Genomic DNA, 57,671 nt, shown 5'->3' with positions numbered 1-57,671 from the left:
GGTCGCCGCGGTCCTCGGCAGCGGTCGGCGCACGAGTGCCCATGACACCGTTCCGTTCGCGCTGTGGTCGGCGGCTCGCTCGCTCGGTGACTTCGAGCGCGCTTTCTGGACGACAGCCCAGGTGGGCGGAGATGTTGACACGACCTGCGCCATCGCCTGCGGAGTGATCGCCGCGGGCAAGTCGGGACAGCCGCCGGCTGCCTGGGTGGAGCGGACCGAGCGGCTGCCGGAGTGGGTGCCGCCGCGGCAGGCGCTGTGAGCCGCTGACGCCCGACTGGTCGTCTCGTACACCGGGGACACGGCGCAGGGTGAGGCACGGGCCGTACCCCCGTGGTCGGCCCGTACCCTCGGATCTGCGCGGCGGCACCTGCGCGGCGGCCCCGTTTGCGGCGGCACTACGCCGCGTGGCCGCCGCCCGCGCCGACCGCCCCGCTGAGCGCTTCCAGATCGCTCTTGCGCACCCGGATGACGAACACCGCGGTCAGCACCGCGAGTCCGACCAGTCCGACTCCTGCCCAGAACGCCGTCGCGATGCCTTCCGCGAGCACCTGGTGGCCCCACGGCGGCGGCAGCTCGTGCGTCCTGGCGAAGGCTTCCTTCTGGGCCGCTGTCGCATCCGCGAGGAAGTGCGGGATCTGGCGTTCCGCCTCCTCGCGGCTGGCGGTGCTGAAGACGGTCATGAGAATCGACAGTCCGAGGGAACCACCCACCATCTGCGTGGCGTTGAGCAGACTGGAGGCCGCACCCGACTCGTGCTGAGCGACGCCCGAGACCGCTGTGAGCGTCGCCGTCACGAAGACCAGTCCCATGCCGAATCCGAACAGGAGCATCGGCCCCAGAACCCCGCCCAGATATGAGCTGCCCGGGTCGAGCAGCGTCAGCCATGCCATGCCGCTCCCCGTGAGCACCGCGCCCGCGGCCAGGAAGGGCTTGGGCCCGAGCACCGGCAGCAGCTTGGACGAGATACCGGCGGCGGTCACGATCATCACCGTGACCGGCAGGAACGCCAGACCTGAGGTGATCGGGCTGTAGTCCAGCACGTTCTGCACGAACAGGACGATGAAGAAGAACATGCCGAACATCGCCGCGGCGAGGCTCATCATGATCAGATACGTACCTGAACGGTTGCGGTCGGCGAACATCCGCAGCGGAGTGATCGGTTCCTTTGCTCGCCGCTCGGTCAGTACGAACGCCGTGAGCAGCACGACCGCCGCCCCGAAGGCGCCGAGGGTGAGCCGATCGCCCCAGCCGTCCTCGGCGGCCCGGATGAAGCCGTAGACCAGGGAAGCCATTCCCGCGGTCGAGGTCAGCGCGCCCGCGATGTCGAACCGGCCGGAGTGCCGCTCGGACTCATTGATGAACATCGGTGCGAGCACGGCTATCAGGATGCCGATCGGCAGGTTGACATAGAACACCCAGCGCCAGTTCAGCCACTCGGTGAGCATGCCGCCGGCGAGCAGGCCGATGGCCGCGCCACTGGCCGAGACTGCCGCGAAGATGCCGAACGCCCGGTTGCGCTCGGGGCCCTCGCGGAAAGTGGTGGTGATGAGTGCGAGCGCAGTGGGTGACGCGATGGCGCCGCCGACGCCCTGCAGGGCGCGGGCCGCGAGCATCTGCCAGGGCTCCTGCGCGACGCCGCACAGCAGCGAGGCAAAGGTGAAGAGCAGCACGCCGAAGACGAACACCCGCCGCCTGCCGAGAATGTCGCCCGCCCGGCCCCCGAGCAGCAACAGCCCGCCGAAGGTGAGGGTGTAGGCATTGACCACCCAGGAGAGCTGGGTCGTGGTGAAATCGAGCGCTCCTTGGATGTGAGGTAGAGCGATATTCACAATCGTCGTGTCGAGGACCACCATGAGCTGCAGGGCGGCGATGACGGCGAGGGCGATCCCGGGGCGTCCCTGTCTACGGGCAGCTCCCGGCTTGGCTGGAGCAGTCAACTGAGAGGTTGTCACTATGGTCCCCCACAAGTGAGTTAGTGAACGTAGCCGTTCACTGCATCAACCGTAGAGAGTCCCCTTCAGTGAACGCAAGCGTTCACTGAACTCCTGTCCCCAACGGAGAGATGAAGATGGGCAATTCGCGCTGCACCGGCGCCACCGAGACACCCCCGGTCTCGTTGCGCCGCCGAGGACCCGTGCTGGAACGCGCGATCCTCGAGGCCGCTCTGGAACAGCTGAGTACGGTCGGCTGGAGCGGGCTCACCATGGAAGGCGTCGCCGCGGGCGCCCAGACGGGCAAGGCGGCCGTCTACCGGCGCTGGCCGTCGAAGGAGGACCTTGTCGCGGACGCCCTGCAGGCAGGACTGCCGGCCTTGGACGAGGCCGCCGATCACGGCAGCATCCGCGAGGACCTCTTCCAGCTCTGCCGGCGCGTGCGCGACGCGATGTACTCCAGGTCGGGCTTCGCCCTGCGTTCGGTGCTTCACGAGTGCGACAGCTCCACGGCCGAGCGCTTCCACGGAGTGATCGTGCGCCAGGTCGTGGAGCCGTCCAACCAGCTGTTCCGTGAGGTGGTGCACCGCGGTGTCTCGCGGGGCGATGTGCGGCCCGATGCCACCGGTGACCTGGTCTTCGACGTGATTCCGGGCCTGATGATGTACCGCTCAAAGGTGTGCGGCAGCGAATGGCCCGATGAAGACATCTCCGAGATGATCGACCAGGTGATGGTGCCGCTGCTGCGTCCCCACGGCGGCTGATCGCCGGCGCGGAACCGGTGAGAGCGGTGGCGCCGTGGCGGCACCTGCAATCCGGTTGTCGCGGGTGGGGTGCGGCGGCGTAACCTTGCTGGCGCCATGCCCTACGAACCACCCACCCACACAGTCGAGCGCTCGATCAGAGCCACCACCGGCGCCAAGATCGTCGCTGGTGTCGACGAGGTCGGACGCGGGGCGTGGGCCGGGCCCGTCACGGTGTGCGCAGCGATCACCGGACTGCGCCGGCCACCCGCCGGTCTCACCGATTCCAAGCTGATCAGCCCCAAGCGCCGTACCAAGCTGGCCGGGCTGCTGGAACAGTGGGTCACGGCGCACGCCCTGGGGCAGGCCTCGCCGGAGGAGATCGACAAACTGGGGATGACCGCGGCGCTTCGGCTGGCCGCCGTCCGTGCGCTGGACGCGCTCCCGGTCCGGCCGGACGCCGTCATCCTCGACGGCAAGCACGACTACCTCGGCTCCCCCTGGAAGGTCCGTACGGTCATCAAGGGGGACCAGTCCTGCGTCGCGGTTGCTGCCGCCTCCGTGATCGCCAAAGTGCACCGGGACGCGCTGATGGCCGAACTGCGCAGCGAATGCGCCGATTTCGGGTTCGACGCCAACGCCGGCTACCCCTCGCCCGTGCACAAGGCGGCCCTCGAGGTGCTGGGGCCCACGCCCTACCACCGGCTTTCGTGGGCCTATCTCGACGCGCTGCCCCAGTGGCGGCACCTCAAGAAGGTGCGCCTGTCCGCCGAGGCGGCCGAACTGGAAAGCGGGGGCCAGCTCGGCTTCGAATTCTGAACCGGCCCTGCCGTCAGGGCAGTCGCACCCATGTGCCCACCCGCCGATGCCTTCCGCGTCGGCATTTGATAGACATCCACTCATGCCTCTCATCCCCGAGGAGCCTCAGATTCACGAGAGTGCCCAGGGTCCCCGCGTTACTCCGGCCGCAGGCCGCACCGCGCCGACCCCCCGTCCCGTACCCGGTCCGCGTTCCGCGGCCTCGCCGCGTCCCGGACACCCGGGCCCCGGCCCGGCCAGGCCCGTGCCGCCGCGTACGCATACCTCTGCCACCTCCGCCGGGCAGCCCCAGGCTCCCCGGCCGACCAAGCCCTCAGTTCCTCAGATCCAGCTGATCCCCGCTCCGGCCGACGGCGCGCTCGACGCCGCCGACGAAGCCGTCGACCTTCTGCTCGACTCCGGTCGCGCCCCGGCCGACGTCCTGGTGCTCACCACTGGTGAAAAGCACCCGTGGGCGGCGCACGAACTGTCCTTCGGCGAGGCGGCCTACTGGGCCCAGCACGACGCCCGTGACGACGTCTTCTACGCGGACGCCGCCGCGGTGGGCCGGGCCTCGGCTCGTCCTGTGGTGGTCGTCGCGATCAACGGAGGCGCCGACGACGCCGCCGCCCGCGCACTACCCGCGGCGCTGGCGAAGGCGACCGCTCTGCTGATCGTGTGCGGGGACCCCAAGCGAATCAACACCGTGCTGGGGACGGGCGTCTGAGCCGGACGGTCTCCATGGACCGCGCGGTGTTCACGGACCGTAAGGCCCGCTGAGACCGCGCGGTCTTCGGCGATCGCGCCGGCCTGGCGGAGCACGCGGTCTCTGCCGATCGGCCGGTCGGAGGCATCGGATGGCATCGGGCGGCCCACGGTCCGGGCAGCCGGACAGGGGCTACTCACCGACTCGCCCACGCGGCCCGGTGGTCTTTCAGCGTGCGGCCGTGCGCCGCAGAGCTTCGGCCGCGCCGCTCGCGGTACGCAGCGGCAGCGGTTCCACATCGGTCCCGGCGTCGGAGAGATCGCCCGGCGACGACTGGGAGTTCGGCTGCCGCCCGCCGCGGCCCTCACCGAGCACCTGCCAGCCGCCGCGCGTCAGCGTGATGTACGCCCCGCAGCGCAGCCCATGCAACGTGCACGCGTCCCGCAGCCCCCACATCCATGCCCCGTCCTCCTCCGTCCAGCGCTCGTCGCCCTCGCGGCAGCAGAGCAGCACGGCCGTGCGTACGGGCGTGCGCCGACGCAGGTCGTGCGGGATGACCCGGCGCAGATGGGCCAGGAGTACGTTGCGGAACTCCCAGCCGTCGACAGGGGCGGAGCGCCGGGCGAACGACGCACTGGCGGCGAGCCGTTCCTCGTGGTCGAGCACGGCGACCACAGCGGTCGCCGGTTTCGGCCGATGCCGTGTGTGCAGCCCACTGACGACCTCGCGGGGGTTGCGCAGCAGGGGTATCCCCGCTGCCGCCCACTCGGCCGGTTCGAGCATCCTGGCGAGGCGGCTGGCGGAATGCGCCGGCGTGTTGATCGAAGTGGCTGCGGACGGAGCGAATCCGAAGGTCACGTTCCTCCCTTCGCATACGCGCCCACAGGGGGCAGGGACGGGTGCGGGCGCACCGCGGCACGGCCCTTCAGGGCTGCGAACGGGCCCGCGGGGAGCGCTCCAATTCTTGCTGGCCTGTGGTCATGCGGCAACGAGCAATTTGCCGTCACCGGCGGGAATCGGCGGGTATGAGGCTCATATTCCTTCACTTAGCCTGCCCATCCGGAGCCTCGCTGACCCCTGACGTCACGCCTGAACGGCAAGGACCAGCGGAAACACCCCCTTCGCGCCGGACCGGAGCAGCAGTCGCGCTGTCACGGCGAGGGTCCAGCCACTGTCCGAAAGATCGTCGATCAGCAGGACAGGACCATCGGCCGCTGCCAGCGCCTCTGCCAACCGGGGCGGTACGGCGAACGCCTCATGCAGGCCTCGCACTCGCTGGGCGCTGTTGGTGCGCGAGATCCGCGCGTCCCCGGCTTCCGCCGCGTACTCGACCGTCCCCAGCAGCGGCATCCGGCCCACTTCGGCGACCCGGGCCCCCAGGGAACCGACCAGCTGAGGCCTGCTGTGCGAGGCAACAGTGACGACGCCCACCGGCCGCGCCGGCGCGGCCGGTGCGCCGGACGCCCATCCTCCGGGGCCCTTGGCCCAGTCGGCCAGGACCGTCACCACGGCTGTGACGACATCGTCCGGAACTGGTCCGTCCGTGGCCTGTGGCGCGAGCATCGGCCGGAGCCGGTTGCCCCAGCCGATGTCGGAGAGCCGCCCCAGCGCACGGCCTGTGAAGGACTGCTCCGTTTCGGGGATACGGCCTTTGAGACTGATGCCCACCGCCGCGAGCCCCGTCGGCCACATCTTGCGGGGCTCCACCTCCACGCCCGGCCTGCCCAGTTCCCCGCGGGCGGCGTCCAGAGCTCCGTCGGAGACCTTGTCGCTGAAGCGGGCCCCCGAGCAGTTGTCGCAGCGTCCGCACGGAGCCGCTTCCTCGTCGTCCAGCTGCCGCCGCAAGAACTCCATACGGCAGCTCGTCGACCGTGCGTAGTCGCGCATCGCCTGCTGCTCGGACTCGCGCTGCCGCGCGACCCACGCATAGCGCTCGGAGTCGTACGACCAAGGCCGGCCCGTGGTGGTCCAGCCGCCCTTCACCCGGCGTACCGCGCCGTCCACGTCGAGGACCTTGAGCATGGTCTCAAGTCGCGTACGCCGCAGCTCTACCAGCGGCTCCAGCGCGGGCAGGGACAGCGGCCTGCCCGCCTCGGCAAGAACGCCGAGGGTACGTCGCACCAGCTCCTCGGGCGGAAAGGCCACCGACGCGAAGTACTGCCAGATCGCCTCGTCCTCCCGGCCCGGCAGCAGCAGCACCTCCGCATGCTTCACACCGCGGCCCGCGCGGCCCACCTGCTGGTAGTACGCGATGGGGGAGGAGGGCGAGCCCAGGTGCACGACGAAGCCGAGATCGGGCTTGTCGAAGCCCATGCCCAGGGCGGACGTGGCGACCAGCGCCTTGACCCGGTTGGCCAGCAGATCCTCCTCGGCCTGCTGCCGGTCGGCGTTCTCCGTGCGGCCGGTGTACGAGGCAACAATGTGACCGCACTGCCGCAGATACGTCGTGACCTCCTCGGCCGCCGCGACCGTGAGCGTGTAGATGATGCCCGAGCCCGGCAGCTCGCCGAGGTGATCGGCCAGCCAGGCCAGGCGAGTTGCCGCATCGGGGAGCTGGAGCACACTCAGGCTGAGACTCTCCCGGTCCAGCGCACCGCGCAGCACAAGGGCGTCGGTGCCCGCACCGGTGCCCAGTTGCTCCGCGACGTCCGCAGTGACGCGGGCATTGGCGGTGGCGGTGGTGGCGAGCACCGGGACCCCCGCCGGCAGATCCGCGAGCATGGTCCGCAGCCGCCGGTAGTCGGGCCGGAAGTCATGCCCCCAGTCGGAGATGCAGTGCGCCTCGTCCACGACCAGGAGCCCGGTCGCAGCTGCGAGTTTGGGAAGCACCTGATCCCGGAAATCGGGATTGTTGAGCCGCTCGGGACTCACCAGCAGCACATCCACCTCTCCGGCCGCCACCTCGTCCTGAACCGTGTCCCACTCCTCGGTGTTGGAGGAGTTGATGGTCCGGGCGCGGATACCCGCTCGCGCTGCAGCCTCGACCTGGTTGCGCATGAGCGCGAGAAGAGGCGAGACGATCACGGTCGGGCCGCTGCCCCGCTCGCGCAGCAGCGAGGTCGCGACGAAATACACCGCGGACTTGCCCCAGCCAGTCCGCTGCACGACCAGAGCCCGGCGCTTGTCGGCGACGAGCGCCTCGATCGCACGCCACTGGTCCTCACGCAGCCGGGCGGTTCCCGTGGTGTCCGAGACGAGACGGGCGAGTACGGAATCGGCTGAGGCGCGGAGGCCCGCGGAGTCGGCGAGGTCGAGGTCTGCGTTGGTCATGCCCCCATGCAACCCGATGGCACCGACAAAGCGCGAACGAGGCGGTCGGCCTGTGGATAACGTTATCCACAGGGGTCGCGGGGGTCGGGACCACCGAGAGACCGTCGTGCCATGAACAAGCACCACGAAACCACCGGTCCCGCCGAGGAGCAGCAGATCACCCTGCGCGGACCCGCCGAACTGGCCGATGCCCTTCCGTACATGATGGGTTTCCATCCGAACGATTCGATCGTGCTCGTCGCCGTGCATGGCAAACGCGGCCGCTTCGGCGGGCGGCTGAGGCTAGGCATTCCGAGCTCGCCTCGCGAGTGGTCGCCCGTGGCGGAGCAGCTGGCTGAGTGTCTGATCGAGGGCAGCGAGCGCCGTGGCTCCCGACCGGACGGCATTGTCGTCTTCCTCTGCCAGGACCCGGCCGAGGGCGAGACGAGCCGCCGGGTGATGGAGCGGCTGCGCCCGCTCGCGCAAGGACTGAGGACCGCCTGCGGCACCCTCGAGGTGCCCGTCTACGAGGCTCTCTGTATCTCCGACAGCCGTTTCTGGTCCTACTGCTGCCCCGACGCGCGCTGCTGTCCACCCGAAGGCAGCGCCCTGGCGCTGCCCGGCACCTCGGTCATGGCGGCGGCGGCCGCCTACGCGGGGGTCCAAGTGCGGGGATCCCTGCGGGAGATGGAGGGGCGGCTCGCGCCTTTGACCACTGCGGCCGCTGCCGGCCAGGAAAAGGCACTGGACACGGCGGGCGCCACGCTGACGCCGAGGATCCTGGACGAGGAGGGGCGTGAGCAGGTCGCTGCGGAGACGCTCGCATTGGCCCGACGGCTGATGAAGCGCATCGCCGAATCACCGCGGTCCGGGGGCTGGGCCGAGTCGGACGTCGCGGACGACCGGCTTGTCCATCACGACGAGGCCGCTGCCGTGATCCTCGGCATCCAGGACCGGGACACCCGGGACCGGGCGGCGGAATGGATGGAGGGCCCCGACGCCGGTCCGGCGCTTCGACTCTGGCGGGCGCTCGCCCGCCGTTGTGTCGGGCCCTACTGCGAGCATTCCGCCGCACCGCTCACCCTGGCCGGATGGGTCGCCTGGTCGTCCGGCGACGAGCCCGGAGCGCGGGTCGCTCTGGGACGGGCGCTGCAGGTCGACCCGGACTACGTCTTCGCCCGCCTCCTGCATGAAGCGTGCAATCAGGGCCTGGATCCAGAGACGCTGCGCAGCTGTCTGCGCGCGGCGGGCAGCTCCCGGGCTTCCTCCGGCTCCGGCGGGCCGGACAAGGGCGCGCGAGGGGATGGCGGGCTACGTGTGGACGTGCGACGCAAGGCGGCGCGGTCCCGCCCGCGGGCAAAGAGGCTTGGGCGACCCCTGGGCAAGAAGGCAGTTCCGCCTGTCGGAACGCGCCCCGCGAAGGCGGCGTCCGCCGACGGGGTCCGGGGGAGCAGGCGCAGCGGCAGCGGGGAGGGCGGCACGAGGAGCGGGAGATGACGGTGACTGGCCATGTGGTCGCCTGTGCTGTCGTTCACCGTCATGGCGGTGTCCCGCCGTTCTCGATGAAGTCCCCGGCCGCCCGAGATGTCCGCGAGCGAGCGGCGCACGGCAGGGGGCGGACCTGGGCCGCACCTCGCCGCGTGCCGGCCGGGTTCCGGCGGCCGCGGGGGCTGTGAGGTGCGGGGGCGCGGGAGTTGATGAAGAAACAGTCGACGCAGATCGCGAAGAGTGTGTTTATCGTCAGGCAGACGACTATGATCACGGCATGTCTCCCTACGACCCGTCGGCCTTTCCACCCTTTGCTGTCACCGTCGACCTGGTCGTGCTCACCGTGCGTCGTCATGCGCTTTGTGCGCTGGTGGTACGCCGCGGAGAGCCGCCGTTCCAGGGCCGGTGGGCGCTGCCCGGCGGCTTCGTCAGGGGCGACGAGGATCTGGCGGCGGCCGCGGCGCGCGAGCTCGCCGAGGAGACCGGACTGTGCGCGCACGACCCCGCCTCCCCGGCACCTGGGAACGGCGCGCATCTCGAGCAGCTGGCCACCTACGGAGACCCCAAGCGGGACCCCCGCATGCGCGTGGTCAGCGTGGCCCATCTGGTGCTCGCGCCCGACCTGCCCGCCCCCCGGGCGGGTGGCGATGCCAACAGTGCCCGCTGGGCCGCGGTCGAGGATCTCCTTGGCCAGGAGAACGGGTTCGGGCGCGAAGACGATCAGGCCGCCTCGCTCGCCTTCGACCATGCGCGAATTCTGGCGGACGGGGTGGAGCGGGCCCGCTCCAAGATCGAGTACTCCTCGCTCGCCACCGCTTTCTGCCCGCCGGAGTTCACAGTCGGCGAGCTGCGACGCGTCTACGAGGCGGTGTGGGGCGTAGCGCTCGACCCCCGGAACTTCCACCGCAAGGTGACCGGTACTCCAGGCTTCCTGGTGCCCGCGGGCGGTACGACCACCCGTCAGGGCGGCCGCCCGGCGCAGTTGTTCCGGGCCGGTGGCGCCACCGTGCTGAACCCCCCGATGCTGCGTCCGGAAGTCTGACACCCGGGCCCGGCCGCTGCGCAAAAAGTCCTAAATGTCGCGTTATCTTGCTGCGGTACCCGACCTGCCGCCGAGCGGTCTCATCTTCCGCGAGAGAAGCGATGCTCCAGGCCATCGGACTGACCAGCGCCCACCGCCGGAACCAGCAGCCCGCCGTCGACGACGTCACGTTCGAGGCCCGGCCCGGCCTCGTTACTGCCCTCCTCGGCGCGTCCGGTTCCGGCAAGACGACGGCGCTGCGTCTGATGCTCCAACTCGAGGCCGGCCGGGGCATCACGTACTTCCGCGGGAACGCTCTCCACCGCATCGCCCACCCGGCCCGTGAGGTCGGAGTGCTCCTCGGCGACGTACCCGGTCATCCGGCGCGGACGGTCCGGGGGCAGCTGCGTATGCTCTGCGCCGCCACCGGAGTGCCCGCTTCCCGCGCCGACGAGATGCTCGAGGTCGTCGGTCTGGCGGGCCTCGGCGGTGAGCGTCTCGGCATGCTCTCGCTCGGCATGGACCGTAGGCTCGGGCTCGCCTCCGCCCTCCTCGGGGATCCGCAGACACTGATCCTCGACGAGCCCGCGAAGGGGCTCTCGCCCCGGGAGAACAGTTGGTTGTACGGACTGCTGCGCGCGCACGCCGCCCATGGCGGCACCGTCCTGTGCACCACCAGCGACCCCAAGGAAGCCGCCCGCCTCGCCGACCGGGTCGTCACCCTCGACGCGGGCCGCCTCGTCGCCGACCAGGACGCGGCCGCCTTCTCCCGCACCAGACTCCGCCCCCGCGTCGCCGTCCGTTCTCCGCACGCCGCCCGCTTGGCCGCCCTCGTCGCCCGCGAGGCGCGCGCCGCTCAGCGTTCCGTCGAGGTCGTCACCGAGAGCGGCAGCCTGCTGTCCGTCTACGGAAGCACCTGCGCCGAGGTCGGCGACACGGCCTTCCGGCACGGCGTGCTCGTCCACGGGCTGTCCGACGAGGTGGGAGACGCGGGCCCCGAGCCGGAGCCCGCGCCCGTCCCCGGGCCGGCCCCTCAACCGTCCCCTTCGACCCCCAATCAAGAACCGCCCGCACCCGCCGAGCAAGCCCCTCGTCCCTCTGTCCCCCCTCAGCCCTCCTGTCTGCCACGCCCCGTCCGCAGCCCCCTGTGGCCCCTGCGCTACGAACTCCGCCGCCTCCTCGGTGTCCGTACTGCCCTTTTCGTTCTCGCCGCCGTCCTCGTCTCGTCTGCCGCGTTGTGCGTCCTGCTCGGCCGCACCGGCGAAACTCCGCTCCCGGCCCTGCTCGCCGCCTGGCCGGAGTTCCTTCCGCTGCCGCCCGCTGCCTTCGGTGCCGGACTGCTCGGAGCGCGCTCCTTCGGCGAGGAGTTCCGCTATCCCGCCCTTGCCGCCGCCCGCGGCACCGTGCCGCGCCGCTTCGGACTCCTCCTCGCCAAGCTCACGGTGACCGCAGCGGCGGCCCTGCTGATCGCACTCCTCGTCGCAGTGGCCGACTTCCAGGCGCTTCGCCTCGTCTACGGCAGCGACGCACCGCCGATGCCGCAGAACTGGTCGGCGCTGATGGCCAGTTGGAGCGGTCTCGCGGTCGGCTGTGCCTGGGCCGGGGTACTGGGAGCGGCGGTGTTCCGGGTCACCGCCGCCGGAGTGGCCGCCGTCCTCGCCGTACCGGTCCTCATCGTCCCTCTCGTGCAGAAGGCACTGAGCGCTCCGTCCGTTCGTTCGATCACCGGACTTCCGGGCAGGCTGCGTGAACTGACCTGGGTGCGACTGCCCCAGCAATCGGACAACTGGCTTATGGCCGGGCTGCATCTGCTCGTCCAACCCGTCGGGGCGGCACTGGCGTTGTCGTTGTCGGCCTTGATCTGCGCATATCTGTTCACGGGCCTTCGTCGCAGCGCCCGTTGGTGATCATGATCGACCGGGACTCGGCGATCTGTCCACAACTCCCTTGAGGTCGCCCGTTTCCTTCCGATAAGGCGTCAATTGCGAGGCCAGCGCCGATCACCCTTTCGTGTGCTTTTCACCAAAGACCTCAAGGGCCGCCGGAGCCACGCCGACAAAGGATGCGTGAGTACCCTTGCGCACACCATGATGACCGCCGCCCGCCCCGCCGAGTCCGGCCTCGCCGGCCCGGGCGAACTCGACCGATACCCCTACGCGGAGGCACCTGTCGCCGACCGCGTCGGCCCCCCGTCCTGGGAAGGCGCCGACGCCGAGTTGGGCCGGGTCGGCCGCCGCGCGGCAGGCAGCCGGGGCCGCGGACTGCACGGCCAACTCGTCCAGCAGCTCGGCCAGATGATCGTTTCGGGCGACTTGGGAGCCGACCGCCCGCTCGTCCCGGAGGAGATCGGCCAGCGCTTCGAGGTCTCTCGCACCGTCGTGCGGGAGTCGCTGCGGGTCCTCGAGGCCAAGGGCCTGGTCAGCGCCCGCCCCAATGTCGGCACCCGGGTCCGTCCGGTCAGCGACTGGAACCTGCTGGACCCCGACATCATCGAGTGGCGCGCGTTCGGCCCCCAGCGCGACGACCAGCGCCGGGAGCTGAGCGAGCTGCGCTGGACCATCGAGCCGCTTGCCGCCCGCCTCGCCGCGGGTCACGGCCGTGAGGATGTCCAGCAGCGGCTCGTCGACATGGTCGAGATCATGAACCACGCCCTCACTCAGGGTGACGGAATCACCTTCTCGCGGGCGGACGCCGAGTTCCATTCCCTCCTCATCCAGCTCGCGGGCAACCGCATGCTGGAGCACCTCTCCGGGATCGTCTCCGCGGCCCTCCAGGTCTCCGGCGGCCCGGTCACCGGCTGTGACCGCCCCACCGAGGCATCCCTCGCTCATCACGCACGGATCGCCGACGCTCTCGCGAGTGGCGACGCGCACGCCGCGGAATCGGCCATGCGTCAACTGCTCACCGTCCACCCGGAAGTGGAGCGAGTCGTTCCCGCGCCGCGCGAGCACTGAGCGCGGGGGCGGGACGCGGCCAGGAAGCACGGAGGCGTACGCATCGCATGTCGCCGGATTCCACGGGATCCGGCGGCACGATTGTGTGGTGAACACCCCATCTGGCCGTTTCGTCGCGAATGAGGTGTGACTCGGGCCACGTGGATTGGGCGTAACACTCCTCGAAACAGCGCGATGACCTAAGAGGTGACAGCCGAGGAGGGAATACAGCCGCCATTCAGCGCGCTGTGCAAATCCGAGGTTCAGCCCGCGCCGCCGGCACATCCGCAGCCGGTTGGTCGTCGGTTCCGGCCCGATCATGGGCGGGGCCGGAAGCCGTTTCCATCGTTCCGAGAGGTTGTTCGTGTCGGCCAGCACATCCCGTACGCTCCCGCCGGAGATCGCCGAGTCCGAGTCTGTGATGGCGCTCATCGAGCGGGGAAAGGCTGATGGGCAGATCGCCGGCGATGACGTGCGTCGGGCCTTCGAGGCTGACCAGATTCCGCCAACCCAGTGGAAGAATGTTCTGCGCAGCCTCAACCAGATCCTCGAGGAAGAGGGTGTGACGCTGATGGTCAGTGCCGCGGAGTCGCCAAAGCGCGCCCGCAAGAGCGTCGCAGCGAAGAGCCCGGCAAAGCGCACCGCCACCAAGACCGTCGCGGCCAAGACCGCCACGGCCAAGACCGTCGCGGCCACCGCGGCGCCGACGGCCGAGACCGTCGACGTCCAGGCCGACGAAGAGGTCACGGCAACCGCGCCTGCCAAGAAGACGGCCGCCAAGAAGACGGCGGCCAAGAAGACGGCGGCGAAGAAGACCGCCGCCAAGAAGACCGTGGCCAAGAAGACCACGGGCAAGAAGGACGCCGACGAGGCCGCCGAGGGCGAAGAGCCGCTCGACGAGGTCCAGCCCGGTGGCAAGGGCGAAGAGGAAGAGGCCGAGGGCGAGAGCAAGGGCTTCGTCCTCTCCGACGACGACGAGGACGACGCGCCCGCCCAGCAGGTCGCCGTCGCCGGTGCCACCGCCGACCCGGTCAAGGACTACCTCAAGCAGATCGGCAAGGTTCCCCTCCTCAACGCCGAGCAGGAGGTCGAGCTCGCCAAGCGCATCGAGGCCGGTCTGTTCGCCGAGGACAAGCTCGGGAACTCCGACAAGCTCGCGCCGAAGCTGAAGCGCGAGCTGGAGATCATCGCCGAGGACGGCCGCCGCGCCAAGAACCACCTGCTGGAGGCCAACCTCCGCCTGGTCGTCTCGCTGGCCAAGCGCTACACCGGCCGCGGCATGCTCTTCCTGGACCTGATCCAGGAGGGCAACCTCGGTCTGATCCGCGCGGTCGAGAAGTTCGACTACACCAAGGGCTACAAGTTCTCCACGTACGCCACCTGGTGGATCCGTCAGGCGATCACCCGCGCCATGGCCGACCAGGCCCGCACCATCCGTATCCCGGTGCACATGGTCGAGGTCATCAACAAGCTCGCGCGTGTGCAGCGCCAGATGCTCCAAGACCTGGGCCGCGAGCCCACCCCGGAGGAGCTGGCCAAGGAACTCGACATGACCCCCGAGAAGGTCATCGAGGTCCAGAAGTACGGCCGCGAGCCGATTTCGCTCCACACCCCCCTCGGCGAGGACGGCGACAGCGAGTTCGGTGACCTGATCGAGGACTCCGAGGCGGTCGTGCCGGCCGACGCGGTCAGCTTCACGCTTCTGCAGGAGCAGCTGCACTCGGTGCTCGACACCCTGTCCGAGCGCGAGGCGGGCGTGGTGTCCATGCGCTTCGGTCTCACCGACGGTCAGCCGAAGACCCTCGACGAGATCGGCAAGGTCTACGGCGTGACGCGTGAGCGCATCCGTCAGATCGAGTCGAAGACCATGTCGAAGCTGCGCCACCCGTCGCGTTCGCAGGTGCTGCGCGACTACCTCGACTAGGTCGCGGCGCTGCGCAAGAAGCCGTAGAAGTACGCCGGCAAAGGGCCCGGATCCCGTCCAGGAACCGGGCCCTTCGTCGTGTTCGCGGGTGCGGGTGGGCGCGAGGTGGCTGACTCTGAGTGGAATTCCTACAACGCAGAGTCAGGAGGCCGCATGCGTCGTTCCCTCGCCCGAGCCCTGACCGGGGCGCTGTCGCTTGTCACCGCGGCGGCAGTGGCGCCCTTGACATCGCCCGTCCCCGCCGGTGCCGACAGTGTGGTCATCGGCGGCTATCCGATCATCGCCACCCAGGCTCCATGGGTCGTCGCACTCGCCAGCCGTGACCGGTTCGGGGGAACGCGCGCCGGTCAGTTCTGCGGTGGTGTGGTGGTGGCGCCGACAAAGGTGATGACCGCCGCCCACTGTCTGAGCCGGACCGTGCTCGGCCAGGAGGTGAAAGAGGTCCGGGATCTGCGGGTCATCTCGGGTCGCTCGGAGCTGCTCGGCACCGAGGGCCGGGAGATCGCGATCAGCGACAGCTGGGTCGCTCCGGGGTACAACCCGCTCACCAACAGTTCGGACATGGCGGTGCTGACGCTGGCCGAGGCGCTGCCCGCATCGCAGGTGATCCCTCGGGCGGGCGCCGGTGATCCGGCGTACGAACCGGGCACGAGCGCCACCGTCTACGGCTGGGGCGATACGAGAGGCGATGGCAGCTATGCCTCATCGCTCCGGGCCGCGCAGGTGAGCGTGCTCCCGGACCAGGCCTGCGGACAGGCCTACCCAGGCGGTCTCGGCGGGCGCTACGTGGCCGCCACGATGCTCTGCGCAGGAGACACCGGCGGTGGCAAGGACGCCTGTCAGGGGGACAGCGGAGGGCCGCTGGTGGCCCGCGGGATGCTCATCGGCCTGGTCTCCTGGGGCAGCGGCTGCGGGCGGGCGGGCAGCCCCGGGGTGTACACCCGGATCTCGGCGGTGGCCCTGCCGTCGGACTGAGGCCGGCAAAGGACCGCCGCCGCGGTCACGGTATGAGAGCGGGCGGCCGCCCCTGGTGTTCAGGGGCGGCCGCCCGTCGACCGGTCCGGGACCGGCCCTTGGCTCGTCGTGGGATGCGAGGTGTCAGTGTTCCTCTTCACCGGCAGCGGCCGGGACGGCCGTGAGTCGGTCGGTCTCATCCTGTATTTCCGCGGCGATCTTCTTGAGTTCCGGCTCGAACTTGCGCCCGTGGTGGGCACAGAAGAGCAGTTCACCGCCGCTTGTCAGGACGACGCGCAGGTACGCCTGGGCGCCGCAGCGGTCGCAGCGGTCTGCGGCCGTCAGGGGGCTCGCGGGGGTCAGAACAGTAGTCACGTCGCCTCTTCTCTAGCTCGACGAGCTGTCGTACCAGGGTCAACATCCAACCAGGCCGAAAACGTTCCCGCTCGTGGCATTTCCTCGAAACTTCTTGTCAAGGTGGCTGTCTGCTGCCGGTTGGCGGCGAATGAGCCGTATTGCTTCGCTCTACGGATTTCGCGTTGCTTGTCTCGTTTGGCCCTCCCGGCTGGGTTGCCGGTTGTTCATGAGGACGTGCCCGGAGCCTAAATGGTTCATGCCTGGAAGGGAACGTGATGTGCACGTCACTCCATCGAGGGATCGAACACCTATACGACACTGGACTAGCATGAGAAATCACGAGGGTGGCGTTACATCGGCTCTACCAGGCCTCGGTACCCTCTGACCGGCGACCGACGCCGAGCCTTTACCCCACCGGGCCACATCTCAAATTCAGCGAGGAGCGAACCGCGTGACCGCCGAAACGTCCGTGCCGTCCAGTGCGGTACTGACCGCAGACCGTGACGGGTCCAATTACACCGCGCGGCACCTGCTCGTACTCGAGGGGCTCGAGGCGGTCCGCAAGCGCCCCGGAATGTACATCGGGTCCACCGACAGCCGCGGCCTGATGCACTGCCTCTGGGAAATCATCGACAATTCCGTCGACGAGGCACTGGGGGGCCACTGCGACCACATCGAGGTGATCCTCCACGAGGACGGATCCGTCGAGGTCAAGGACAACGGCCGGGGCATCCCCATCGACAAGGAGCCCAAGACCGGCCTGTCCGGTGTCGAGGTCGTGATGACGAAGCTGCACGCCGGCGGCAAGTTCGGCGGCGGTTCGTACGCGGCGTCCGGCGGTCTGCACGGGGTGGGCGCGTCCGTCGTCAACGCCCTCTCGGCCCGCCTGGACGTAGAGGTCGACCGCAGCAGCGCGACGCATATGATCAGCTTCCGGCGCGGGGTCCCCGGCATCTTCACCGAGTCGGGCCCGGACGCCCCCTTCGACCCCGCGAACGGGCTGCTCAAGGGCAAGCGCGTCCCGAAGACCCGTACCGGCACGCGCGTGCGGTACTGGGCGGACCGGCAGATCTTCCTCAAGGACGCCAGGCTCTCCCTGGACCACCTCCACCAGCGTGCCCGCCAGACCGCCTTTCTGGTACCCGGCCTGACCATCGTCGTCCGTGACGAGCGGGACCTGGAGGGAGAGGGCAAGAGTGAGGAGACCTTCCGCTTCGACGGCGGCATCAGCGAGTTCTGTGAGTACCTGGCCCAGGACAAGGCCGTGTGTGACGTGCTGCGGCTGACCGGACAGGGCCACTTCAAGGAGACCGTCCCGGTCCTCGACGACCGCGGCCACATGACCCCCACCGAGGTCACCCGGGAGCTCGGCGTCGACATCGCCCTGCGCTGGGGCACGGGCTACGACACCACCCTGAAGTCGTTCGTGAACATCATCGCCACCCCCAAGGGCGGCACCCATGTGACCGGCTTCGAGCGCTCCGTCACCAAGACGATGAACGAGGTGCTGCGCTCCACCAAGCTGCTGCGCGTCGCCGAGGACGACATCGTCAAGGACGACGCCCTGGAGGGCCTCACCGCCGTGGTCACGGTCCGGCTGGCCGAGCCGCAGTTCGAGGGCCAGACCAAGGAGGTCCTCGGCACCTCGGCGGCCAACAGGATCGTGGCCAATGTCGTAGCCAAGGAACTCAAGGCCTTTCTGACCTCCACCAAGCGGGACGCCAAGGCGCAGGCTCGAGCGGTGCTGGAGAAGGCCGTCGCCGCGGCCCGCACCCGCATCGCGGCCCGCCAGCACAAGGAGGCGCAGCGCCGGAAGACGGCGCTGGAGACCTCCTCGCTGCCGGCCAAGCTCGCCGACTGTCGCAGCGACGACGTGGAGCGCAGTGAGCTCTTCATCGTCGAGGGAGACTCCGCGCTCGGCACCGCCAAGCTCGCCCGGAACAGCGAGTTCCAGGCGCTGCTTCCGATCCGCGGCAAGATCCTCAACGTACAGAAGTCGTCCGTTTCGGACATGCTCAAGAACGCGGAGTGCGGCGCGATCATCCAGGTCATAGGAGCCGGGTCCGGCCGTACCTTCGACATCGACGCCGCGCGCTACGGCAAGATCGTCCTGCTTGTCGACGCCGATGTCGACGGCGCCCATATCCGCTGTCTGCTGCTCACGCTCTTCCAGCGCTATATGCGGCCGATGGTGGAGGCGGGCCGGGTGTTCGCCGCGGTGCCGCCGCTGCACCGTATCGAGCTGGTCCAGCCCAAGAAGGGCCAGGACAAGTACGTGTACACCTACTCCGACAGCGAACTGCGCCAGACCCTGCTGGAGTTCCAGCGCAAGGGGGTCCGCTTCAAGGACTCCATCCAGCGCTACAAGGGCCTTGGCGAGATGGACGCCGATCAGCTCGCGGAGACCACCATGGATCCGCGTCACCGCACCCTGCGCCGGATCAACATCGGCGACCTGGAGTCCTCCGAGCAGATCTTCGACCTGCTCATGGGCAATGAGGTCGCGCCCCGCAAGGAGTTCATCACCAGCTCCGCGGCGACGCTGGACCGCTCGCGGATCGACGCCTGACGACGGCCCCACCCGGGGGTGGAGCCCGTGGCTCCACCCCCGGTCCGATCCCGGGTCCGGCTCCTCCTCCGTAGCATCGGGGGTGACGGAGGGGGATCTGACGTGCGAAGCAGCAAGTTGACGGTGTGGCCGACGCGGGAAGCACTGTCCCGCCTCGGCGTACCGCGCGTCCGCATCGCCCTCGACATCGCGGTGTTCGCCGGCCTTGCGGCCTTGGCGGTGTACAGCGCGTACGACTCGAAGGTCTTCCACGGCTGGGGCACGATGCTCCCGCCGCTGGGTCTGCTCTGCTGCGCCGCGGCAATCCTCGGCTTCCACCGAACGACCCTCGCCAACAGGCTGGGACCGTCGCTCGGACTGGTCGCCGCCGTCGCGGCCTTCGGAGCGGGGGCGTACATCGCCGGGGCAGGGGCTCCCGCGACGGTGCTGTGGATCTCGGCCTCCGTCATGGCGGTGGAACGCCTCCCGCTCTTCGCAGGGCTGGGCAGCGTGGCGGTGATGTCCATCGGCTTCGTGCTCGCCGACGACAGTGAGTTCGGGGCCTACTTCACCATCGCCGCGGTGCTGCTGGGCGGGTACTCACTGCGGATCGATGCCCAGGCGCGGGGTGCCGGATTCCGGCTGCTGGCCCAGGAACGGGCCGCCCGCGAGGCCGAGGCGACATCCGCGGCCCTCGCCGAACGGGCACGTATCGCACGGGAGATCCACGACGTCCTCGCGCACAGCCTCTCGGCGCAGCTCGTTCACCTGGAGGCGGCCCGGCTCCAGATCGAGCGCGGACCGCAGGGGCCGTTTCGGGAACAGATTCTGGAACGGGTGGTGGCGGCCCGGGTGATGGCCCGCGAGGGGCTCGCCGAGACCCGGCAGGCGCTCTCCGCGCTGCGCGGCGAGATGGCTCCCGTAGAGGACTACTTGCGCGAGCTCGCCGCCGCGGACGGAGCGGAGACGCAGGTGACGGGGGAGCGGCGGCAGCTGACAGCCGAGGCCTCGCAGGCGGTACGGCGCGTGGCGCAGGAGGCGCTGACGAACGTGCGCAAGCACGCGCCCGGCGCCAAGGTGCGCATCCTGCTCGCCTACGAGAAGGATGAAGTGGCCCTGGAAGTACGGGACTCGGGCGCCGGCACGCACGGCGGTGAACTCGCGGCATCCGGTGGCGGGTACGGTCTGCTGGGGATGCGCGAACGGGCCGAACTGCTCGGCGGCACCCTGGAAGCACGACCCGAGAGAGAGGGCTTCGTAGTGCGGCTGCGGGTGCCGGCGTGACGGCGCAGAACGCCAGAGTGATCGTCGTCGACGACCAGGCGGTCGTGCGCGAGGGGATTGTGATGCTCCTCGGGCTGCTGCCCGGCATCGAGGTCGTCGGCTCGGCCAAGGATGGCGAGGAGGCGGTCGCCCTCGTCGCCGAACTCGCCCCCGACGTCGCTCTGATGGATCTTCGGATGCCCCGTTGCGACGGCGTCGAGGCGACCCGCCGCATCCGCAGCGAACACCCGGGCACCCAGATCGTCGTGCTCACCACCTATGCCGACGACGACTCGCTGTTCCCCGCGCTGCGGGCGGGAGCGCGCGGCTATCTCACCAAGGACGCCGGCGGTGACGAGATCGTCCGGGCCATCCAGGACGTCATGGCAGGTCGCGCCGGGCTCTCACCGGTCGTCCAGCAGCGGCTGCTCGAGCAGGTCACATCCGCGCCCGAACCGGCCGGGCCGAGGCTGCCCGACGGACTGACCGCGAGGGAGGGCGAGGTGCTGACCCTGATCGCGGAGGGGCTCACCAACGCCGACATCGCGCGCAAGCTGCACATTTCCACGGCCACCGTGAAGACCCACATCAACAATCTCTTCTCGAAGACCGGTATCCACGACCGCGCTCAGGCGGTGCGGTACGCCTACCGGGAAGGTCTTGCGCAGCCACCCGGGTCGGGCATCACCTGATGGGGTGAAGACCGGCGGGAGAAGAGTCCGGGATCTTCCCGCTCTGTCCATCCTTGTGCATGCGGCCGAAACGGTTCGCTGTGTGTAAGGAGAGCTGACAGGTGGAGAAGCCCGAACGGCGGGACGCCGCGACGGTACGGCTTGAGGACCCGTGGTACGACGCCCTGGCTTCCGGCTGGGGGGAGTTGGACGGCACGGGCGCCCCAGCCCCCGTCGCGTCGGCCGGACCCGCACTCCCCGAGCGTGGACCGAGCGCCGCCGACATCTATCTGGACGTGCAGCGCAGCGCCGCCTTCCAGGAGGTGCGCCGCCGCTACCGCAGGTTCGTGATTCCAGCCGTCCTCGCCTTTGTCGCCTGGTACTTGGCGTATGTCGTCGCAGCGACGACCGCGCCGGAGCTGATGGCAAGGCCGGTGGCGGGAGCGGTGAATACGGCGATGGTCGCCGGGCTCGGTCAGTTCCTCACCACCTTCCTGTTGACCTGGGCGTACGCACGGCATGCGCGCCTGCACCGGGACCGGGCGGCCCTCGATCTGCGCTGGGACACACAGGAGTTGACGCGGGGGGCCGGGCGTTGAGCGGCCACCACCAGACTCTGGCGCTGCTGCTGTTCAGCGCGTTCATCGCGGTCACGCTCGGTATCACCACCTGGGTGAGCCGGAACAGGCGTGGCTCGGCTGAGGAGTTCTACGCGGGCGGGCGGCTGTTCTCCCCCCTGGAGAACGGGTTCGCCATTGCAGGCGACTACATGTCCGCCGCCTCTTTCCTTGGTATCTCCGGGCTCATCGCCCTCTACGGCTACGACGGAATGCTCTACTCCGTCGGCTTCCTGGTCGCCTGGCTGGTCGTCCTGCTGCTGGTGGCCGAACTCGTCCGCAACTGCGGCCGGTTCACGCTCGCGGACGTCCTTGCCTCCAGGATGAGCGAACGCCCCGTGCGTATCGCCGCGGGAACTTCTTCGGTCACCGTGTCCGTTCTCTATCTGGTGGCGCAGATGGTGGGGGCCGGCAGCCTGGTCGCGCTGCTGCTGGGCGGTACGAGCGAAGCCGCACGCTCGTGGACCGTCGTCGGCGTGGGTGCACTGATGGTCATCTATGTGTCGTTGGGAGGGATGCGAGCCACCACCTGGATCCAGATCGTGAAGGCTGTGCTGCTGATGGCGGGCGCCATCGCGATGACCGTCCTCGTCCTCGCACGCTTCCACTGCGACTTCAACCAGTTGCTCACCTCCGCAGCCGAACGAAGCGGTCACGGCAAAGACTTCCTCGCACCGGGCCTCAAGTACGGCGGAGGCTGGACCGCGCGCTTCGACTTCATCAGCCTCGGCCTGGCGCTCGTACTGGGCACGGCGGGTCTGCCGCACATCCTGTCGCGCTTCTACACCGTGCCGACCGCGCGGGCCGCCCGCCGCTCGGTCGTCTGGTCGATCGGCCTCATCGGCAGCTTCTATCTGATGACGATCGTGCTCGGCTTCGGTGCAGCCGCCGTGCTCGGCTCGGACGAGGTACGCAAGTCGAACGCGGCCGGGAACACCGCGGTCCCGCTACTGGCTCTGGACCTCGGTGGAGGTGCGGGATCCACGGGCGGTACGGTCCTCTTCGCGGTGGTCGCGGCGGTGGCCTTCGCGACCATCCTCGCCGTCGTCGCCGGGATCACGCTCGCCTCGTCGGCCTCTGTCGCGCACGATCTGTACGCCTCGCTCAGGCGCCGCCGTGCCAAGCAGCACAGCGAGGTGGCCGTGGCGCGGGTCGCGGCGGCAGGGATCGGCGTGGCCGCGATCGCGCTGGGCCTGCTCGCCCGCGACCTGAATGTCGCGTTCCTGGTGGGCCTGGCCTTTGCCGTCGCCGCATCGGCCAATCTGCCCGTGCTGCTCTACTCGCTGTTCTGGCGGAACTTCACCACGCGCGGGGCGGTCTGGGCGATGTACGGAGGACTCATTCCGGCGGTGCTGCTCGTGGTGTTTTCGCCGGTCGTCTCGGGCAGCCCGGAAGCGCTGTTCCCGGGGGTGGACTTCCATGTCTTCCCGCTGCAGAACCCGGGCCTGGTCTCCATTCCACTGGGCTTCCTGGCGGGCTGGATCGGTACGAAGACGTCGACGGAGCGGCCGGATGAGGCGAAGCACGCGGAGACAGAGGTACGGGCGCTGACGGGCGCGGGAGCGGTGTGAATCCGGGGGCGCCCGGCAGCGCCTGGCGGATCACCTCGGCGGTGGTCCTCGCCGCCGCAGTCCAGGGTGCGGCGCAGCGAGTCGGTACGGGGCGCATGCCCAGGAACGGTAAGGGGCGTGCGGCCCTTTCCGGAATCCCCGTCGGTCACCGTGCGCAACAGCGTCCTCTCGCATGGGCCGGCAAGTGCGGTGGCCCGCCGGCTCGGCGGCACCAAGGAGGCATCGGCGCAGATCGGTGCACTGGCTGCGGGGCCAACAGCACCTGGACGAGCCCGACATCACTGGCGGTGAAGCCGTCTGGACGAGGGCCTGCTGCCGCGGGACACGGCGGCCGCTGCGGTCCCGACGCCCGTGACACAGGTAGCCGTCGGCCCGGTCACGGCAGCGGCCTGGGCGGGCGGGGGCCGTCGTACTGCCCGCTCGGACGCATCCGCAGCGGGCGCTCCTCGTACTCCTCCAGCGCGTGCGCGATCCAGCCTGCCGTACGTGCCACGGCGAAGACCGTCTCGCCCGCCTCGGCCGCCATCCCGGACGCCACCGAGAGGACCGCCAGCGCCAGATCGACATTGGCGTGCAGCTCCACATGGCGCGCCGTCGTCACCTCCACCTCTCGCGCCGCCTCCAGCGCGGGACGGGCCGCGGGCAGCTCTACCAGTACGCCGAACAGCGCCTCGGCGCGCGGGTCCTTGCCCGGGTAGAGCCGGTGGCCGAGCCCCGGCACACGACGGCCCGCCCGCAGATGGTCCGCCACCACCGGCGCGGCGCTTCCCCGTTCCAGGACCTCGGCGAGCATCCGGTGCGCGAGACCGCTGGCCGCCCCGTGCAGCGGACCCTCCAGGGCGCCGAGACCCGCGGAGACAGCGGCGTACGGATGGGCACGCGCCGAGGCCGCAACGCGCACGGCGAGCGTCGATGCGGCGAGATCGTGGTCGATGAGCAGCGAGAGCGCCATGTCCAGGGCTCGTACGGACTTCTCGTCCGGGCGCTCGGCGGTGAGCCGTGACCAGAGCCGCCAGGCGACCCGGCCCTCGCCCCGGTGCGGCCTGCCGACCGTCGGCAGGGCATCGACCAGGGTGGGGATCAGCGTCCGTGCGCTGCCGAGCACGGCGTCCCGGTCGAGGTCGAAGCGCAGCGGATCCGCGACGGCGGCCGCAATGGCGGCCACCCGCAGCCGGTCCGTGGAGCCGCTGTGCGCGGGCAGCGCATCGACCGCGCAACGGGCCGCGGCGAGCGTCTCGGCGGGAGACGTGAACCGTACGCCGGGCCGCAGAGTGCCGGTCCAGAGCCAGTCGGCGATCTCCTCGTAGCCGTAGCGGTGGGCGAGTTCGGTCGCGTCGACGCCCCGGAAGTAGTAGCGGTCCTTGTCGATCAGGGTGATGCGGGTGCGGATCCGCTGGGTGACGTCGCTGCCGGCGGAGGGCTCGCGCCGGCCCCTGCGGACGAGCGCGTCGACCTCCTTGGCGTCGAAGGTGCTGCCTCGGCCGGTGGGGTCGCGCCTGCTGGAGAGCTGGCCGCGGCTGACATACGCGTACACCGTCTCGGGTTTCACACCGAGCCGTGCGGCCGCCTCCCTGGTGGTCAGCCGCTCGCCGTCCGCTGCATGGTGCGTCATGCCAGTCACCGTACACATATTGATTCAATCAATATTGACAGTGATCCCATCAAGCATGGACAGTCGAATCAAGTTCAGGGAGGACACTCATGCAGAGCACCGGGACCACCGCACCCGTCGACGTACCGCGCGGACTGGCGGGCGTCGTCGTCACCGACACCGCGCTGGGCGACGTCAGAGGGCGGGAGGGCTTCTACCACTACCGCCAGTACTCGGCCGTCGAACTCGCCCAGCGGCGTGGATTCGAGGACGTCTGGCATCTGATGTTCCACGGCGAACTGCCGGACGCGACACAGCGTGCGGCCTTCGTCGAGCACACCGCGTCCCTGCGCCGCCTGCCCGACGACGTCCGCGCCGCGCTGCCCTCGATAGCCCGCTCGTGCGCGCTGTCGGGGCCGCTCGCCGGACTGCGCACCGCGCTCTCCCTGCTGGGAGCATCCGCTGGGCTGCGCCCGGTGTACGACCTCGACACCGACCGCCGCCGCACGGACGCGCTCGCCGCGTGCGCGGCCGTGCCGACACTGCTCACCGCGCTGCACCGGCTGGGTCAGGGGCTGGAGCCCGTCGAACCGCGCGACGACCTGCCGTATGCCGCCAACTACCTCTACATGCTGACCGGTTGCGAACCCGAGCCGGCGCGGGCCCGGGCGATCGAGCAGTACCTCGTCTCCACCGTCGACCACGGCTTCAACGCCTCGACCTTCACCGCCCGCGTGATCACCTCCACCGGAGCCGATGTGGCCGCCTGCCTGGTCGGAGCGATCGGGGCTCTCTCGGGTCCGCTGCACGGCGGCGCTCCGAGCCGGGCCCTCGACACCCTCGACGCGATCGGCACGCCGGAGCGGATCGACCCCTGGATCAGGGAACGGGTCCTGGCGGGCGACCGCATCATGGGCTTTGGCCACCCCGTCTACCGCACCGAGGACCCGCGCTCGCGGATGCTGCGGGGGATCGCCGAGAGCTTCGGCGGACCGCTGGTGGACTTCGCGGTCCAGGTGGAGGCGCGCGTCGAGGCGATTCTCGCCGAACTCAAGCCGGGCCGTGAGCTGCACACCAACGTGGAGTTCTACGCCGGGGTGGTCATGGAACTGTGCGGCCTGCCGCGCGAGATGTTCACGCCGACGTTCTGCGCGGCCAGGGTCGTCGGCTGGAGCGCCAATATCCTGGAGCAGGCGGAAGACTCCAAGATCATCCGCCCGGCGGCCCGCTACATCGGACAGCCGCCGCCCCAGCCCGTGCCGCACATGTGAAGAAAGGCCGCCTCTTGAGCCCGGTGACCACGCCGCAGATCCCTGTTGTCGTCCTCGCGGGCTTTCTGGGATCCGGCAAAACCACCGTGCTCAACCATCTGCTGCGGCGCAACGGTGGCAACCGCATCGGCGTGATCGTCAATGACTTCGGCTCCATCGAGATCGACGCCATGACCGTCGCCGGACAGGTGGGCTCCTCCGTTTCGCTGGGCAACGGCTGTCTGTGCTGCGCCGTCGACGCAACCGAACTGGACGACTACCTGGAGCTGCTCACCCGGCCCGCCGCCCGCATCGACATCATCGTCATCGAGGCGAGCGGGCTCGCGGAGCCGCAGGAACTGATGCGGATGCTGCTGGCAAGCGACAATCCGCGGATCGTGTACGGGGGACTGGTCGAGGTCGTCGACGCCGCCGAGTTCGATGCGACGCGCTCGCGGCACCCGGAGATCGACCGGCATCTCGCCATCGCCGATCTGGTGGTCCTGAACAAGACGGACCGGGTGGGGCAGACGGGTCTCGACCGGGTGCGCGGGACGCTCGGCGAGCTCAGCGGCGCCGCGCCCGTCATCCCCGTCGTCCACGGCCGGGTCGGCCACGAAGTCCTTTTCGACCCGGCCGCCAGGCCCGAGCGCGAGGAGAAGGCACGCCAGCTCTCCTTCGAGGACCTGTACGCGGACGACGACGAGTGCGAGGGCGATCATGCTGGGCATCTGCACGCCGCGTACGAGAGCGTCGGCTTCACCGCGCAGGAGCCCATGCACCCGCGCCGGCTGATGGACTTCCTCGATTCCCGGCCCGAAGGGCTGTACAGGATCAAGGGTTTCGTCGACTTCGGTGAGGCCGACCTGCGCAATCGGTACGCCGTGCACGCGGTCGGCCGGTTTCTGCGCTTCTACCCCGAGCCCTGGCCGCGCGGGACGGAACGCCTCACTCAGCTGGTGCTCATCGGCTCAGGCGTCGACGCGGACAAGCTGCGCGAAGCACTGGACGAGTGCCGCACGGCAGGACCGCAGGACGCCCCCGACGAGCACAGCATGTGGGGCGTCCTGCGGTTCGTCCAGGCAGAACAGGCAGAAGAGGTGGACCGCTAGCTGGCCGGGCCCGCCAGCACCGCCACCGGCGAGGTCAGCGGTGTGCCCGAGCCGTCGCGGCGCGGATCCAGGTCCGGGAGCACGGCCGGCGCGCCGTTCTTCTGTGCCGCCCGGGCCGGGGCCGCTCCGGCCCACGCCAGTACGAGTACGTCCTCGCCCTTGAGGAAGCGCTGGCAGCGCACACCGCCCGTGGCCCGCCCCTTGCGGGGGTACTGGTCGAACGGCGTGAGCTTCGCCGTCATCACCGAGTCGTCCAGCGTGCCGTGCGAGCCCGCGACCGTGAACACCACCGCGTCCCCGGCCGGGTCCACCGCCGTGAACGAGATCACCTCGGCGCCCTCCGACAGCTTGATTCCGGCCATGCCGCCCGCTGCCCGCCCCTGCGGCCGGACCTGCCCTGCCTGGTAGCGCAGCAGCTGGGCGTCGGAGGTGATGAAGACCAGGTCCTCCTCGCCCGTGCGCAGCTCGGCGCCGCCGACGATCCGGTCGCCGTCCTTGAGCGTGATGACCTCCAACTCGTCCTTGTTGGCGGGGTAGTCGGGCACCACGCGCTTGACGACACCCTGCAGGGTGCCGAGCGCCAGGCCCGGCGAGGACTCGTCGAGCGTGGTGAGGCAGACGATCTGCTCGTCCGCCTCCAGGGACAGGAACTCCGCGAGCGGCGCGCCGCCCGAGAGATTCGGCGCGGACGCCGTGTGCGGCAGCTGTGGCAGATCGATCACCGCAAGACGCAGCAGCCGCCCTGCCGAGGTCACCGCTCCCACATCGCCGCGCGCGGTCGCCGGGACCGCAGAGACGATCACGTCGTGCTTGGTGCGCTTGCCGCCGTCGTCGGCGAGCGGCTCTCCGGTGGCCGTGCGCGCCAGCAGACCTGTCGAGGACAGCAGCACCCGGCACGGGTCGTCCGCGACCTCCAGCGCCACCGCGGCGACGGGCGTGCCCGCCGACTCCAGCAGCACGGTCCGCCGCTCCGTGCCGAACTTCTTGGCCACCGCGGCCAGTTCGGAAGAGACCAGCTTGCGCAGCTCGTTGTCCGACTCCAGGATCCCGGTGAGCTCCTCGATCTCGGCGTTCAGCCGGTCGCGCTCGCTCTCCAGCTCGATCCGGTCGAACTTGGTGAGGCGGCGCAGCGGAGTGTCCAGGATGTACTGCGTCTGGACCTCGCTGAGCGAGAAGTGCTCGATCAGGCGCTGCTTCGCCTGCGCGGAGTTCTCGCTGGAGCGGATGAGACGGATGACCTCGTCGATGTCGAGCAGGGCGACGAGCAGGCCCTCGACCAGATGCAGCCGGTCGCGCCGCTTGGTGCGCCGGAACTCGCTGCGGCGGCGTACGACGTCGAAGCGGTGGTCGAGATAGACCTCGAGCAGTTCCTTGAGCCCCAGCGTCAGAGGCTGGCCGTCCACCAGCGCCACATTGTTGATGCCGAAGGACTCCTCCATCGGTGTCAGCTTGTAGAGCTGTTCGAGGACGGCCTCGGGCACGAAGCCGTTCTTGACCTCGATGACCAGGCGCAGTCCGTGCGAGCGGTCGGTGAGGTCCTTGACGTCGGCGATGCCCTGGAGCTTCTTCGACGAGACCAGGTCCTTGATCTTCGCGATGACCTTCTCGGGGCCGACTGTGAAGGGCAGCTCGGTGACGACCAGGCCCTTGCGGCGGGCCGTGACGTCCTCCACGGAGGCCGTCGCGCGGATCTTGAACGTGCCGCGGCCCGACTCGTACGCGTCCTTGATGCCGCTCAGGCCCACGATCCGGCCGCCGGTCGGCAGGTCGGGACCGGGAACGAAGCGCATGAGCGTCTCGAGGTCGGCGCCGGGGTGCCTGATGAGATGGCGCGCCGCTGCGATGACCTCGCCCAGATTGTGCGGCGGCATGTTCGTCGCCATGCCGACCGCGATCCCGGACGCGCCGTTGACCAGCAAGTTCGGGTAGGCGGCGGGGAGGACGGCGGGCTCGCGCTCCTGGCCGTCGTAGTTCGACTCGAAAGCGACGGTGTCCTCGTCGATCGACTCGGTCATCAAGCTGGTGGCATCGGCCATCCGGCACTCGGTGTACCGCATCGCGGCGGGCGGGTCGTCATTGCCGAGCGAGCCGAAGTTGCCGTGCCCGTCGACGAGCGGCAGGCGCATGGAGAACGGCTGTGCCATCCGTACGAGGGCGTCGTAGATCGACGCGTCGCCGTGCGGATGCAGCTTGCCCATGACCTCGCCCACGACACGGGCGCACTTCACATAGCCGCGGTCGGGGCGCAGGCCCATTTCGTTCATCTGGTACACGATCCGGCGGTGTACCGGCTTCATGCCGTCACGTGCGTCCGGCAGGGCCCGGGAGTAGATCACCGAGTAGGCGTACTCGAGGAAGGAGCCCTGCATTTCGTCCACGACGTCGATGTCGAGGATCTTCTCCTCGAAATCGTCCGGAGGCGGGGTCTTCGTGCTGCGGCGGGCCATCGCGGCTGCTGCTCCTTCACGTACCAGGTCTGGAACTGACGCCGACCATTGTGGACCGTCCCACTGACAACGCCGACCGCGACCCGGGAACTTCGCCAGGTGTGAGCGCGCTTGCATACAGTGGCAGAGCTGACAAAGACAAGCAGCATCGCGATCGAAGGGACGTACATGCCCATGGGTCACACGGCCACAGCGCAGGCCGAATCCGGCGGCCTGACAGCGACAGAGCACCGGCTGGCCAACGGCCTGCGCGTGGTGCTCTCCGAGGACCATCTGACCCCGGTCGCCGCGGTCTGCCTCTGGTACGACGTCGGTTCGCGCCACGAGGTCTCGGGCCGTACCGGCCTGGCCCACCTCTTCGAGCACCTGATGTTCCAGGGCTCGGGGCAGGTCAGGGGCAACGGTCACTTCGAGCTGGTGCAGGGGGCCGGCGGCTCGCTGAACGGCACCACCAGCTTCGAGCGCACCAACTACTTCGAGACCATGCCCACCCACCAGCTGGAGCTGGCGCTCTGGCTGGAGGCCGACCGGATGGGCTCGCTGCTCGCCGCGCTCGACGACGAGTCGATGGAGAACCAGCGCGACGTCGTCAAGAACGAGCGCCGCCAGCGCTACGACAACGTCCCCTACGGCACGGCATTCGAGAGGCTGACCGCTCTCGCCTACCCCGAGGGCCACCCGTACCACCACACCCCGATCGGCTCGATGGCCGACCTGGACGCGGCGACGCTCGAGGACGCCCGCGCCTTCTTCCGTACGTACTACGCGCCGAACAACGCCGTGCTGTCGGTCGTCGGCGACATCGACCCGGCACAGACGCTCGCCTGGGTCGAGAGGTATTTCGGCTCCATCCCCTCCCACGACGGCAAGCAGCCGCCGCGCGACGGCTCGCTCCCCGAGGTCATCGGCCGGCAGCTGCGCGAGGAGATCCGCGAGGAGGTCCCGGCGCGCGCGCTGATGGCCGCCTACCGGGTGCCGCACGACGGCACGCGCGAGTGCGACGCCGCCGATCTCGCGCTCACCGTCCTCGGCGGCGGCGAGTCGTCCCGGCTGCACAACCGTCTGGTACGTCGCGACCAGACGGCCGTCGCCGCCGGGTTCGGTCTGCTGCGTCTCGCCGGCGCTCCCTCCCTCGGCTGGCTGGACGTCAAGACGTCCGGCGGCGTCGAGGTCCCGGAGATCGAGGCCGCGGTCGACGAGGAGCTGGCGCGGTTCGCCGCCGAGGGTCCCACGGCGGAGGAGATGGAGCGCGCGCAGGCCCAGTTGGAGCGTGAGTGGCTGGACCGGCTCGGCACGGTCGCGGGCCGCGCCGACGAACTGTGCAGGTACGCCGTGCTGTTCGGCGACCCGCAGCTGGCGCTGACCGCGGTGCAGAGGGTGCTCGATGTCACCGCCGAGGAGGTGCAGGCGGTCGCCAAGGCCCGGCTGCGCCCCGACAACCGGGCGGTGCTGGTGTACGAACCCGTCTCGGCGCCCGAGGGAAGCAACGAAGAGGAAGAGGCGGACCAGTGAGCGACGCTGCCGTGACGATGACGTACCACCCGCAGCCGACGGCGGGCGTCGCCCGGCCCTGGGCCTTTCCCGCCCCCGAGCGCGGCACGCTGGACAACGGTCTGACCGTGCTGCGCTGCCACCGTCCCGGCCAGCAGGTGGTGGCCGTCGAGCTCTCCCTCGACGCCCCGCTGGACGCCGAGCCCGAGGGTATCGACGGTGTCGCCACGATCATGGCGCGCGCCCTGTCGGAGGGCACCGACAAGCACACGGCCGAGGAGTTCGCAGCCGAGCTGGAGCGCTGCGGCGCGACCCTCGACGCGCACGCCGACCACGCCGGGGTCCGCGTCTCCCTGGAGGTCCCGGTCTCCCGGCTCCCCAAGGCGCTGGGCCTGCTGGCCGAGGCGCTGCGTGCGCCCGCCTTCGCCGACAGCGAGGTGGAGCGGCTGGTACGCAACCGTCTCGACGAGATCCCGCACGAGACGGCCAACCCGGCCCGCCGCGCGGCCAAGGAGCTCTCCAAGGAGCTTTTCCCGGCCGTCGCCCGTATGTCACGCCCCCGCCAGGGCACCGAGGAGACCGTGGCCCGGATCGATTCCGCCGCCGTGCGCGCCTTCTACGAGGCGCATGTCCGGCCCGCCACCGCCACCGCGGTGATCGTCGGCGACCTCACCGGAGTCGACCTGGATGCCGTGCTCGCCGAGACCTTCGGCACCTGGACGGGCGACAGCGCCAAGCCCCGTCCCGTCCCGCCGGTCACCGCCGACGACACTGGCCGCGTGGTCATCGTGGACCGGCCGGGCGCCGTGCAGACGCAGCTGCTGATCGGCCGGATCGGCGCTGACCGGCACGACCGCGTCTGGCCCGCGCAGGTGCTCGGGACGTACTGCCTCGGCGGCACTCTCACCTCGCGTCTGGACCGTGTGCTGCGCGAGGAGAAGGGCTACACCTACGGCGTACGGGCCTTCGGCCAGGTGCTGAGGTCCGCCCCCGACGGCTCGGGCGCCTCGATGCTGGCGATCAGCGGCTCGGTGGACACCCCCAACACGGGACCGGCGCTGGACGACCTGTGGAAGGTGCTGCGGACGCTCGCCGCCGAGGGGCTCACCGACGCCGAGCGTGACGTGGCGGTGCAGAACCTGGTGGGTGTCGCTCCGCTGAAGTTCGAGACGGCCGCGTCCGTCGCGGGCACGCTCGCCGACCAGGTCGAGCAGTTCCTCCCGGACGACTACCAGGCGCAGTTGTACGTGCGGCTGGCCGAGACCGGCACCGTGGAGGCGACGGCAGCGGCCGTCAGCGCCTTCCCGGTGGACCGTCTGGTCACGGTGCTCGTCGGGGACGCTTCGGAGATCGAGGAGCCGGTCAGGGCGCTGGGCATCGGCGACGTGACCGTGGTCACCGGCTGACCAGCTCTCGGGGTGCCGGAGCACGGTCCGGACAACTCCGGCCGAACCCGGCGCAACAGGCAAGCGGAACCCCGGCATCCAAGCGATGTCGGGGTTCCGCGTCTTGTCCGCTTTGTTGTGGAGGCTGCCGCTCTGCCCTGTGGCATGCACTACAAAAGGGCCTGTCTGTTTGGCGATTGAAAGTCGGCCCGCCTAGCGTCGGTCCGGCTGTTCGCCAGTAGCCCGCCGCAGCCGCGGCATCGGACAGCCATCGCCGAGTCCCCGTCAGGCGCGAGCCTGGGGAGCCGGGGACCCACTCAGTCCCTGGGGTGAATCGGACGCCTTCGTATCCGTACGGAGGGGCCCGTAGGAGACCTTCCTGCTCCGAACCCGTCAGCTAACCCGGTAGGCGAGAAGGAAGGAAAGGACCAGCCACTTCATGGCGTTCACCCGTGCCACCGGGAAGCACCGTGCCCCGAGCCGCCTTTCGCGCAAGAGCGCGAGCATGGCGGGCGCAGCGGCCCTTGCCACGACCGGCGTCATCGGAACCCTCGCTTCCCCGGCGCTCGCCGCCACCCCGGGCATGACTCCTGTCGAGGACACCGGGATGACCCAGCTGGTCACCGACGACACCCTCGCGGACCAGATCGCCGACCAGGCTGCCGCCCAGAAGCAGGAGGCCGCCGAGGCGAAGGCCGAGGCGGCGGCGAAGCGCAAGGCCGAGGCCCGCGTCAAGGCCGCCCGCGAAGCCAAGGAGCGCGCCGCACGGGAGGCCGAGCGCAAGCGCCTCAACTCCTTCGTCGCGCCGATCAGCGGCTCGTACATCTCCACGGGCTACAAGACCGGCGGCGCCGTCTGGTCCTCCGGCAGCCACACCGGCATCGACTTCCACGCCGCCTCCGGCACCACCGTGCACGCGGTCGGATCCGGCACCGTCGTCGAGGCCGGCTGGGGCGGCGCCTACGGCAACAACGTCGTGATCAAGATGAGGGACGGCTCGTACACGCAGTACGGCCACCTCTCCTCGATCACGGTCTCGGTGGGCCAGAGCGTCACCCCGGGCGCCCAGATAGGTCTCTCCGGCGCGACCGGCAACACCACCGGGCCCCACCTCCACTTCGAGGCGCGCACCGGCTCCGAGTACGGCTCCGACATCGACCCGGTCGCGTACCTGCGTGCGCACGGCGTCGCCGTCTGAGCACGCGCGCCCGAGCGCGTACCGCGAGAAGGCCCCGGCTTCCTGCCGGGGCCTTCGGCGTTTGGATCCCTGGCCAAAAGATATCCCTGGAATCCCGAGTGCCGTCGGAAATCCCGGCCCGCTGCAATAGAGTCACTGAACAGACGTCAATCGGCTGCGTTTCGTGCGGATTAAGCGGAGGTTCGGTATGCGCATTCCCGCGCACTCGGTATGCACGGCGATCCGCGACGACATCGTCTCCGGTGTATTCGAGCGCGGCAGCCGGCTCACCGAGGAGCAGTTGGCGCGCCGCTACGGCGTCTCCCGGGTCCCGGTGCGCGAAGCCCTGCGCACCCTGGAGTCCGAGGGCTTCGTCACCACGCGGCGGCACGCGGGTGCCTGTGTCGCCGAACCCACCGAGCAGGAGGCGGCCGACCTGCTGGAGGTCCGGATGCTTCTGGAGCCCCTCGGTGCGGCCCGCGCGGCCCAGCGGCGTACGGATGCGCACCTGAAGGTCCTGCGCGGCCTGGTGAGGCTGGGTCAGGAGCGCGCGCGCCGCGGCCAGGGCGAGGACCTGCGCTCGCTGGGCGGCTGGTTCCACGAGACCCTCGCGCAGGCCTCCGGCAGCCCGGGACTGATCGCCCTGCTCACCCAGCTGCGGCACAAGATCGCCTGGATGTACGCCGTCGAACAGCCCGCCAAGCCCATGGACTCCTGGGCGGAGCACGGCGCGATCGTGGACGCGGTGGCGCGCGGCGACGGGGAGAGGGCCCGCGCGCTGACCGCCCTGCACGCGGAGCGGGCCGCAGCGGCGCACCGGCTGCGGCGCCCCGAGCGGGTGAGGACTTCGCAACATGCCGTAAACACCACAAGCGTCCGCCATTAACAGGCGCGCCGTATACAAAGGGAAGACATTTGCGGGGCTTCTTTTCTGCTGCCCTAATTCATGGAGCCGGGTGCGGAAATCCACGCCGGGCCCGGGAATGCACACAGCCGCGTTCTGTCTTATTCGGGAGAACGCGGCTGGGTGCCGTCGGACAGAATTCGCTCAGCCGCTCAGCCGCTCAGACCGTCTCGGGAAGCTCCTCGAGCCCTTCGGTGACCAGCTTGGCCAGCCGGTCCAGTGCCGCCTCGGCGCCGTCCGCCTCGGAAGCGAGGACGATCTCCTCGCCGCCCTGCGCGCCCAGGCCGAGCACGGCGAGCATGGAGCCGGCGTTGACCGGGTTGCCGTCGGCCTTGGCGATCGTGATGGGGACGCCGGCAGCCGTGGCGGCACGGACGAAGATGGAAGCGGGGCGGGCGTGAAGGCCCTCGGCCCAGCCGACATTGACGCGGCGCTCAGCCATGGTGTTGCCCTTCAAGTCTTAGCGGTTGTCTAGACCAGTCTCTCATGTGTCGTGGCGGGCTCTCGCATCGCCCCGCGACCGGTGGGTGAGCCGTACGCTTTCACTCATGCAGACCCAGCCGGACCACGACTATCCCGATCACTGGGAGGCGGACGTGGTGCTGCGTGACGGCGGTACCGCGCGCATCAGGCCCATCACCACCGAGGACGCCGAGCGTCTGGTCAGCTTCTACGAGCAGGTCTCCGACGAGTCGAAGTACTACCGGTTCTTCGCGCCGTACCCGCGGCTGTCCGCCAAGGACGTCCACCGCTTCACCCATCACGACTATGTGGACCGGGTGGGTCTGGCGGTCACGGTCGGCGGCGAGTTCATCGCCACCGTCCGCTACGACCGCATCGACGAGGAGGGCCGCCCCGCGAGTGCCCCGGCCGACGAGGCGGAGGTCGCCTTCCTCGTACAGGACGCGCACCAGGGGCGCGGTGTCGCCTCCGCCCTCCTCGAGCACATCGCGGCGGTCGCCCGTGAGAGGGGCATCCGCCGGTTCGCCGCCGAGGTGCTGCCTGCGAACAACAAAATGATCAAGGTCTTCCGGGACGCCGGGTACACGCAGAAGCGCAGCTTCGAGGACGGCTCCGTCCATCTGACCCTCGACCTCGAACCGACCGCCGAGTCCCTCGCCGTCCAGCGCGGCCGCGAGCAGCGCGCCGAGGCGCGCTCCGTGCAGCGTCTGCTCGCGCCCGGGTCGGTTGCCGTCGTCGGCACCGGCCGCGCGCCGGGTGGCGTGGGGCGCACCGTGCTGCGCAACCTCCTGGAGGCCGGGTTCACGGGCCGTACGTACGCCGTGAACCGCGCGTTCGCCGAGGACCAGCGGGAGATCGACGGCGTCCCGGCCTTCCGGTCCGTGGGCGAGATCGGCGAACCGGTCGACCTGGCGGTCGTCGCGGTCCCCGCCGAGCGCGTGCCGGATGTGGTCGCCGACTGCGGAGAGCACGGTGTCCAGGGTCTGGTCGTCCTCACCGCCGGATATGCCGAGAGCGGTGTGGCCGGACGTGAGCGGCAATTCGAGCTGGTCCGGCAGGCCCGCTCGTACGGCATGCGCATCATCGGCCCGAACTCCTTCGGCATCATCAGCACCGCGGACGCCGTCCGGCTCAATGCCTCGCTGGCGCCGGAGTCTCCGGCTCCCGGGCGGATCGGCCTGTTCACCCAGTCGGGCGCCATCGGCATCGCGCTGCTGGCCGGCCTCCACCGGCGCGGCGCGGGGCTCTCCTCCTTCATCTCCTCGGGCAACCGCGCGGATGTGTCGGGCAACGACTTTCTCCAGTACTGGTACGAGGACGCGGAGACCGATGTCGTCCTGCTGTACCTCGAATCGATCGGCAACCCCCGCAAGTTCACCCGGCTCGCACGGCGTACGGCGGCGGTGAAACCGGTGGTCGTGGTCAAGGGCGCCCGTCACAGCGGCAGCGAGCCGCCGGGGCACGCGGTGCCGGTGACCCGGATCCCGGATGCCACGGTCGGTGCGCTGATGAGCCAGGCGGGCGTGATCCGCGTCGACACCGTCACCGAGCTCGTCGACGTGGGCCTGCTGCTGGCCGGGCAGCCGCTGCCCGCGGGGCCGCGCGTGGCGATCCTCGGCAACTCCGAGTCCCTGGGGCTCCTCACGTACGACGCCTGCCTGACCGACGGCCTGCGCCCGCAGTCGCCGCTCGACCTGACGACGGCGGCGACGCCCGCCGACTTCCGCGCGGCCCTGGCCGAGGCGCTGAAGGACGACGCGTGCGACGCGGTGGTGGTGACCGCGATCCCGTGGGTCGGCGAGAACGGCATCACGGAATCGGGCGACGGCGAGGTACTGGCCGCTGCCTTGCGCGAGGCAGCGGCATCGTCCCCGGCCAAGCCGGTGGCGGTGGTCCATGTGGAGATGGGCGGCCTGGCGGACGCACTGGCGGTGGCGTCGAGCACACGTACGAGGGAAGCGCCGGTGCCGTCCGCCCCCGTGCCGCCCACCGCGCCGCCCCCTCCCGCCCGGCCCCCGGCGCCCGCGCCACCCGTGTCCGCGGCCGCCCGCTACGGGGCCCCCGCCCCCGCGACCGCCCCGCACGACTACCGCATCCCCGCCTACCCGGCCGCCGAACGTGCCGTCCGCGCGCTCTCCGAGGCCGTGAAGTACGCCCAGTGGCGCCGCAACGCCGCCGACCCCGGCAAGGTCCCCGTGTTCGAGGACATCGACGAGCCCGGTGCGGCCCGCCGGATCGAGGCGCTCCTCGGGGGTAGCGAGGACCCCCGCGGTCTCACGCTCGCCCCGGACGACGCCCGCGCGCTGCTGGGCCGGTACGGCATCGACGTCCGGCCCACCTTCCCGGCGCCGGGACCGGACCCCGCCGTCCACGCCGCCGGGCAGCTCGGCTATCCCGTGGCCCTCAAGACCACCGCCCCGCACCTGCGCCACCGCGCCGACCTCGGCGGCGTACGGCTCGATCTGGCCAATGAGGACCAACTGCGCCAGGCATACGCGGAGTTGACCGAGGCTTTCGGTAAGCCGGAAGAGCTGCGGCCCGTCGTCCAGGCGATGGCACCCCGAGGGGTGGACACCGTCGTCCGTGCCGCCATCGACCCCGCCGTCGGCGCCGTCCTCTCCTTCGGGCTCGCCGGCGCGGCTTCCGAGCTCCTCGGTGACACCGCGCACCGGCTCGTTCCCGCCACCGACCGCGACGCGGCCGAGTTGATCAGGACCATCCGGACCGCGCCCGTCCTCTTCGGCTGGCGCGGCTCCGCGCCCGTCGACACGCCCGTCTTGGAAGAGCTGCTGCTCCGGGTGTCACGGCTGGTCGACGACCACCCGGAAGTGGTCGGAATCAGCCTTGAACCGGTCGTCGTCGCTCAGCGCGGCCTCTCCGTGCTCGACGCCTCCGTACGCCTCGCGCCACCCCCCGCCCGCACCGACCTGGGCCCCCGGCGACTCCCCAGCTACTGAGCGCTCACCTCCCCCACGGGCCCGTAGGATGGACCGCATGGCGAAGACCGGTACGACGACCCAGGGGCTGCGCGCGGCGATCGAGCGCAGCGGCTATTACCCGGCCCTCGTGGCCGAGGCGGTGGAGGCCGCTGTCGGTGGCGAGCAGATCGCGTCGTACCTGGTGCACCAGGAGACGACGTTCGACGCCAACGAGGTGCGTCGCCATGTCACCGTCCTGGTCCTGACGGCCAACCGCTTCATCGTCAGCCATACCGACGAGCAGGCCGCCGACTCCAGCTCTCCGACGCCCTACGCCACGACCTCGACCGAATCGGTCAAGCTCGGCCGGATCTCGTCGGTCGTGGTGAGCCGCGTCGTCGCCAATCCCGAGTCGTACACCGCGGGCACCCTGCCCCGCGAGGTCGTCCTCACCATCGGCTGGGGCGCCGTTTCCCGGATCGACCTGGAGCCCGCCGCCTGCGGCGACCCGAACTGCGACGCGGACCACGGCTACACCGGCAACTCCACCGCCGACGACCTGAGCCTGCGCGTCAGCGAGGCCGGCGACGGCCCGGACGCGGTCCGCCAGACGCTCGCCTTCGCCCAGGCGCTCTCCGAAGCCACGGCAGCCACGCGCTGATGCCCCAGTCCGCAGCCCAGTCCGCGATCTGGCCCGACGACCCGGTACGGCTGGCCATCGACACCGCACCCGTGCCCGAGTACGGCACCGGCTCCCTCGCCGATCTGCTGCCGACGCTCGCGGCGGGCCAGGGCGTACCGGGACTCGCCCACAGGATCTCCGAGCTCACCCCCGCCGACCGGAATTGCGTCTTCCTGATCGACGGACTCGGCTGGCAGCAGATCAAGAACCACCCTGACGAGGCCCCCTACCTCACCTCGCTGCTCGGCACCTCGCGCGGCGGCACGGGACGGCCCATCACCGTCGGCTTCCCCGCCACCACCGCCACCTCGCTGGCCTCCGTCGGCACCGGTCTGCCGCCGGGATCGCACGGCCTGCCCGGCTACACCGCGCGCAATCCGGAGACCGGCGAGCTGATGAACCAGCTGCGCTGGAAGCCGTGGACGCAGCCGCGGGTCTGGCAGCCGTACCCCACCGTCTTCCAACTCGCCGACGAAGCGGGTGTCCACACCGCCCAGGTGTCCTCGCCGACCTTCGAGCACACCCCGCTCACCAAGATCGCGCTCAGCGGCGGCAGCTTTCTCGGCCGGCTCACCGGCGAGGAGCGCATGGACCTCGCGGCCGAGCAACTGGCCATGGGGGACCGCTCGTTGGTCTACACGTACTACAGCGAAGTCGACGGCAAGGGCCATCGCTTCGGTGTCGACTCCGACGCCTGGCGCGGCCAGCTGATGTGCGTCGACCGCCTGGTGGAGCGCCTCGTCGAGCAACTGCCGCCCCGCGCCGCCCTGTATGTCACCGCCGACCACGGCATGATCGACATCCCCTTCGACGAGCAGTCGCGCATCGACTTCGACGAGGACTGGGAGCTGCGCGCCGGAGTCGCCCTGCTGGGCGGCGAGGGCCGGGCCCGCCATGTCTACGCCGTCCCCGGTGCCGAGTCCGACGTGCTCGCCGTCTGGCGCGAGGTGCTCGGCGAGCAGTTCTGGGTGGCGAGCCGGGACGAGGCGATCGCGGCAGGCTGGTTCGGCGCCACGATCGACGAGCGGGTGTACGGGCGGATCGGCGACGTCGTCGCGGCGGCCCACGACGACGTGGTGATCACCGCATCCGTCAACGAGCCCCACGAGTCGGCGATGGTCGGGATGCACGGCTCCCTGACCCCCGTCGAGCAGCTCGTACCGCTCATCGAAGTACGCTCCTGACCGCCCCACCCCCTGGCACAGACCCGAAAGGTCCTCAACTCCCCATGCCCGAGCTGGTGTTCTTCTCCGGAACGATGGACTGCGGGAAGAGCACCCTCGCTCTTCAGATCGAGCACAACCGGTCCACGCGCGGACTCCAGGGCATGATCTTCACGCGCGACGACCGCGCGGGCGAGGGCAAGCTCTCCTCCCGGCTCGGCCTGGTCACCGACGCGGTCGAGGCCGCGGAGGGGTTCGACTTCTACGCGTATCTCGTCGCCCATCTCTCGCAGGGCGGCCGCTGCGACTATGTGATCGCCGACGAGGCGCAGTTCCTCGCGCCCGAGCAGATCGACCAGCTCGCCCGCGTCGTCGACGACCTCGAACTGGACGTCTTCGCGTTCGGTATCACCACCGACTTCCGCTCCAAACTCTTTCCCGGCTCGCAGCGGCTCGTCGAGCTCGCCGACCGGGTCGAAGTGCTCCAGGTCGAGGCGCTGTGCTGGTGCGGCGCACGGGCCACGCACAACGCCCGTACGGCCGGCGGGGTGATGGTCGTCGAAGGCGCCCAGGTCGTGGTGGGGGACGTCAACCAGTCACCGGACGAGATCGGTTACGAGGTGCTGTGCCGACGCCACCACCGGCGGCGGATGACGGCGGCAACCGCTCGTGCCGCCGCCCTCTCGCCGGACGTCCTGCCGGTGGAAGTCAGCTAGCGGTCTTCGACCGTACGATCGTGAACACCGCGCCCTCCGGGTCCGCGACAACCGCGAGCCGTCCGCTGGACGCCTCGCGAGGCGGCTGCACCACGTGCCCGCCGAGTTCCACCACCCGTCCCGCGGCCTCGTCGGGGTCCTCCACCTCGAAGTACGTCATCCAGTGGGTGCCCCGGTCGCGGGGAAGGGCATGGCCCACGCCGTGCAGCGAAGCCACCGGGCGCCCGTCCAGGAGCAGCGTCACGTAGTCCAGGTCCGCCGGGACGACCGCCTCCAACTCGTAGCCGAACACCGCTTGGTAGAACTTGCCGACCGACGAGGTCTCCGCGGTCAGCAGTTCGTTCCAGACAGGTGTTCCATGTGTGCCGTACACCGCGGTGCCGCCGTGGTTGCTCGCCTGCCAGATGCCGAAGACCGCGCCCGCCGGGTCGGTCACCACGGCCATCCGGCCTGCGTCCTCGGCGTCCAGCGGGCCGACTCCGACGGTGCCTCCACAACTCCTGATCGTCTCCGCGGTCGTGTCCGCGTCGTCGGTTGCCAGATAGGGCGTCCAGGCGATCGGCAGCTGCCGCTCCGCAGGGAGGATGCCGATACCGGCCACCTCCTTGCCGTCGAGCAGCGCCCTGACATACGGGCCGAGCTGTTGCGGGCCGGGGGAGAATTCCCAGCCGAACAGGTCGCCGTAGAACGTCTGGGTCGTGTCAAGGCCGTGCACCATCAAGCTCACCCAGCAGGGTGTGCCGGGTGTGTGCCGAGTTGCCTCGGTCATCGTCACTCTCTCCTCGGACCATCGTGGTGGCCGTGCGGGGGGACCGGGTACGCGCCGTTGTGCGGAACGGTGGCGCCCCGTGCAGATGGTTCCACCACCGGGCATCCGGCGCGCCCCGGCCGCGCCGGATTTGGCGGGTTCCCGATGGAGGATGCCCGCTTTGGCATTTCCCATCCGTATCCCCGCCGTTACAGTGCGGCCGGGCACTGCGCAAGGATGGCCCTTATGAACCCCATCATCTCCGCGACCGAACTCGCCGGCGAGCTGTCCTCGACCCGGCCTCCAGTGCTTCTGGACATCCGCTATCAACTGGGTGGGCAGCACGGGCGGCCCGACTACGAGGCCGGGCACATCCCCGGAGCGGTCTTCGTCGACCTCGATGCGGAACTGGCCGGGCCGCCCGGCGCGGGCGGCCGTCACCCGTTGCCGGACCCGGAGGCCTTCGGCGCGGCGATGCGCCGGGCGGGCGTCTCACCGGACACTCCGGTAGTCGCCTACGACGCCGACAAGGGCTGGGGAGCGGCGCGCGCGTGGTGGCTGCTGCGCTGGACGGGGCACCGGGACGTACGGGTCTTGGACGGCGGCCTCGCCGCGTGGACGGGCCCGTTGGAGACCAAGATCCCCGCGCCCGCCGAGGGCACCTTCACGCCCGCACCGGGCGCGTTCGCGGTTCTGGACGCCGACGGTGCGGCCGCTCTGGCCCGCTCCGGCCTGCTGCTGGACGCCCGCGCCGGGGAGCGCTATCGCGGCGAGGTCGAGCCCTTCGACCCGGTGGCCGGCCATGTCCCCGGCGCGGTCTCGGCCCCGACTTCGGAGAACCTCGACAAGGACGGCCGCTTCCTTGCGGCCGGTCAACTCGCTTCCCGCTTCGCCGCCCTCGGCGCGAAGGACGCCTCCACGGCCGTCGGCGTCTACTGCGGTTCGGGCGTCTCGGCCGCGCAAGAGGTCATCGCCCTGGAGATCGCGGGTTTCGAACCCGCGCTGTACGCGGGTTCCTGGTCGGAGTGGTCGCGCGACGTGAACCGCCCGGTGGCAACGGGCCCCCTTCCGGGCTGACGCGCGCGGATACGCGAAGGGCCCGGCGCCAACCGCTCGCGCCGGGCCCTTCGCGTACCGCTACTCCTGCTTCTTGCGGCGTGTGCCGAAAACGATCTCGTCCCAGCTCGGCACCGCGGCCCTGCGGCCGGGGCGCACCCCGTCCGCCTCCGCCTGGCGGTCCGTCGTCCCCGTCAGGCGGTCGCGGTGACCCGCAACCGAGCGGGGCATCAGCACGTCCGCGTACGCCGAGCCGGCGCCGGCCGATGCGGCCGGAGCCACCGGTTCCTCGGCCTCGGGCTCCTCGGCCGGCTCCGTGGATGCGGGCTCGGGCGGAGCGGGCCGCTCCGGCACGACCATGTCGCCACGGAAGTTGGGTACCGCCTCCAGGAGACTCGTCAGGGAGTCCCTCTCCCCGCCGTTCTCCTCCGGCTCGGCCGACGGCGCGGCCGTGCGGTCCATCTGGCGGTCGAGTGCCCGGTCGAGCGGCCGGTCCCGTGGCAGCCGCGCGATGCGCGGTACGAACGGAAAGCTCGGCTCCTGCGAGGAGGCGATCGTGTCGTCCGTCTCGCCGATCAGCGCGCGCGCCTCGTCGTCGACGGCCTGTACGAGCCGCCGGGGCGGATCGTACGTCCAGCTCGCCGAGTGTGGCTCGCCCGCGACCCGGTAGACCAGCAGGACCTCCCAAGTGCCGTCGTCGCGGCGCCAGGAGTCCCACAGCACGGTGTCCTTCTCGGCGCCGCGCAGCGTCAGCCGCTCCTGCACCGCCTCGCCGAGCTGCGGTCCGGTGTTCTCCCCGGGACGGCGTACGGGAGTCTTACGGGCCCGCTCCGCCATGAAGGCGCGCTCGGCGAGCACGGGTCCCTCGAAGCGCCGCACACGGTCGACCGGAATTCCGGCGAGCTGTGCGACCTCTTCCGCGGAGGCTCCGGCGCGTATACGTGCCTGGATGTCGCGGGGACGGAGGTGGCTCTCCACCTCGATCTCGATCTGGCCGAGGCGAGCGCGGTCATTGCGCACGGCTGCGCGCAGCCGCTCATCAATCGGAAGCGTGTATTCCGTGCTGTCCGCAGCCTTGAGCACCAGTCGTGTGCCGTCGTTGGAGACGGCCACGACACGCAGTTCGGGCATGGGGACCTCCCGGGTGGTGCCTGCCGACGTCACGTGCGTCGCTGCTTCCGCTAGTCGAGTGTGGCCTGCCCGGGTGCAGCCTGCCACAACCTTGCCGAGTTGCCCGGCGTGTCGGGCACAGGCCCTGGATCGCCGTTATGGCACGGTTACCTGTTTGCCACTCTGAGTGACTGGCCTGTCACTCTCCGCATCAGGTGCCCGTGCGGTGCCGCGGCGCCGCCGGATCGAGCGCCGCTTTCGGCCCCCTACCTGGGGTCCGAACGCCCATGAGGGAGGCCGGACCCAGGGCTCGCCACAGTACTCCATTCGGGCCACGGGGGTGGACCGCCGCGCCGCCGAACTTCTCGCAGGGTAGGGGAGTTGGGCGTCCGTGACATGGGTGACCAGGCGTCCAGATTTACAGAATCTTCTCAAAGGGAACTATTCGCTTCGTTCGCATGTCCCTATTCGGTGCGGACCGGCGGAGGCAGAAGAGTGGGGAGAAGAAGGGCGGCAGCGCTCAGTCGCCCAGGACCCGCCGCAGATAGTCGTTGCCGAACAGCCGCTGCGGGTCCAGCCGGTCGCGCAGCGCGGTGAATTCACCGAAACGTGGATACACCTCGGCGAAGTACTCCGCGTCCCGCGTGTGCACCTTGCCCCAGTGCGGCCGCCCGCCGTGCGCGGTCATGATCCGCTCCACCGCGGTGAAGTACGACTGGTACGGAGTGCCCCGGTAGAGATGCACGGCGATGTACGCGCTCTCACGGCCCGATGCCGTGGAGAGGGCGATGTCGTCCGCCGGGGCCGTACGCACTTCCACCGGGAAGCTGACCCGCAGCGGCGAGCGGTCGATCATGGCCTTCACTTCGCGCAGTGCGCCGACCGCCGCCTCCCGCTCAAGGGCGTACTCCATCTCCACGAACCGCACCCGGCGCGGAGATGTGAAGACCTTGTAGGGGATGTCCGTGTAGGTGCGGGCCGAGAGGGCGCGGCTGGAGATCTTGGCGATCGCCGGGATGGTCGCGGGGACGGCCCGGCCGAGCGAAACCATCAGCTGGAAAACGCCGTTGGACAGCAGTTCGTCCTCGATCCAGCCACTGATCCGCCCGGGAGGGGCGGCAGGGCCCGCACTGCGGTTGTTGCGCTTGGTGTTGCAGTTGCCCGTGTGCGGGAACCAGTAGAACTCGAAGTGCTCGTTCTCGGCGAAGAGTTCGTCGAACTCGGCCGTGACCTTGTCGAAAGCCATCGGCTCCTCGCGGGCCGTCAGCAGGAAGACCGGCTCCACGGCGAAGGTGATCGCGGTGACGACACCGAGCGCGCCGAGGCCGATCCGTGCCGCCGCGAAGACGTCCGGATTCTCCTTCTCGGAGCAGGTCAGCACCGAGCTGTCCGCGGTGACCAGCTCAAGTGCCTTGATCTGCGCGGCGATCGATGCCGAGTCGCGGCCCGTGCCATGGGTGCCGGTGGAGGCTGCACCGGCGACCGTCTGATCCATGATGTCGCCCATGTTCGTGAGCGAAAGGCCCTCACGGGCGAGCGCGGCGTTCAGTCGTTTGAGCGGGGTGCCCGCCTCGACAGTCACGGTCATGGCCGCACGATCGATCTCCCGGATCCCGGTGAGCAGTTCGGGCCTGATCAGCACTCCGTCGGTGGCCGCGGCGGCTGTGAACGAGTGGCCTGTGCCGACGGCCTTCACCTTCAGGCCGTCCTCGGCCGCCTTGCGGACGGCCTCGGCCAGTTCCTCGGTGGAGGCGGGTGATATCTCCCGTACGGGACGGGCGGTGACATTGCCCGCCCAGTTACGCCACGTGGTGCTCCCGGTCGTGCTGCTCACGCTGCCCCTCCCGCGTCGGCACCGGCTTCCGTAGCCGGCGGTACCCCAAGAACGCCACCGCGGCCGCGATCGCTCCCGCCGCGTTCGAGACCAGGTACCCGGCGTCCGCCCCGGCGGCGTCGATCACCCAGCCGGCGACCGACGAGCCGAGCGCGATCCCGACCGCGAGCCCGGTGCCCACCCAGGTCATGCCCTCGGTCAGATTCGCGCGTGGTACGTGCTGCTCGATCAGGGCCATGGTGGTCACCATCGTCGGTGCGATGGCAAGGCCCGCGACAAAGAGCGCCACGGCCAGGAACGGCAGGCTCCCGGCCAGTTGGAGGGGGATCATACTCACGGCCATCGCACAGATGCCCACCAGCCAGGTCCGCTCGCCCGGACTCTTGAGATGCAACAGGCCGAAGACCACTCCGGCGAGGCACGAGCCCAGTGCGTACACGGCCAGCACCACGCTTGCCGCCGCCTTGTGACCCTGCTCCTCAGCGAAGGCAACCGTCACCACGTCGACGGAGCCGAAGATCGCGCCGGTCGCGACGAACGTGCCCACAAGGACCTGAAGGCCGCCGGAGCGCAGAGCCGAGCCCCCCGTGTGGTCTTCCTTCGGCTGCGGCACCGGCTCGGTGGACCGCTGCGCGGTCAGAAGGAAGACGCCGGTCAGCAGAAAGAGGCCGGCGACCGACGGGCCCGCCTCGGGAAACCAGACCGTGGAGAGACCGATCGCGGCGATCGGCCCGAAGATGAAGCAGGCCTCGTCGACGACGGACTCGAAGGCGTACGCGGTGTGCAGTTCGCGGGCCGAGCCCCGGTAGATCTCCGCCCAGCGGGCCCGGACCATCGAGCCGACGCTCGGCACACAGCCGATTCCGGCCGAGAAGACGAACAGGGTCCAGTCCGGCCAGCCTTGATGTGCGCAGAGCAGCAGTCCGGATGCCGCCGCGGCGGAGACCAGGGTGGCGGGACGCAGAACCCGGCGCTGCCCGTGCCGGTCCACCAGCCGGGATATCTGCGGGCCCAGTGCCGCGGCGGAGAGCGCCACGGTGGCCGACAGCGCGCCCGCGAGGCCGTAGCGCCCGGTGAGCTGGGAGATCATCGTGACGATGCCGATGCCCATCATCGACAGGGGAAGCCGGCCGATGAAGCCGGCGGCGGAGAACGCCTTGGCGCCGGGGGCGGCGAATATGGCGCGGTACGGACTGGGCAAGGAGAGCTCCGTAAGGCGCACCGGGGCCGTCGTGGACGTGGTGTGCGCCAAGTAAGGCACATGAAGGCGGTGGCAGCTTACGCCCTGGGGCCCTGCGGCGCACCGCGGTTTTCCCGCCGTCCAAGGCTGGTGGCAGGATCGTTGCCATGTCGGATCAGCGTGACCCAGCCCCCTACGACGCCCTGCTGCTGCTCTCCTTCGGCGGCCCGGAGGGCCCGGACGATGTCGTCCCGTTCCTGGAGAACGTGACGCGCGGCCGCGGTATCCCCAAGGAACGGCTCAAGGAGGTGGGTCAGCACTACTTCCTGTTCGGCGGGGTCAGCCCGATCAACGACCAGAACCGCGCCCTGCTGGACGCCCTGCGCAAGGACTTCGCCGAGCACGGGCTGGACCTGCCCGTCCACTGGGGCAACCGCAACTGGGCGCCGTATCTGACCGACACGCTGCGCGAGATGGCCGCCGACGGCCACCGCCGTATCGCCGTCCTCGCCACCAGCGCGTACGCCTCGTACTCGGGCTGCCGCCAGTATCGCGAGAACCTCGCGGACGCGCTGGCCACGCTCGAGGGCGAGGGACTTGAGCTGCCGCGCGTCGACAAGCTGCGGCACTACTTCAACCACCCCGGTTTCGTACGCCCCATGATCGACGGCGTCCTGCAGTCCCTGGCGGACCTCCCCGAGGACGTACGGGCGGGGGCCCATCTCGCCTTCACCACCCATTCGATCCCGGTCGCCGCGGCCGATACGTCGGGCCCGGCCGGCGAGCACGGCGAGGGCGGCGCCTATGTAGGCCAGCACCTGGACGTGGCCCGGCTGATCGCCGACGCCGTACGCGAGGAGACGGGCATCGAGCACCCCTGGCAGCTCGTCTACCAGTCACGCAGCGGAGCCCCGCACATCCCGTGGCTGGAGCCCGACATCTGCGACCACCTGGAGGAGCTGCACGGCTCCGGCGTCCCCGCGGCCGTGATGATCCCCATCGGCTTTGTCTCCGACCACATGGAAGTGCTCTACGACCTCGACACGGAGGCAACCGCGAAGGCCGCCGAGCTCGGGCTGCCGGTGCGGCGCTCAGCGACGGTGGGCGCCGACGCGCGGTTCGCCGCGGCCGTACGGGATCTCGTCCTGGAGCGCGCCGCGAGCGAGCGGGGCGCGAAAGCGGAGCGGTGCGCGCTCGGCTCGCTCGGCCCCTCGCACGACCTCTGCCCGGTCGGCTGCTGTCCGGCCCGGGCACCCAAGCCCGCGGCCGCCGGTGCCGACAGCCCGTACGCCACCCGTACGCCCTAAGGAAGCCCTGTGAGCGACCCTCTCCTGTCCGAACTGCTCGACCTCGCCCTGGAGGCCGCCCGCCGGGCGGGGGAGCTGCTGCGCGACGGCCGCCCCGCCGACCTCGGTGTCGCGGCGACCAAGTCCAGCCCGATCGACGTCGTCACGGAGATGGACATCGCGGCCGAGAAGCTGATCACCGGCTTCCTGGCCGAGCGCCGACCCGACGACGGCTTCCTCGGCGAGGAGGGCGCCTCCACGACCGGCACGAGCGGCGTCCGCTGGGTCATCGACCCGCTCGACGGCACCGTCAACTACCTCTACGGACTGCCGACCTGGGCGGTCTCGATCGCCGCGGAACGGGACGGCGAGCGGGTCGTGGGCGTCGTGGAGGCCCCGATGCGCCGCGAGACGTACCGGGCGGTCCTGGGGGGCGGCGCGTACGCCGGTGACAAGCCGCTGCGCTGCCGCCCTGCGCCGCCGCTGGACCAGGCGCTGGTCTCCACCGGCTTCAACTACGTCGCGGCCGTACGGAGCCACCAGGCGGACGTGGCCCAGCGACTGATCCCGCGCCTTCGTGACATCCGCCGCAGCGGCTCGGCGGCGGTGGACCTCTGCGACGTGGCCGCGGGGCGCCTGGACGGCTTCTACGAGCGAGGGCTCAACCCGTGGGACCTCGCGGCGGGCGACCTGATCGCCCGGGAGGCAGGAGCCCTGACGGGCGGCCGCCCCGGCGGTCCCCCGGACGGCGACCTGGCGGTGGCTGCGAGCCCGGGCGTATTCGGCCCGCTGCAGTCCCTGCTGGAGGATTTCGGCGCCTGGCACGACTAGGAGGTGTCGGGGGCATTCAGCCCGTCCGGCGACGAGGACACACAGGGGCCCCGGCGCCGTCTTTCGGCGTCGGGGCCCTCTCATGTCCGGTACCTGCGCGGCCCGGCGCTACGCGGCGCTGACCTCCACGCCGTGCTCCGCGGCAAGCCGGCGCAGGTCGTCAAGCTCAGCCTGCTCAACATCCGCAAGGAAGTCGTCACCCGTCTCGCGTGCCAGGGTGAGGTCGGTCTCGGCGGCTTTTATGCGCTGCAACAGTCCTGCGGTGAATGCGTCCATGTGCGCCCCCTCGTCGTGGGTCGGTGGCACGGGGGTGTGCCTGGGGTTTCCCCTGCCGCAGGCAGAGGACGGGGTGATCAACCCTGGAACAGGTCGTGGTGTGCCACATACAGGGCGTGATCGCGGGTGTTTAGTCGTCCTCCCCCGGCCCTTCCTCAAGGAAACCTCAACTGGCCCGGGAATCCGATGAATTCCTTTCCGCCCAGGTCGGCCGCGGGCGGCCTGCTCCGCCTTACATCCGGTTTACGCGCGTAACGGGCAGGATGGATGCGCACAGCCAGTGCTCACACACCTGCCCCGATCATGGGTGACGGGCCCAGAGGAAGGATCACGACGTGCGCGTACTCGTCGTCGAGGACGAGCAGCTGCTCGCCGATGCGGTGGCCACCGGACTGCGCCGGGAGGCCATGGCCGTCGACGTCGTGTACGACGGCGCCGCTGCCCTGGAGCGCATCGGGGTCAACGACTACGACGTGGTCGTCCTGGACCGCGACCTCCCGCTGGTCCACGGGGACGACGTATGCCGCAAGATCGTCGAGCTGGGCATGCCCACCCGCGTGCTCATGCTGACCGCGTCCGGGGACGTCAGCGACCGCGTCGAAGGCCTCGAACTGGGCGCGGACGACTATCTCCCCAAGCCCTTCGCCTTCAGCGAGCTCACCGCGCGCGTGCGCGCCCTCGGCCGGCGTACGACCGTGCCGCTGCCGCCCGTCCTGGAGCGCGCCGGGATCAAGCTCGACCCGAACCGCCGCGAGGTCTTCCGCGACGGCAAGGAGATCCAGCTCGCGCCCAAGGAGTTCGCGGTCCTGGAGGTTCTGATGCGCAGCGAGGGCGCGGTGGTCTCGGCCGAGCAGCTGCTGGAGAAGGCGTGGGACGAGAACACCGACCCCTTCACCAATGTCGTCCGGGTGACGGTGATGACCTTGCGCCGCAAGCTCGGCGAGCCTCCCGTGATCGTCACCGTGCCCGGCTCCGGTTACCGGATCTGATCCAGGTGACCGCGACCCCCGCACCTCCCGAGGCGCCTCCTAAACCGACCTGGGACCCCCGCGACCCGGTCCGCCCGCTGCTGCGTCCCACGATCCGGATACGCCTCACGCTGCTGTACGGCGGCATGTTCCTGATCGCGGGCATTCTGCTGCTTTCGATCATCTATCTGCTCACCGCTCAGGCACTGCACGTGAGCGTCGGTGACCTGCCGTTCAAGATCGAGACGGGCCGGGTGCAGCCCACCACCTCGTGGTGCCAGCTGCCCGAGACGGGGACCGGCGAGCAGTTCAACCAGGCCGTCGCCAGCTGTCTGCAGCACCAGCGCGAGATGGCCCTGGACGACCTGCTGCGCCGCTCGCTCTTCGCCCTGCTCGGCCTCAGCGTCATCGCCTTCGCCTTCGGCTACGCCATGGCCGGCCGGGTCCTCTCGCCGCTCGGCAAGATCACCCGCACCGCGCGCCAGGTGGCCGGCTCCGACCTCTCGCGGCGGATCGAGCTGGACGGGCCGGACGACGAGCTGAAGGAGCTCGCGGACACCTTCGACGAGATGCTGGACCGCCTGGAGCGCGCGTTCAGCGCCCAGCAGCGCTTCGTCGCGAACGCCTCGCACGAACTGCGTACACCCCTCGCGATCAACCGCACGCTGCTGGAGGTCCACCTCTCCGACCCGGAAGTGCCCACGGAGCTCCACCAGCTCGGCAAGACGCTGCTGGCCACCAACGAGCGCAGCGAGCAGCTCGTGGAGGGTCTGCTGCTGCTCGCCCGCAGCGACAACCAGATCGTCGAGCGTAAGCCGGTGGACCTGGCCGAGGTGGCCACGCGCGCGGTGGACCAGGCCCGTGCCGAGGCCGATGCCAAGGACGTGGAGATCCGCGCGGAGTGCGCGCCCGCCGTCGTCCAGGGCAATGGCGTCCTGCTGGAGCGGATCGCCCTGAACCTCGTGCAGAACGGCGTGCGCTACAACGTCCTGGAAGGGGGCTGGGTGGAGGTCACGACGGACGTCCAGCACGGCCAGGCGGTTCTGGTGGTCTCGAACACGGGGCCGGTGGTTCCCGCCTACGAGATCGACAACCTCTTCGAGCCCTTCAGACGGCTGCGTCAGGAGCGCACGGGCAGCGACAAGGGCGTCGGCCTGGGGCTTTCGATCGCCCGGTCGGTCGCCCGGGCCCACGGAGGCCGTATCATCGCGGAGCCTCGTGAGGGCGGTGGCCTCGTGATGCGAGTCACCTTCCCGGTCTGAGATGCTGACCGACGCGAATCGCTTCGTTCGCTTTACGCGGAATTTTCGGGATCCGTGACCGAGAACACCGTGTGCGACCGTGTGGGATCGATCACAAAGGCGAATTTCAGGCCATCTACTCTCAGTGATCAAGACTCTTGCCGGAAAGCCGGGAAAAGTCCTGGTTTCCGGGGGTCGAGATCACGGGAAGTACACGGGGTGGCGCCCGTGAAGTGCGACATTCGGACCGTGTACGGTCCCGATCGCCATCCAACCCGATCACTCTCGGGGGATCCGGTTGGGTGTCGATTGAGTAACAGACCTTGATGTGAGGCAAAATCTCCGCCTCGGGTCGGGCACAAGTCCGGCCTCTCACGCGTTACGTGCGCTGGAGACACCGCAGACACCCAGAGGGGGAGAGCGACATGGCAACGGACTACGACACCCCACGCAAGACCGACGACGACGTCGATTCGGACAGCCTTGAGGAATTGAAGGCCCGCCGGAACGACAAGACGACGTCGTCCGTCGACGTAGACGAATTCGAGCAGGCTGAGGGCCTGGAGCTGCCCGGAGCGGACCTTTCCAACGAGGAACTGTCCGTTCGCGTGCTGCCCCGGCAGGCGGACGAGTTCACCTGCATGAGCTGCTTCCTGGTGCACCACAGGAGCCAGCTCGCCCGCGAGAAGAACGGTCAGCCGATCTGCCGCGACTGCGACTGAGGTCCGGTCGGCCGTGGCAGGCGAGAAACCGTCCAGGAAGCTGCGTCTCCGGCGCCAGAAGCCGCCGGAGACGCACTCGGGCGGTCCAGGCCCGGCGCAGGACGCCAAGGCGTCTGCCGAGCACTCGGCCGCCCTGCTGCCCCACGGCGCAGCAGAGGTCGACGGGCGGGGCCGCGGGGCCTCGCTCGAAGCAGCCGGTCAGGCGGGGCCCACACCAAGGGCACCACGCCTGGCCGCCGTGCGGCAGGGGATGCGGAGGGGCCGTGCGGGCGTCGGTGCGGCGCTCGCGTTCGTGGCCGACCGGATCATCGAGAACGCACCACGCGTGCCGGTGCGCGATCTGGCGACCCTGCGCAAACAGTTCCCCGGGCTCGGTCCGGAAGAGCTCGCGGACAAACTGGTCGCGGGCGCGGCGAACGGCACCTCCACTGTGGGTGCGGGTATCGGCGCGGCCGCGATGCTGCCGGTCCCTCCGGCGATGCCGGCCGAGCTGGCCACGGAGATCATCTCAGTCGCCGCCATCGAGCTGAAGCTCATCGCCGAGCTCCATGAGGTCTACGGCGTGCGGCCGCGGGGCGGCCTCAAGGAGCGCAGCGTCGCGTATCTGACCTCGTGGACGGAGGAGCGCGGGATCGACGTCACCAAACCGGTGACGATCAACGCCGCGCTGGGCGGCCGGTTCAAGCGCGAGCTGCGGCAGCAGGTCATGAAGCGCACTGTCCGCAATCTGCCGAACCTGATTCCGTTCATGGTCGGCGCGGCCCTCGGTGCGGCGATCAACCGCCGGGACACCATGAAGCTCGCCGGCCACATCCGCAAGGACCTGCGCAGGAGACAGATCCCCTGGGACGCGCTGCCCGCGCTCCCGCCACTGGAACAGCCCAAGGACCCGCTGGACGTCTCGGCCCCGCCCGAACTGGACCGCTGACCGGCTCGGCGCGCCTCTCAGTCCGCGCGCACAGCCGCCAGCGCGGCGGCGAGTTCCTTCGGGTTCCGGGTCGACAGATAGACGTACGGAGTCGGGTCGGCCGGGTCCGTGACCTCGATCCTCAGGGCCGTCGGCACGTAGCTGCGCAGCAGCATGAAGGCCTGGGGGTCGGCCTTGTACGAGCGCCAGGCGCGCGCTTCTTCCGCATCCAGGATCTCGGCCTCACCGAGAGCCGTGAGCGGAATCCGGGCCTCGCCCGCGACCAGCGAGCCGGCCACCACCCGGATACGGACCGAGCCGTAGGAACTCACCACTACAGCGGCCACCGCGGCGGCGCCGATCAGCCCGCCGAGCATCGGCAGTGTGCCGAGCGGCAGCAGGACGAGGCCGCCCGCGACGCCCATCAGGGCGGCGATGGCCCACCACGAACGGGGCGCGGTCAGACGTTCTTCGTAGTGCGGGGCGGAAGGCTGCATGAAACCAAGCTTGGCACGGTGCGACCTGGCGGTATCCGCGCGGGTAAGGTCTGGGCCCGTGAGTACTGCGAACTCCCGGGGGGCGACCCCCGGACCCTCGGCGCGGCCCTCGGCTCTGACCCCTCCGGCCGACGCCACAAAGCCTGTTCGGCATCCTGACGCCCCGGCCCCCGGTGAACTCCTCGGCGCGCACTACGAACACTGCTTCGGCTGCGGCGGGGGACAGCCCCACGGACTGCACCTCCAGGCGCGGGCCGGTGAAGGTGTGAGCATCACGGCGGAGTTCACCGTCAAGCCCGCCCACCAGGGCGCACCGGGCCTCGCGCACGGCGGCGTGCTGGCCACGGCGCTGGACGAGACGCTCGGCTCGCTCAACTGGCTGCTGCGGACGATCGCGGTCACCGGTCGGCTCGAGACCGACTTCGTACGCCCCGTGCCCGTGGACACCGTGCTGCATCTGCAGGCCGAGGTCACCGCCGTCGCCCGGCGGAAGATCTACTCCACCGCCGTGGGCCGGATCGGTGGCCCCGAAGGACCCGTCGCCGTGCGCGCCAACGCTCTCTTCATCGAGGTCCAGGTCGACCACTTCATCGACAACGGCCGCCCGGAGGAGATCCAGGCAGCCATGGCGGACCCCGACCAGATCAGGCGCGCCCGCGCCTTCGAGGTGAACCCCTGATGCGTAACCCTGTCGATGTGCTGATCCGCCGTGTGGATCCGGAGGTGCCGCTCCCGTCGTACGCGCACCCGGGCGACGCCGGCGCCGATCTGGTGACCTGTGAGGCCGTCGAGATCGCGCCCGGCGAGCGGGTCGTTCTGCCCACCGGAGTGTCCATCGCGCTGCCCGACGGATACGCCGCGTTCGTGCACCCGCGCTCGGGTCTCGCCGCCCGCTGCGGAGTCGCCCTCGTGAATGCCCCGGGGACGGTGGATGCCGGGTACCGTGGGGAGATCAAGGTGATCGTGGTCAATCTCGACCCGCGCGAGAGTGTGCGGTTCGATCGGTTCGACCGGATTGCTCAATTGGTTGTCCAGCAGGTCGAGAAGGTGCGCTTCCACGAGGTGGCGGAGCTTCCCGGCTCGGCGCGGGCCGAGGGGGGCTTCGGGTCCACCGGCGGTCACGCCGCCGTGGACGGCTCAACGGGTGGGAATCGATACGCTTCGGTCGTATCCGACCGGGAAGGACAGTGACGTGTTCGGACGTCGCAAGAAGAGTGGTTCCGCCGGGGACGCGGCGGACGCAGCGGCCGAGGCCGAGCAGGTCGTCGACGAGCGCGACACGGAGTACTCCGACGAAGAAGGGGCGCCCCGCCGGGTGAACCTTCCGCCGGCGCCCCGGCCCGACGGCCCCTGGGACGTGTCCGAGGTATCCAGGCCCGGCGAGGGCCGGGTCGATCTGGGCGGTCTGTTCGTGCCCGGAGTCGAGGGAATGGAACTGCGCGTCGAGGTCGCGGGCGACGCAATCGTCGCCGCCACCGTCGTGCTGCGCGACAGCGCCGTACAGCTGCAGGCCTTCGCGGCGCCCAAGAAGGAAGGCATCTGGGGCGAGGTCCGCGAGGAGATCGCCTCCGGCATCACGCAGCAGGGCGGCATCATCGACGAGGTCGAGGGCCCGCTCGGCTGGGAGCTGCGCGCGCAGGTGCCCGTACAGCTGCCCGACGGCACCGGCGGTGTGCAGCTGGTGCGCTTCGTCGGCGTCGACGGGCCGCGCTGGTTCCTGCGCGGAGTAATCTCCGGGCAGGGCGCGGTGCAGCCCGAGGCCGCCGGTCTGCTGGAGCAGATCTTCCGGGACACCGTGGTCGTACGGGGCGAGGGCCCCATGGCGCCTCGCGACCCGATCGTCCTCAAGCTGCCGGACGACGCCCAGATGGTGCCCGAGGGTGTCCAGCAGGAGGACCAGGAGAGCTCCCGCTTCTCCGGTGGTATGGGGCAACTGCAGCGCGGCCCCGAGATCACCGAGGTGCGCTGACCCCTTACCGGGGACTCACTGGCAATCCGCCCGTGGCCCGCGGTGGTTCCGGCCTTCCGGACCGCCGCGGGCCGTCGTGCTGCCCGGCGCGTCAGAATCGCGTCAAATTCGCACGTGAGGGCTGTCTCATGCCCCGGATGTCCGAATCTCCGGCCGTAGGCTCGACGCAGGCGTACGCAGCTGAGACTGAAAGACAATGGGGCCATGGGACGCGGCAGGCTACGGATCTACCTCGGCGCGGCGCCGGGCGTAGGCAAGACGCACGCCATGCTGTCCGAGGCGCACCGGCGCCTGGAGCGCGGCACCGACTGCGTCGTGGCCTTCGCCGAGCACCACGGACGCGCCCGCACCGACATGATGCTGCACGGCCTGGAACAGGTGCGGCGGCGTGAGATCGAGTACCGCGGCACGGTCTTCACCGAGATGGACGTCGACGCGGTCCTGGAACGCCGTCCCGCCGTGGCCCTGGTGGACGAGCTGGCGCACACCAATGTGCCGGGCTCGCGCAACGCCAAGCGCTGGCAGGACGTCGAGGAACTGCTCGCGGCCGGTATCGACGTCATATCGACCGTCAACATCCAGCACTTCGAGTCGCTGGGCGATGTCGTCGAGTCGATAACCGGCGTACGGCAGCGGGAGACCGTCCCCGACGAGGTGGTGCGCCGGGCCGACCAGCTCGAACTGGTCGACATGTCACCCCAGGCGCTGCGCCGCCGCATGGCCCACGGCAACATCTACACGTCGGACAAGGTCGACGCGGCTCTGTCGAACTACTTCCGCCCCGGCAATCTGACCGCACTGCGCGAACTGGCCCTGCTCTGGGTCGCCGACCGCGTTGACGCATACCTCCAGCAGTACCGCGGCGAGCACAACATCCGTACGACATGGCAGGCCCGCGAGCGCATCGTCGTCGGCCTCACCGGCGGCCCCGAGGGAAGCACCCTCATCCGCCGCGCCGCCCGGCTGGCCGAGAAGGGCGCCGGCGGCGAAGTGCTGGCGGTCTGCATAGCCCGCAGCGACGGACTGACCTCCGCATCGCCCAAGAACCTCGCCGTCCAGCGCACCCTCGTCGAGGACCTCGGCGGCACCTTCCACCACGTCATTGGCGACGATGTCCCCTCCGGCCTGCTGGAGTTCGCGCGCGGGGTGAACGCCACCCAGATCGTGCTCGGCGCCAGCCGCCGCCGGGTGTGGCAGTACATGTTCGGCCCCGGCGTCAGTGCGACCGTCGCCCGCGACTCCGGTCCCGACCTCGACGTCCACATCGTCACGCACGACGAGGCGGGCAAGGGCCAAGGACTGCCGATGGCCCGCGGCGCCCGCCTCGGCCGCTCCCGGATCATCGCCGGCTGGCTTGCCGGCGTCGCCGGTCCCGTTCTGCTGTCGCTGCTGCTCACCAGCCTCGACGACAGCCTCGGCCTCGCCAATGACGTCCTGCTCTTCCTCTTCCTGACCGTCGTGTCCGCGCTCCTCGGCGGGCTGCTCCCGGCGCTCGCCTCGGCGGCCGTGGGCTCGCTGCTGCTGAACTACTACTTCACGCCGCCCACCCACACCCTGACCATCAGCGACCCGAAGAACATCGTCGCCATCGCGATCTTCTTCGCGGTGGCCGTCGCGGTGGCCTCCGTGGTGGACCTGGCCGCCCGCCGCACCCAGCAGGCCGCCCGGCTGCGCGCCGAGTCCGAGATCCTCTCCTTTCTCGCCGGAAGCGTGCTCCGGGGCGAGACCACGCTCGACGCCCTGCTCGAACGGGTCCGCGAGACCTTCTCCATGGAGTCCGTGGCGCTGCTGGAGCGGCACAGCGACGTCGATCCGTGGACCTGCGCGGGCAGCGTCGGCAAAAGCTCAGTCGTACGCCCCGAGGACGCGGACGTGGACATCCCGGTCGGCGACCACATGGCGCTCGCGCTCTCGGGCCGGGTGCTGCCCGCCGAGGACCGCAGGGTGCTTGCCGCGTTCGCCGCGCAGGCGGCCGTCGTACTGGAGCGCCAGCGCCTGGTCGGACAGACGGAGGAGGCCCGCCGGCTGGCCGAGGGCAACCGCATCCGCACCGCCTTGCTCGCCGCGGTAAGCCACGATCTGCGCACACCGCTCGCCGCCATCAAGGCCGCCGTCTCCTCGCTCAGGTCCGACGACGTCGCCTGGTCCGAGGAGGACGAGGCGGCGCTGCTCGAAGGCATCGAGGACGGCGCCGACCGGCTCGACCATCTCGTGGACAATCTCCTCGACATGTCGCGCCTGAGGACCGGCACCGTCACCCCGCTGATCCGGGAGACCGATCTCGACGAGGTCGTTCCGATGGCGCTCGTGGGGGTGCCCGTCCAGAGCGTGGAGCTGGACATAACCGAGACGCTGCCGATGGTGGCCGTCGACCGCGGACTCCTGGAGCGCGCCGTCGCCAACATCGTCGAGAACGCCGTCAAGTACAGCCCCGACGCGGTGCCCGTCTCTGTGGCGGCGAGCGCCCTCGGCGACCGGGTCGAGGTGCGCGTCGCCGACCGCGGCCCCGGCGTCCCCGATGACGCGAAGGACCGGATCTTCGAGCCGTTCCAGCGTCACGGTGACGCGCCGCGCGGAACGGGAGTGGGCCTCGGCCTCGCGGTCGCACGGGGCTTCGTCGAGTCCATGGGCGGCACCCTCACCGCCGAGGACACACCCGGCGGCGGAATGACGATGGTCCTCACCCTCCGGGCGGCGCCGGGATCCGCCCCGGTCGCCCCCGATCTTCCCGCCGGGGTCGCCTCATGAGGGGGACAGCCGTGCAGACGCCAGTGACAGTGCAGAAAGGCAGGCCTTGATGACCCGGGTGCTCGTGGTCGAAGACGAGCCGCAGATCGTACGCGCCCTCGTGATCAACCTGAAGGCGCGCACGTACGAGGTGGACGCGGCTCCCGACGGTGCGACAGCCCTTGAGCTGGCCGCGGCCCGCCACCCCGATGTCGTCGTACTCGACCTCGGGCTGCCCGACATGGAC

Annotated in this window: 50 protein-coding genes and 1 riboswitch (2 of these 51 only partly in view); of the genes, 37 read left to right on the top strand and 13 right to left on the bottom strand. The window is 70.3% G+C overall.

All coding sequences use genetic code 11. From position 1 onward, the window contains the following. A protein-coding gene (locus tag FBY35_RS09005) for an ADP-ribosylglycohydrolase family protein (protein ID WP_142213277.1) crosses the window boundary here: on the top strand, positions 1-259 show its end. 650 nt of this gene lie to the left of the window's left edge; the window shows 259 of its 909 coding nt (coding positions 651-909); its start codon lies off the left edge, out of view; its stop codon occupies positions 257-259. Between the two features lie 136 nt (positions 260-395). Here FBY35_RS09005 and FBY35_RS09000 read toward each other — a convergent pair whose 3' ends face one another. Next, positions 396-1,952, bottom strand: coding sequence for an MFS transporter (locus FBY35_RS09000; protein ID WP_142213276.1), 1,557 nt, complete (start codon positions 1,950-1,952; stop codon positions 396-398). A gap of 116 nt (positions 1,953-2,068) precedes the next feature. Between FBY35_RS09000 and FBY35_RS08995 the strand changes: the two genes are divergently transcribed. The 3 genes from FBY35_RS08995 (at position 2,069) to FBY35_RS08985 (ending at position 4,199) form a co-directional block, all read left to right on the top strand. Next, positions 2,069-2,695 carry a TetR/AcrR family transcriptional regulator gene (locus FBY35_RS08995; RefSeq protein ID WP_142213275.1) on the top strand — a complete coding sequence of 209 codons (627 nt, stop codon included), beginning with the start codon at positions 2,069-2,071 and terminating at the stop codon, positions 2,693-2,695. Between the two features lie 96 nt (positions 2,696-2,791). Then, positions 2,792-3,493 (top strand): ribonuclease HII, encoded by a 702-nt coding sequence (locus FBY35_RS08990; protein ID WP_142213274.1) that lies wholly within the window; start codon positions 2,792-2,794, stop codon positions 3,491-3,493. Between the two features lie 82 nt (positions 3,494-3,575). Then, positions 3,576-4,199, top strand: a complete 624-nt coding sequence (locus FBY35_RS08985; RefSeq protein ID WP_142213273.1) for a hypothetical protein — start codon at positions 3,576-3,578, stop codon at positions 4,197-4,199. Positions 4,200-4,406: 207 nt separating this feature from the next. Here the strand turns inward: FBY35_RS08985 and FBY35_RS08980 are convergent, their stop codons facing one another. After that, positions 4,407-5,036 carry a hypothetical protein gene (locus FBY35_RS08980; protein WP_142213272.1) on the bottom strand — a complete coding sequence of 210 codons (630 nt, stop codon included), beginning with the start codon at positions 5,034-5,036 and terminating at the stop codon, positions 4,407-4,409. A gap of 225 nt (positions 5,037-5,261) precedes the next feature. Beyond that, the gene (locus FBY35_RS08975; protein ID WP_142213271.1) at positions 5,262-7,448 is read right to left on the bottom strand and encodes a RecQ family ATP-dependent DNA helicase; all 2,187 of its coding nucleotides are present in this window, start codon (positions 7,446-7,448) and stop codon (positions 5,262-5,264) included. A 111-nt stretch (positions 7,449-7,559) separates the two neighbouring features. On the opposite strand from FBY35_RS08975, the gene FBY35_RS08970 reads away from it, so the two are divergent. The 6 genes from FBY35_RS08970 (at position 7,560) to FBY35_RS08945 (ending at position 15,768) form a co-directional block, all read left to right on the top strand. Beyond that, entirely contained in the window at positions 7,560-8,924 is a 1,365-nt protein-coding gene (locus tag FBY35_RS08970; protein WP_142213270.1) for a DUF4192 domain-containing protein, read from the top strand. A gap of 268 nt (positions 8,925-9,192) precedes the next feature. Beyond that, complete coding sequence (locus FBY35_RS08965; RefSeq protein ID WP_142213269.1) at positions 9,193-9,957, top strand: NUDIX domain-containing protein; 765 nt, start codon at positions 9,193-9,195, stop codon at positions 9,955-9,957. 101 nt (positions 9,958-10,058) lie between these two features. Beyond that, positions 10,059-11,843, top strand: a complete 1,785-nt coding sequence (locus FBY35_RS08960) for an ATP-binding cassette domain-containing protein (RefSeq protein ID WP_142213268.1) — start codon at positions 10,059-10,061, stop codon at positions 11,841-11,843. 159 nt (positions 11,844-12,002) lie between these two features. Then, on the top strand, positions 12,003-12,890 hold the full coding sequence (locus FBY35_RS08955) for a FadR/GntR family transcriptional regulator (RefSeq protein WP_142213267.1): 888 nt from the start codon (positions 12,003-12,005) through the stop codon (positions 12,888-12,890). A 343-nt stretch (positions 12,891-13,233) separates the two neighbouring features. Then, a complete protein-coding gene (locus FBY35_RS08950; protein ID WP_142213266.1) occupies positions 13,234-14,793 on the top strand; it encodes an RNA polymerase sigma factor in 1,560 nt (519 codons plus the stop codon). Positions 14,794-14,946: 153 nt separating this feature from the next. Next, entirely contained in the window at positions 14,947-15,768 is an 822-nt protein-coding gene (locus FBY35_RS08945; RefSeq protein ID WP_142213265.1) for a serine protease, read from the top strand. A gap of 123 nt (positions 15,769-15,891) precedes the next feature. On the opposite strand, the gene FBY35_RS08940 is transcribed toward FBY35_RS08945, so the two are convergent. Beyond that, positions 15,892-16,122 carry a hypothetical protein gene (locus tag FBY35_RS08940; protein ID WP_142213264.1) on the bottom strand — a complete coding sequence of 77 codons (231 nt, stop codon included), beginning with the start codon at positions 16,120-16,122 and terminating at the stop codon, positions 15,892-15,894. Positions 16,123-16,555: 433 nt separating this feature from the next. Here FBY35_RS08940 and FBY35_RS08935 point away from each other — a divergent pair, with 433 nt between their 5' ends. The 5 genes from FBY35_RS08935 to FBY35_RS08915 all read left to right on the top strand — a co-directional run bounded on the left by FBY35_RS08935 (position 16,556) and on the right by FBY35_RS08915 (position 22,774). Beyond that, positions 16,556-18,673 (top strand): type IIA DNA topoisomerase subunit B, encoded by a 2,118-nt coding sequence (locus FBY35_RS08935; RefSeq protein ID WP_142213263.1) that lies wholly within the window; start codon positions 16,556-16,558, stop codon positions 18,671-18,673. Between the two features lie 102 nt (positions 18,674-18,775). After that, the gene (locus FBY35_RS08930; protein ID WP_186356891.1) at positions 18,776-19,936 is read left to right on the top strand and encodes a sensor histidine kinase; all 1,161 of its coding nucleotides are present in this window, start codon (positions 18,776-18,778) and stop codon (positions 19,934-19,936) included. After that, complete coding sequence (locus tag FBY35_RS08925; protein WP_142213262.1) at positions 19,933-20,607, top strand: response regulator transcription factor; 675 nt, start codon at positions 19,933-19,935, stop codon at positions 20,605-20,607. Before FBY35_RS08930 ends, FBY35_RS08925 begins: the two co-directional genes overlap by 4 nt. Before the next feature lie 101 nt (positions 20,608-20,708). Beyond that, on the top strand, positions 20,709-21,185 hold the full coding sequence (locus tag FBY35_RS08920; RefSeq protein WP_142213261.1) for a DUF485 domain-containing protein: 477 nt from the start codon (positions 20,709-20,711) through the stop codon (positions 21,183-21,185). Further along, a complete protein-coding gene (locus tag FBY35_RS08915) occupies positions 21,182-22,774 on the top strand; it encodes a cation acetate symporter (RefSeq protein ID WP_142213260.1) in 1,593 nt (530 codons plus the stop codon). The genes FBY35_RS08920 and FBY35_RS08915 overlap by 4 nt, the downstream gene beginning before the upstream one ends. Positions 22,775-23,150: 376 nt before the next feature. Here the strand turns inward: FBY35_RS08915 and FBY35_RS08910 are convergent, their stop codons facing one another. Further along, entirely contained in the window at positions 23,151-24,386 is a 1,236-nt protein-coding gene (locus tag FBY35_RS08910) for a citrate synthase (protein WP_142213259.1), read from the bottom strand. A gap of 89 nt (positions 24,387-24,475) precedes the next feature. Between FBY35_RS08910 and FBY35_RS08905 the strand changes: the two genes are divergently transcribed. After that, positions 24,476-25,636, top strand: a complete 1,161-nt coding sequence (locus FBY35_RS08905) for a citrate synthase/methylcitrate synthase (protein WP_142213258.1) — start codon at positions 24,476-24,478, stop codon at positions 25,634-25,636. 14 nt (positions 25,637-25,650) lie between these two features. Next, entirely contained in the window at positions 25,651-26,727 is a 1,077-nt protein-coding gene (locus tag FBY35_RS08900; RefSeq protein ID WP_142213257.1) for a GTP-binding protein, read from the top strand. On the opposite strand, the gene FBY35_RS08895 is transcribed toward FBY35_RS08900, so the two are convergent. After that, complete coding sequence (locus FBY35_RS08895) at positions 26,724-29,174, bottom strand: DNA topoisomerase (ATP-hydrolyzing) subunit A (protein ID WP_142213256.1); 2,451 nt, start codon at positions 29,172-29,174, stop codon at positions 26,724-26,726. The two genes, FBY35_RS08900 and FBY35_RS08895, sit on opposite strands and share 4 nt — an antisense overlap. Positions 29,175-29,348: 174 nt before the next feature. Between FBY35_RS08895 and FBY35_RS08890 the strand changes: the two genes are divergently transcribed. From FBY35_RS08890 to FBY35_RS08875, 4 genes are all read left to right on the top strand, one after another. Further along, positions 29,349-30,686 carry a pitrilysin family protein gene (locus FBY35_RS08890; RefSeq protein ID WP_142214981.1) on the top strand — a complete coding sequence of 446 codons (1,338 nt, stop codon included), beginning with the start codon at positions 29,349-29,351 and terminating at the stop codon, positions 30,684-30,686. Further along, positions 30,683-32,071 carry a pitrilysin family protein gene (locus tag FBY35_RS08885; protein WP_186356890.1) on the top strand — a complete coding sequence of 463 codons (1,389 nt, stop codon included), beginning with the start codon at positions 30,683-30,685 and terminating at the stop codon, positions 32,069-32,071. Before FBY35_RS08890 ends, FBY35_RS08885 begins: the two co-directional genes overlap by 4 nt. Before the next feature lie 241 nt (positions 32,072-32,312). Beyond that, positions 32,313-32,477, top strand: a riboswitch (cyclic di-AMP (ydaO/yuaA leader). A gap of 12 nt (positions 32,478-32,489) precedes the next feature. Next, entirely contained in the window at positions 32,490-33,248 is a 759-nt protein-coding gene (locus tag FBY35_RS08880) for a M23 family metallopeptidase (RefSeq protein WP_142213255.1), read from the top strand. Positions 33,249-33,435: 187 nt separating this feature from the next. After that, positions 33,436-34,113, top strand: a complete 678-nt coding sequence (locus FBY35_RS08875) for a GntR family transcriptional regulator (protein ID WP_142213254.1) — start codon at positions 33,436-33,438, stop codon at positions 34,111-34,113. A gap of 178 nt (positions 34,114-34,291) precedes the next feature. Here the strand turns inward: FBY35_RS08875 and FBY35_RS08870 are convergent, their stop codons facing one another. Then, on the bottom strand, positions 34,292-34,573 hold the full coding sequence (locus FBY35_RS08870) for an HPr family phosphocarrier protein (RefSeq protein ID WP_142213253.1): 282 nt from the start codon (positions 34,571-34,573) through the stop codon (positions 34,292-34,294). 106 nt (positions 34,574-34,679) lie between these two features. Between FBY35_RS08870 and FBY35_RS08865 the strand changes: the two genes are divergently transcribed. The 4 genes from FBY35_RS08865 to FBY35_RS08850 are packed head-to-tail and all read left to right on the top strand — an operon-like array spanning position 34,680 to position 40,072. After that, entirely contained in the window at positions 34,680-37,550 is a 2,871-nt protein-coding gene (locus FBY35_RS08865; RefSeq protein WP_142213252.1) for a bifunctional GNAT family N-acetyltransferase/acetate--CoA ligase family protein, read from the top strand. Between the two features lie 37 nt (positions 37,551-37,587). Next, the gene (locus tag FBY35_RS08860; RefSeq protein WP_142213251.1) at positions 37,588-38,172 is read left to right on the top strand and encodes a DUF5998 family protein; all 585 of its coding nucleotides are present in this window, start codon (positions 37,588-37,590) and stop codon (positions 38,170-38,172) included. Continuing rightward, entirely contained in the window at positions 38,172-39,377 is a 1,206-nt protein-coding gene (locus FBY35_RS08855) for an alkaline phosphatase family protein (RefSeq protein ID WP_142213250.1), read from the top strand. The genes FBY35_RS08860 and FBY35_RS08855 overlap by 1 nt, the downstream gene beginning before the upstream one ends. Before the next feature lie 44 nt (positions 39,378-39,421). Continuing rightward, a complete protein-coding gene (locus FBY35_RS08850) occupies positions 39,422-40,072 on the top strand; it encodes a thymidine kinase (RefSeq protein ID WP_142213249.1) in 651 nt (216 codons plus the stop codon). Here FBY35_RS08850 and FBY35_RS08845 read toward each other — a convergent pair. Beyond that, on the bottom strand, positions 40,065-40,841 hold the full coding sequence (locus tag FBY35_RS08845) for a VOC family protein (protein WP_142213248.1): 777 nt from the start codon (positions 40,839-40,841) through the stop codon (positions 40,065-40,067). The two genes, FBY35_RS08850 and FBY35_RS08845, sit on opposite strands and share 8 nt — an antisense overlap. Positions 40,842-41,066: 225 nt before the next feature. On the opposite strand from FBY35_RS08845, the gene FBY35_RS08840 reads away from it, so the two are divergent. Continuing rightward, a complete protein-coding gene (locus tag FBY35_RS08840; RefSeq protein WP_186356889.1) occupies positions 41,067-41,897 on the top strand; it encodes a sulfurtransferase in 831 nt (276 codons plus the stop codon). A 60-nt stretch (positions 41,898-41,957) separates the two neighbouring features. Here the strand turns inward: FBY35_RS08840 and sepH are convergent, their stop codons facing one another. From sepH to FBY35_RS08825, 3 genes are all read right to left on the bottom strand, one after another. Beyond that, positions 41,958-43,007 carry a septation protein SepH gene (sepH, locus tag FBY35_RS08835; RefSeq protein WP_142213246.1) on the bottom strand — a complete coding sequence of 350 codons (1,050 nt, stop codon included), beginning with the start codon at positions 43,005-43,007 and terminating at the stop codon, positions 41,958-41,960. Positions 43,008-43,506: 499 nt separating this feature from the next. Next, complete coding sequence (locus tag FBY35_RS08830; RefSeq protein ID WP_142213245.1) at positions 43,507-44,820, bottom strand: D-arabinono-1,4-lactone oxidase; 1,314 nt, start codon at positions 44,818-44,820, stop codon at positions 43,507-43,509. Further along, entirely contained in the window at positions 44,786-46,021 is a 1,236-nt protein-coding gene (locus tag FBY35_RS08825) for an MFS transporter (RefSeq protein ID WP_142213244.1), read from the bottom strand. The genes FBY35_RS08830 and FBY35_RS08825 overlap by 35 nt, the downstream gene beginning before the upstream one ends. Before the next feature lie 146 nt (positions 46,022-46,167). Here FBY35_RS08825 and FBY35_RS08820 point away from each other — a divergent pair, with 146 nt between their 5' ends. Both FBY35_RS08820 and FBY35_RS08815 read left to right on the top strand, forming a co-directional pair. Next, the gene (locus tag FBY35_RS08820) at positions 46,168-47,307 is read left to right on the top strand and encodes a ferrochelatase (RefSeq protein ID WP_142213243.1); all 1,140 of its coding nucleotides are present in this window, start codon (positions 46,168-46,170) and stop codon (positions 47,305-47,307) included. Positions 47,308-47,316: 9 nt separating this feature from the next. Beyond that, positions 47,317-48,117, top strand: a complete 801-nt coding sequence (locus FBY35_RS08815) for an inositol monophosphatase family protein (protein WP_142213242.1) — start codon at positions 47,317-47,319, stop codon at positions 48,115-48,117. Positions 48,118-48,225: 108 nt separating this feature from the next. On the opposite strand, the gene FBY35_RS36390 is transcribed toward FBY35_RS08815, so the two are convergent. Beyond that, positions 48,226-48,393, bottom strand: a complete 168-nt coding sequence (locus tag FBY35_RS36390) for a hypothetical protein (RefSeq protein ID WP_186356888.1) — start codon at positions 48,391-48,393, stop codon at positions 48,226-48,228. Positions 48,394-48,728: 335 nt separating this feature from the next. On the opposite strand from FBY35_RS36390, the gene FBY35_RS08810 reads away from it, so the two are divergent. The 4 genes from FBY35_RS08810 to FBY35_RS08795 all read left to right on the top strand — a co-directional run bounded on the left by FBY35_RS08810 (position 48,729) and on the right by FBY35_RS08795 (position 52,252). Beyond that, positions 48,729-49,382 (top strand): response regulator transcription factor, encoded by a 654-nt coding sequence (locus tag FBY35_RS08810; RefSeq protein ID WP_142213241.1) that lies wholly within the window; start codon positions 48,729-48,731, stop codon positions 49,380-49,382. Between the two features lie 5 nt (positions 49,383-49,387). Beyond that, positions 49,388-50,623: a HAMP domain-containing sensor histidine kinase gene (locus FBY35_RS08805; RefSeq protein WP_142213240.1), complete on the top strand. Its 1,236-nt coding sequence runs from the start codon at positions 49,388-49,390 to the stop codon at positions 50,621-50,623. 404 nt (positions 50,624-51,027) lie between these two features. After that, positions 51,028-51,324 carry a DUF4193 domain-containing protein gene (locus FBY35_RS08800; protein WP_142213239.1) on the top strand — a complete coding sequence of 99 codons (297 nt, stop codon included), beginning with the start codon at positions 51,028-51,030 and terminating at the stop codon, positions 51,322-51,324. Positions 51,325-51,337: 13 nt separating this feature from the next. Further along, positions 51,338-52,252 (top strand): hypothetical protein, encoded by a 915-nt coding sequence (locus FBY35_RS08795; RefSeq protein WP_142213238.1) that lies wholly within the window; start codon positions 51,338-51,340, stop codon positions 52,250-52,252. Positions 52,253-52,269: 17 nt separating this feature from the next. On the opposite strand, the gene FBY35_RS08790 is transcribed toward FBY35_RS08795, so the two are convergent. Further along, positions 52,270-52,728, bottom strand: a complete 459-nt coding sequence (locus FBY35_RS08790) for a DUF3093 domain-containing protein (protein ID WP_142213237.1) — start codon at positions 52,726-52,728, stop codon at positions 52,270-52,272. Between the two features lie 58 nt (positions 52,729-52,786). On the opposite strand from FBY35_RS08790, the gene FBY35_RS08785 reads away from it, so the two are divergent. From FBY35_RS08785 to FBY35_RS08765, 5 genes are all read left to right on the top strand, one after another. After that, positions 52,787-53,407 carry a PaaI family thioesterase gene (locus FBY35_RS08785; RefSeq protein WP_186356887.1) on the top strand — a complete coding sequence of 207 codons (621 nt, stop codon included), beginning with the start codon at positions 52,787-52,789 and terminating at the stop codon, positions 53,405-53,407. Then, positions 53,407-53,919: a dUTP diphosphatase gene (dut, locus tag FBY35_RS08780; RefSeq protein ID WP_142213236.1), complete on the top strand. Its 513-nt coding sequence runs from the start codon at positions 53,407-53,409 to the stop codon at positions 53,917-53,919. Before FBY35_RS08785 ends, dut begins: the two co-directional genes overlap by 1 nt. 1 nt (position 53,920) lies before the next feature. Further along, positions 53,921-54,697, top strand: coding sequence for a DUF3710 domain-containing protein (locus FBY35_RS08775; RefSeq protein WP_142213235.1), 777 nt, complete (start codon positions 53,921-53,923; stop codon positions 54,695-54,697). A 204-nt stretch (positions 54,698-54,901) separates the two neighbouring features. After that, positions 54,902-57,445 carry an ATP-binding protein gene (locus FBY35_RS08770; RefSeq protein ID WP_142213234.1) on the top strand — a complete coding sequence of 848 codons (2,544 nt, stop codon included), beginning with the start codon at positions 54,902-54,904 and terminating at the stop codon, positions 57,443-57,445. Between the two features lie 49 nt (positions 57,446-57,494). Further along, positions 57,495-57,671: the start of a response regulator gene (locus tag FBY35_RS08765; RefSeq protein ID WP_142213233.1), read on the top strand. 510 nt of this gene lie beyond the right edge of the window; 177 of the gene's 687 nt are visible here — the first part of the coding sequence; it begins with the start codon at positions 57,495-57,497; its stop codon lies beyond the right edge, outside the window.

The organism is Streptomyces sp. SLBN-118, assembly GCF_006715635.1.
GTDB lineage: Bacteria > Actinomycetota > Actinomycetes > Streptomycetales > Streptomycetaceae > Streptomyces.
This window is presented reverse-complemented; position numbering and strand designations above follow the sequence as displayed.

Excerpts from the sequence above, each read along its gene's own strand:
- FBY35_RS36390 (WP_186356888.1), bottom strand. The coding sequence starts at position 48,393 with ATGGACGCATTCACCGCAGGACTGTTGCAGCGCATAAAAGCCGCCGAG.
- FBY35_RS08800 (WP_142213239.1), top strand. The coding sequence starts at position 51,028 with ATGGCAACGGACTACGACACCCCACGCAAGACCGACGACGACGTCGAT.
- FBY35_RS08790 (WP_142213237.1), bottom strand. The coding sequence starts at position 52,728 with ATGCAGCCTTCCGCCCCGCACTACGAAGAACGTCTGACCGCGCCCCGT.
- FBY35_RS08890 (WP_142214981.1), top strand. The coding sequence starts at position 29,349 with ATGGGTCACACGGCCACAGCGCAGGCCGAATCCGGCGGCCTGACAGCG.
- FBY35_RS08965 (WP_142213269.1), top strand. The coding sequence starts at position 9,193 with ATGTCTCCCTACGACCCGTCGGCCTTTCCACCCTTTGCTGTCACCGTC.
- sepH (WP_142213246.1), bottom strand. The coding sequence starts at position 43,007 with ATGCCCGAACTGCGTGTCGTGGCCGTCTCCAACGACGGCACACGACTG.
- FBY35_RS08895 (WP_142213256.1), bottom strand. The coding sequence starts at position 29,174 with ATGGCCCGCCGCAGCACGAAGACCCCGCCTCCGGACGATTTCGAGGAG.
- FBY35_RS08850 (WP_142213249.1), top strand. The coding sequence starts at position 39,422 with ATGCCCGAGCTGGTGTTCTTCTCCGGAACGATGGACTGCGGGAAGAGC.
- FBY35_RS08865 (WP_142213252.1), top strand. The coding sequence starts at position 34,680 with ATGCAGACCCAGCCGGACCACGACTATCCCGATCACTGGGAGGCGGAC.
- FBY35_RS08880 (WP_142213255.1), top strand. The coding sequence starts at position 32,490 with ATGGCGTTCACCCGTGCCACCGGGAAGCACCGTGCCCCGAGCCGCCTT.
- FBY35_RS08860 (WP_142213251.1), top strand. The coding sequence starts at position 37,588 with ATGGCGAAGACCGGTACGACGACCCAGGGGCTGCGCGCGGCGATCGAG.
- FBY35_RS08995 (WP_142213275.1), top strand. The coding sequence starts at position 2,069 with ATGGGCAATTCGCGCTGCACCGGCGCCACCGAGACACCCCCGGTCTCG.
- FBY35_RS08905 (WP_142213258.1), top strand. The coding sequence starts at position 24,476 with ATGCAGAGCACCGGGACCACCGCACCCGTCGACGTACCGCGCGGACTG.
- FBY35_RS08770 (WP_142213234.1), top strand. The coding sequence starts at position 54,902 with ATGGGACGCGGCAGGCTACGGATCTACCTCGGCGCGGCGCCGGGCGTA.
- FBY35_RS08910 (WP_142213259.1), bottom strand. The coding sequence starts at position 24,386 with ATGACGCACCATGCAGCGGACGGCGAGCGGCTGACCACCAGGGAGGCG.
- FBY35_RS08975 (WP_142213271.1), bottom strand. The coding sequence starts at position 7,448 with ATGACCAACGCAGACCTCGACCTCGCCGACTCCGCGGGCCTCCGCGCC.
- FBY35_RS08875 (WP_142213254.1), top strand. The coding sequence starts at position 33,436 with ATGCGCATTCCCGCGCACTCGGTATGCACGGCGATCCGCGACGACATC.
- FBY35_RS08945 (WP_142213265.1), top strand. The coding sequence starts at position 14,947 with ATGCGTCGTTCCCTCGCCCGAGCCCTGACCGGGGCGCTGTCGCTTGTC.
- FBY35_RS08985 (WP_142213273.1), top strand. The coding sequence starts at position 3,576 with ATGCCTCTCATCCCCGAGGAGCCTCAGATTCACGAGAGTGCCCAGGGT.
- FBY35_RS08870 (WP_142213253.1), bottom strand. The coding sequence starts at position 34,573 with ATGGCTGAGCGCCGCGTCAATGTCGGCTGGGCCGAGGGCCTTCACGCC.
- FBY35_RS08960 (WP_142213268.1), top strand. The coding sequence starts at position 10,059 with ATGCTCCAGGCCATCGGACTGACCAGCGCCCACCGCCGGAACCAGCAG.
- dut (WP_142213236.1), top strand. The coding sequence starts at position 53,407 with ATGCGTAACCCTGTCGATGTGCTGATCCGCCGTGTGGATCCGGAGGTG.
- FBY35_RS08970 (WP_142213270.1), top strand. The coding sequence starts at position 7,560 with ATGAACAAGCACCACGAAACCACCGGTCCCGCCGAGGAGCAGCAGATC.
- FBY35_RS08990 (WP_142213274.1), top strand. The coding sequence starts at position 2,792 with ATGCCCTACGAACCACCCACCCACACAGTCGAGCGCTCGATCAGAGCC.
- FBY35_RS08840 (WP_186356889.1), top strand. The coding sequence starts at position 41,067 with ATGAACCCCATCATCTCCGCGACCGAACTCGCCGGCGAGCTGTCCTCG.
- FBY35_RS08845 (WP_142213248.1), bottom strand. The coding sequence starts at position 40,841 with ATGACCGAGGCAACTCGGCACACACCCGGCACACCCTGCTGGGTGAGC.
- FBY35_RS08855 (WP_142213250.1), top strand. The coding sequence starts at position 38,172 with ATGCCCCAGTCCGCAGCCCAGTCCGCGATCTGGCCCGACGACCCGGTA.
- FBY35_RS08820 (WP_142213243.1), top strand. The coding sequence starts at position 46,168 with ATGTCGGATCAGCGTGACCCAGCCCCCTACGACGCCCTGCTGCTGCTC.